The sequence below is a fragment of the Serratia sp. N21D137 genome, assembly GCF_047530005.1.
Classification (GTDB): Bacteria; Pseudomonadota; Gammaproteobacteria; order Enterobacterales; family Enterobacteriaceae; genus Chania; species Chania fonticola_B.
The window spans coordinates 1-56,126 of the sequence record NZ_JBLJAJ010000009.1; the positions used below are offsets into that span (position 1 = coordinate 1).

Consider the following 56,126-nt stretch of genomic DNA (forward strand, 5'->3'; position numbering starts at 1 on the left):
TCATGTGCTGAATGTGATTGCCGACTGGCCGATAAACCGGGTCAGTGAGCTACTGCCGTGGCGTATAACACTGCCAACAGAATAACTTACTCGACCTTAGTCAATACGGCCTTCGTTGGACGCTTACCATGGCAAAGCTGCTTGGGGTTTTCCTCTGCCTTGGCGCGGATAGGGGCATAGCTGGAGGAAGCACCATGGCGCACGCTGATCAGGAAGTTTTTACCAACGAAAAAGTGGGTCTCACCGTATTCGACTTCTTCTTTCATCCACTGTGCGGTTTTCACCACGATGAACAGCGAGTCACCGTAGGTTTCTATTTTCGGCCGTTGATGGGCACATAAGGCGTCTTCGATCGCCAGATCGTGCAGGCCGAATTCCTCCTGGATCTTGCGCATAAACGCGTCTTCCGGTTGCCACAAGCCCAGCCAGATAAAGGTGTCCGGCTCCTTGACCACTTCACTGATATCCTCAATCGTCACGTCGGTCAGCCGTTTTCCGGCCTTGTACGCCACGCAGTTGATTACCATTGCTTGGGTTTCCATCGCGTTACCTGTCAGTCTGTGAGGGTTTTGGTGAAGAAATAGCGTTCATGCTCTACCGGCGCATTGTGCAATGTCATTTGCAATTGGTAACCCTGTTTTTCGTAGAATGGCCGAGCCTGGAAACTGAAAGTATCTACACGCGCAAATTTGCAGCCATCCGCTATTGCCTGCTGTTCTGCTTTCTTGATGAGCTTACTGCCTACACCTTCGCCGCGTAATGTCTCAGAAACCCATAACAGATCGATGCTTAACCAATTGCCTACTGTGCTGCCGGTTAACCCAGCGAGTTTATTACCCTGATCATCCAGGACAAAAACCCCGATGTTTTTGTTCAGGATATCGCCGACAAATTGGCGGTTAAAAGTCTTCAAATGATTGCGAATCTCTTCGGTATCTTCTGGCTGTAGTGCGTCTGTTACGGTGATTTTCATGGTGCCTCCTGGATGGTTCAACTAACTTAAGCACAGTAAAGGAAAAATGCAACATATTGAAATTTAGATTAAAGCATGAACTTTACCATCTGGGCTAAACTCATTGGACTCTACCAATTTAAGGAGAAGACATATTGCGGCCTTTTTTGATTGCGGGTTGGTTGCTGTTCGGCAATGGCCTGCTGCATGCGGCACCGGTAGTGACTGAATTACAGGACAGCCTTGAGCATCCCTGGTCGCTGGCCTTCTTGCCGAACGATAGCGGTATCCTGATAACGGAACGTCCTGGTCGTTTGCGGTTATGGCAGCCGTCTGCCGGACTTTCCTCACCGATTACCGGTGTGCCGGACGTCTACGCGCAGGGGCAAGGAGGATTACTAGACGTGGTGCTGGCTCCGGATTTTGTCACTAGCCGCCGGGTTTACCTTAGCTTTGCAGAGGCGGGGGATGCCGATAAAGCTGGCACCGCTGTCGGCTATGGGCGCCTGAGTGCAGACAATAAACAGCTGGAAGATTTTCGCGTGATTTTCCGCCAACAGCCCAAGTTGTCTACCGGCAACCATTTTGGCTCTAAACTTGCATTTGATCGTCAGGGCTATCTGTTTATTACCTTGGGTGAAAACAACCAACGGACGACGGCACAGGAAACAGACAAGCTGCAAGGCAAGATTGTGCGGCTAACGGCAGAGGGTAAGGTACCTGCCAATAACCCGTTTGTTGGTCAACAAGGCAAGCGACCGGAGATTTGGTCTTATGGCCATCGCAATCCGCAAGGATTGGCGCTGAACCCGTGGAGTGGGGTGATTTGGGAGCATGAGCATGGCCCACGCGGGGGGGATGAAATCAATATTCCTCTGCGGGGCAAGAACTATGGCTGGCCAATAGCGACCTATGGGGTTAATTATTCAGGGCTAGCCATCCCTGAGGCTAAGGGCCAGGTTGTACCAGGGACCGAACAGCCGCTGCATTATTGGAAAGTTTCGCCGGGGGTCAGCGGAATGGCCTTTTACGACAGCCAGCGATTCCCCGAATGGCGGCACTCTCTGTTTATTGGCGCGTTGGCACAACGGGAGCTGATCCGTTTGACACTGGACGGTGACCAAATAGTGGCAGAGGAGCGGCTATTGGGCGATCGCAATGAGCGTATTCGCGACGTTCGCGTTGGGCCAGATGGTTACCTTTATCTGCTGACTGATGACAGTAATGGGAAACTGCTGCGGGTTGGGCGCGATTAGCGCCCAGTCAGATGAGTTTGAGATCGGCGGCGGTGATGACCTCTCTGGAGTTCATTCGGATAATCCGCTGCACGATTTCGTCGTTTAGCCCTGCGTTTTACGAAGAGCCTCTTAGGGACACCTTGGTAATCAAGTGAGTGGTATCATCACCGCGTGCTGGTAAGCAGGGCGTGCGCACAGCCGTTGATACCAGCGTTCCATATGCGGGCTAGGTTGGCGTTCGATCGGCATGGAAAACCAGGCGTAAACAAAGCTGCCGAGCGGAATATCGCCGATGCCGAACTCTTGGCCTGAGAGGAAAGGCTGCTCCGCCAACGTACGTTCGATGATCGCAAAGTGTTGCTCCAGTTCAGCAATGCCAGCCTCAATCAGCGCCATATCACGCTTTTCGGGCGGAGTGCGAACCATGCCCCAGAACACGTTGCGGAAGGGGGCGGCGATGGTTGAGGTATTCCAGTCCATCCATTTTTCAGCCGCAGCGCGATCCTGGAGGTCCTGTGGGTAAAATGGCGTCTGGCCGAACTTGGCCGCCAGATAACGCACAATGGTATTGGATTCCCACAACACGAAATCCCCATCTTGCAACAGCGGCACCAGGCCGTTGGGATTAAGCGAACGATAGGGCTCTTCGTTAACCTTACCGTAGGCACCTCCGGCGTTGATATGGGTGTAATTTAGCCCTAACTCTGCGGCACACCAGCGCACCTTTTTGACGTTTGTAGAATTTTCACGGCCCCAAATGGTCAGCACAAAGCACCTCCTCATCGACGGATAAAAGTAACCCTCATACCTACGCTACAAAGCCGTTTTTGTCACCTTGAAATCAGCGTTCCCAGTGGCAGACTTCCCAACCGTGCTTTTCTGCCAGCGCGCCAAGATCGCTATTCGGGTTGATAACGGTGGCGCTGTCGACGTATTCCAGCATGGCTTTATCGTTAATGGAGTCGCTATAGCCGTGACTATGGGCAAATTGCAGTTCAGGGTGTTGCTGTAACCACTGTTGCAGGCGGATGACCTTACCCTGCTGATAGGTCATGGTGCCGTAGGTATTGCCGGTAAAACGGCCTTCTGCCACTTCGACACCTATAGCCAGCGCGCCATCGGCCCCCAGTTGCTCGGCGATGGGGGCAACCAGATGTTCACCGGTTGCTGAAATCACCAGAATGCAGTCGCCGCGTTCGCGATGCCATTGCATGCGTTCGCGTGCCGCGGGGTAGACGCGAGGCAGGATATCTCGACGAATATAGCGCTGCACCCAACCGTCGACGGTCTGGGTACTCAGGCCCGCCAGCGGAACCAACGTTGCCTGCATATAATCTTCCATCGACAGTTGTCCCTGATAATAGGATTGCATCAACAACTGTTCTTGGCGTTCCAATTCTGCCGGAGCGAACCCTTCGGCCACCAGCCAGCGAACCCACAGGCTGGCGCTGTCATCATCAATCAGGGTTTCATCCAGGTCGAACAGGGCTAAATCCATCAATATTTCTCCGGCAAGGAATGCTGCGGCTACAGGATAACGGATACTCGCGGCGTCGAGCCAGTTGCCACGGTGAAATGCGCAGAGCATAAGTAACTTTGATGACAGTGCGGCGACGGTTTGTTGAAAGTTTGCATAACCTGGCACATAGCCTGATTTCCAACCAATTTCTCTGCGGTAACGTACAGTTATGTAAAAATGCAGAAAAATCAGCCTAAACCCTGCAAAAATAAGAGCAATCTAATAAACTCACAACGAGGGCACTTTCGGTGCCGCGTTGGCCCAAATGGGAGCCGCTGGGTATTTCGCGGTTGGCAGCGCGGCCTGGTGCCACTCTCGCTGGTTGGCTGAAAACGTGAACATGTTTGAAAGTTAACGCTATTTCAATGGTTTGAATGGACACTCTGGCGACGTCATGATGAAAAATAACCGTTCTACTCCTCTTGGTAAATTGGCCCTCAGTGTAGGTGTCATGTTGTTGGTTGTGCCTACCGTACAGGCAGCAGAGGCTCCGGCCGCACCGCAGGTCGATGCGAAAGCCTATGTATTGATGGATTACAACAGCGGCAAGATCCTGGCAGAAGGCAATGCGGATACACGCCTGGATCCCGCGAGCCTGACTAAAATCATGTCCAGCTATGTGATTGGCCAGGCGATGAAGGCCGGTAAAATCAAACCGGACGATCTGGTCACCGTGGGCAAAGATGCCTGGGCAACCGGCAACCCGGTGCTGCGGGGTTCTTCTTTGATGTTTATCAAACCCGGCGATCAGGTGCCGGTATCGGAACTCAATAAAGGCATCGTCATCCAGTCAGGTAACGACGCCAGCATCGCCTTGGCGGATTTCGTAGCGGGTAGCCAGGATTCGTTCGTTGGCTTGATGAACAATTACGGCAAGTCCCTCGGCTTGCAAAATACTCACTTCCTGACCGTGCATGGTCTGGATGCCGAAGGGCAGTACAGCACCGCACGCGATATGGCGTTGCTGAGCCAGGCGCTGATCCGTGACGTGCCGGATGAGTACGCGTTGCATAAAGAAAAAGAGTTCACCTTCAACAAGATCCGCCAGATAAACCGTAACCGCCTGCTGTGGAGTACCAACCTGAACGTGGATGGTATCAAAACCGGTTACACCGGCGGGGCCGGGCATAACCTGGTCGCCTCGGCCACCGATGGCCCAATGCGCCTGATTTCAGTGGTGCTAGGGGCTCCGAGTGACCGTGTGCGCTTTAGCGAAAGCGAGAAGTTGCTGACCTGGGGCTTCCGCTTCTATGAAACCGCAACGCCGATCAAGGCCGATAAAGCCTTTGTGACGCAGAAAGTGTGGTTTGGCGACGTGGGCGAGGTGCCGCTGGGCGTGGCGAAGGATGCCGCCGTGACTATTCCTAAGGGGCAGATGAAAAACCTGAAGGCCAGCTACAAGCTTAACCAACCGACGCTGGAAGCACCGCTGGCGAAAAATCAGGTGGTGGGCACCATCGATTTCCAACTGGATGGCAAAACTATCGATCAGCACCCGCTGGTGGTGATGCAGGAAGTGAAGGAAGGGAACTTCTTTAGCCGCATGTGGGACTTTGTGATGATGAAGCTGACCCAGTGGTTTGGCGGTATTTTCGGCTAATCTTTGTTTGATAAGGGGCCAACAGTGGCCCCTTCTGCCAGATCAATTACACGCTACAACCTTGATGGCCAACCCGCCCTGAGATGTCTCGCGGTATTTGGAGTTCATGTCCTTGCCGGTTTCGTACATGGTCTCGATCACCTTATCCAGGCAAACACGCGGCTCGCTGGTGCGACGCAGTGCCATACGTGCGGCATTGACTGCCTTTACGGCAGAAATCGCGTTACGTTCGATACAAGGCACCTGAACCTGTCCTGCCAGTGGATCACAGGTCAGCCCCAGATGGTGCTCCATGGCAATCTCTGCGGCGATACAAACCTGCGCCGGGCTGCCGCCCATCAGCTCCGCCAGACCCGCTGCCGCCATGGAGCAGGCCACGCCGACTTCCCCTTGGCAGCCCACTTCGGCACCGGAGATTGAAGCATTCATCTTGTACAACGTGCCGATCACACCGGCAGTCAGGAAGTAACGGCTGTAGGAGTTGGTGTTCACCGGGCGGATAAACTGGTCGTAATATGCCAGCACCGCTGGAATGATACCGCAGGCACCGTTGGTGGGCGCCGTCACCACCCGGCCACCCGCAGCGTTCTCTTCGTTAACCGCAAACGCGAACATATTGATCCAATCCACTACGTTCATCGGGTCGATATTGTTCTTGTCACCGGTGACCAGAATGCGGCGCAGGGCGGCAGCACGGCGTTGTACCTTCATTGGGCCAGGGAGCAACCCTTCGGTATTCATACCGCGTTCGATACCTGCACGCATCACCTGCCAGACGTCGGCAAAATGCGCTTCGATCTCTTCTTTACTGCGCAATGCCAGTTCGTTCTGCATCACCAACCCGGAAAGCGAAAGCCCGGTATCTTTGCAGTGCTGCTGCAAATCCACTGCGGAGCGATAAGGGTAGGGGACTGCGACGCTATTGTTGGCCGATTGACCGAAGTTTTCTTCATCAACGATAAATCCGCCGCCGATGGAGTAATAGGTTTTGCTGTGCAGTAACCGATCGCCAGCATAGGCGCTGATCGACATGCCGTTTTCGTGCAGCGGCAGGTTAGTGCTATGGAAGTTCATGCCACCAAGCTGTGGAAAATCGACCTCGTGCTCACCCTTTGCCAACAACAGGCGGCCACGCTGTTCTACATCACGAATAAAGCCGGCGATGCTGTCGATGTCCACATCATGGGGCAGATTACCCGCCAGGCCCATAATAATCGCGATGTCGGTATGGTGCCCTTTACCCGTCAGTGACAGTGAGCCGTAGACGTCAACCGCCACCCGCGTTGTATCGTGGAGTTGCCCGGCAGCCTGCAAATCATCAATAAACTGTTTACCGGCTTTCATCGGGCCGACGGTGTGGGAACTGGAAGGGCCGATGCCAATTTTGAAAATATCGAAAACGCTGACCATAGTCTCGCTTCCTTCTTGAAGTTAATTCCCTCAGCCTGCCGTTTAGGGGGCATATGGGTCATGCTTGAGTTCGCGGCGGGGTAGGAGGGGAGATTCGAGATAGCCGGTGCCATAAGGCACCGGCTGAGCGCTATTAACCGAACAGTGTGTACAGGATGGCAGAGATGGCAATCAGGCCCATCACGACCACAAATACGTTGCTGATGTGGCCGCTGTACTTGCGCATGGCAGGCACTTTACGGATCGCATACATCGGCATCAGGAACAGCAGCATCGCGATGATTGGGCCACCCAGGTTCTCGATCATGCCCAGAATGCTTGGGTTCAGCGTGGCAACGATCCAGGTGGTCACCAGCATGAAGATGGCAGTGATGCGGTTCAGCTTGTGGGTGGTGATGGTCTTGCCACGGCTTCTCATCGATTTGGCAATCATGCCGTTAAAGCCTTCACGAGCGCCGAGGTAGTGGCCCAGGAAGGATTTGGTGATGGCGATAAAGGCGATGACTGGTGCGATGTACTCGATAACCGGGTTGTTAAAGTGGTTAGCCAGGTAAGACAGGATGGAGATGTTTTGCGCTTTGGCTTCGGCCAGATCCGCCGGGGACAGGCTCAGCACGCAGCTGAAAACAAAGAACATCACGGTCAGCACCATCATGATGTGTGCGTAGCCCAGGATGCGGGAACATTTCTTCTCAGCGTCCACGCCGTACTCTTCGCGTTTTGCTACAGCAAAGGCGGAGATGATCGGTGAGTGGTTGAACGAGAACACCATAACCGGGATTGCCAGCCACAGGGTGATCACCAGGCCGTGGCCCAGGCTGCCGCCAGAACCGGCCAGTGAGACGTTTTCGAAGATGGCACTGCTCCAGTTAGGGATCAGATAAAGCGCCAGCAGCATCAGCACCCCAACAAACGGGAATACCAGGATACTCATGGTCTTCACGATCGCCTGCTCACCGAAACGCACGATGCCCATCAGGCCAACGATCAGGATCAGCGACAGGATGGCGCGTGGTGGCGAGGCCATACCCAACTGGTGGGTGATGAAGCTGTCCACGGTGTTGGTGATCGCAACGCTATAAACCAGCAGGATTGGGTAAATGGCGAAGAAGTAGAGCAGGGTGATCAGTTTACCTGCGCTGATACCAAAGTGTTCTTCTACCACTTCGGTGATGTCTTCACCTGGGTTTTTGCCGGACAAAACGAAACGGCATAGGCCACGGTGGGCAAAGAAGGTCATCGGGAAGGCGATGATGGCCATGATGATCAGCGGGATCAATCCACCGATACCGGCGTTGATTGGCAAGAACAAGACGCCAGCGCCGATGGCGGTGCCGTAGAGGCCCAACATCCACATGGTGTCTGATTTACGCCAGGCCGTGCTGGAACCTGAGGCTGCAGAGGCGATAGTGCCGGTCTGTGTAGTGTCCATAAATATCTCCGAGGTGAACACGATAATTTAAAATAAAAAGAAAAACTTAAGTTTAAAATCCGCTGGTGAAATAAGTTGCTATCCCGCCAGTGGTAAAATCAGTTGTTACAACTAGAGATTGAATTGCGCCTCTGAATTGTTTATCAGGCTAATGATGTTGCTAACCTGTCCAAATGGTTTCTGCTGTTAACGGGGTCAACGCCGATGTTTCTGTCGGAGGAGCAACTGCCCACCGATTTTGTTGGCGGCAAGATAACGATTTACAGCAGAAACAACCGTGATCTTGCTCCCAAATGCGTGATGTGTGCGGTTAAAGGCTGTTATTGTAAACTTTCATGCAAATGTTACGCGTTTGTGCAAAACATCATGCTGCAACCGCTCTCACTAATCCCACAACCTTTATCCGGTTTGTATGATGTTTAACCGGATAAAAACCTGTCTTGTGTGGCAGGCCGAGCAATATATTTTATGTGCTGGTTTGGATCTAGCGAAAATGCCGGATTAAGCTATTTTAGTGATTTAGATCACGTTTGGTTATTGTGAGGGGAAAACTTATCTTATTGTTTTTAAACTTATTTAATGATTTTTATTGTTTCTGTGGCTAGAAACGGATGACCGTAATAAGACGATTTTAATCATCATATGAATAAGGATAAATTCTGATAATTTGATTAAAAATAGCTGATAATTTTTAAACAAAAGTCAGCATAACGAGGCTGCTGAAGGTAAGGAGCCATTTTATCCGGGGGAGATTTGATGCAAATTACTGCAATAATGTTCTGCGCAGAATAATAACGCGAGCAAGTTGTTGCAATCCATTAACCTGTAATTATCGGCCAATAGGAATATTTTAAGTTTAATTGCTTAAAAAAAAGCCTGAGTTTAACGAAGAATTTGCAACCGCGTCCCTCAAGTAGCACCAAGGGACACGGCATAAAATCGGCAGTGAGGCCAAGATCAGAAACGCAAAGTGACCGCGTGTTGGTCGAAAAACTCGATGAACTCGGGATCAGGCTGGCGATCGGTGATCACCTTATCGAACAATGCCAGCGGCCCGATGCAGGCAGGCTTGGTTTGGGCAAATTTGCTGTGGTCGGCGACCAGGATCTTTTGCTGCGCCTTGTCCAACGCTTTGTGTTTCATCGCCAGTTCATCAAGGTTGAAGCAGGTTGCGCCGTGCTGCAAAGTGATGCCTGCCGCTGAAATAAAGGCCACGTTAGGACAGATGTGGTCCAACTCATTATGTTGGCCAACAGCGGTGAAAATGTAGTTGCTCGGTTTGAATTCACCGCCGCACAGGATCACCTTGCAGTTGGGCTTGTCCTGCAGCGCCAGAAAGGTGTTGAGTGAGTGGCAAATGGCGGTAAAGGGGAGTTCATCGGCAATGGCGTCGATAATGGCCGGGGTGGTGGTGCCACAGTCAAAGAAAACCGTGTCGTTTTCGTTGACCAGCGGTGCCGCCAGCATGCCAATACGGCGCTTTTCCGCCACCTGTTTGGCTTTCTGGTCGGAGACAAAATAATTGGTGACCCCGTTGATACGCGGATCGGCTACGACATAACCCCCAAGCAAGACCACTGCAGCAGGTTCGGCACTGAGATCGCGCCGGATGGTCATTTCCGAGACGCCGAGCAGTGCGGCTGCTTCTTTTAAGTGGATCTTGTCAGAACGCTTTAGAGCCTGAACTAGCCGGTTGATACGTTCGTCGCGCCGGGTTTCCATCAGTTTTTCCTACAGGTTTATACCCCAAGTTTCTCAAGTGTGGCCGAAAGGGATAAAGGAGCCAAAAGTTTCTTTCGTTCGCTCCAACACAATAATGCGGAGTCGTGCAGACCCAGTTCGCACTGAGGGCACAACCCCGCATTAGATGTCGCTATACCTAGATAGAGCTAGCGAAAATCAGTAGCTACCGGTGTCAGCCGCATCGCCAGAAACGATCGCAACGCCCGAGCTGGTGCCGATACGTGTTGCACCGGCGGCAATCATTTTCCCTGCGGTAGCGCGATCGCGCACTGCGCCAGAGGCTTTGACGCCCATCTCGCTGCCTACAGTAGCACGCATCAGTTTGACGTGGTCTTCACGAGCGCCGCCTGTGCTGAAACCGGTAGAGGTTTTAACGAAAGCGACATCCAGTTCACGACACATTTCACAAACTACAACGATTTGTTCATCGCTGAGCAGACAGGTTCCCAATATTACCTTCAACGGGATAGCCGCGCAAACTTCACGCACCGCGGCGATATCGGCCTTCACTTCGTCATTCAGGCCGCTTTTCAGCCAACCGACGTTGATCACCATGTCGATTTCCTGGGCGCCAGCGGCAATGGCAGCTTTGGCTTCGAAAGCCTTGGAGACGGTCAAACCAGCCCCCAGAGGGAAGCCGATAACCGAGCATACTTTAACGTTGCTATCCTGCAACAGGTGAGCGGCCAACGGGACATAACCCGAGTTAACGCAAACGGCATAGAAATTATGCTGACGCGCTTCTTCGCACAGTTGGTTGATCTGGCTGTCCGTGGTGTCCATAGCCAGCAGGGTATGGTCGATATAGCGAGCGTAATCAATCTGTTCAGTAGTCATGGTCATTTCCTCTATGGGGGTAAAAACGTTCTGTGGTGTCAGTGATGTTATAATCCTAACATTCCTAACATTGATGTTTCAAGCTGTATTAAAAGTAATTTTTAGGGAGAGCTGGAGTTTTACAGCAACGTCTAACACAGTGTTTGCTAGAAAATGTTATTTAAATAACATAGACTGTATATTGACAAATCCGTTCACTGTGCAACGGCTGCCCCCTGAGGAAAGAAGATGAAGACGATCATTAATCTGAGCCCTGGATTGTTCGGCATAGAGCCGAATGAAGTGTATCGCGGCGCTGGTTTTACGGTGACCGCGTTTATGTTTCCTGGTGATATCGCCGCGTTGGTGCTGCAAAATCAGCGGGGTACCTTAACGTTGTTGCCCTACCAGGATTTGATGATTTGGGATGCGGTGTTTGATGGCCAGTCTCTCAAAGCAAAAGCCAGCCAGCTGCAGCCTCGACGTAATGATGCCCGTGGCTGTTTTGCCTCTCACCAAGGATTGCCTGCTAATCATGGTCCGGTGATTGATGTCTGGCTGGAAGTCGAAGAGGAAGCGATCGCTGTACGAGCCCGCACTGCCGATGGCCCTTGCCGCATCCAACCGGCCGTTCAGTTAGCCGCCAACAGCACACAGTTCAGTATTGAAATGGTGATCGACAACCTGGCTGAGCAGGCTCAGCCATTAAGTTATATGTGCCATATGAACTATGCCTGTGAAGAGGGGGCCGTTTTCCGCCAAAATCTGCCGGGCTGTGCGCTCAATATCCGTGATAATCCGCAGCAGGTCATTTGTTCTGACGATCTCTCGTTATATGTTGATCAGGCCGAGTTCTTTATGCTGGCACCGTGCGGCAGAAGGTATGTAACCCGTTTTGCCACCGGCCAATTCAGCTATGCCGTCTTACGGCGGCCACGAGCCAACTCACGGGCGACGGCGTTCGTCCAGCCGGCCAGTTGCAGCCCAGAGAGTACAGCAACACCGATGGCGGTGATGTTAAAAGCAGGGGAGATGCGGGAGTTCCGCGTGATGACAGGCATACTCTAGCTGGCAGGGGGCTTGCCCCCTGCGGGCAGGTATTACTCCTTGACCCATCCTTTACGGATCGGGAAGGCAAACAGGAAATGGTATAGGCGCGTTAGACGTTGGGCGATGGCATCACCAAACAGATTCCACACCAATTGGGCAAACAGACAACCCACACAGCCCAGCAGGAAACCGCCCACCATATCCAGTGGCCAGTGCACACCAAGGAATACGCGGGACCAGGCAATGGCGACGGCCGCGACCATCAGCAAAATACCTGACCAGACACGATGCCAGCACAGGAAGGCCAGGGCAAAGGTGAAGATGGCAGTGCCATGATTGCTAGGGAAAGAACTGTCTGGCGCATGCGCCAGGAAGGTATAGCCGATACCGGTGACAAACGGGCGCTCATGAGGTAACAGTGCTCCGATAGCGGCCGAAGCGCTCATGGCAAATAACAGGGCAATGGTCGTTTTGGCTACCACTTCTCGCTGTGCTGCCAGTTGGCTATGTGCCCCCCAGAACCACAGGCCGACAATCAGCAGGGGGATAATGGCGATCAGATCCCGTGCGATGAAGGTGGCAAGATCGATTAACCATTCCGGGCTGGCCGGGGTGGCATCGATCCAGGCGAAAAGAAGATAGTTCAACTGCTCCATTAAGTATTACCTCGTCTTACGGCGAAAATAGCCGCTGATACACCAATAAACAGCCAACTGGCTGAACCAAACCCACCACCCGGCCCACAGGTTATGGGAAAGAAAATGTGCGCCCCGCATGATCTGGCCAAAGCCCATCAGCATGCCAAGCGTGATGCCGGCCAGCCAGCACCAGTAAGCCAGGCGCGGGCGTTGCGGATAAAACAGAAAGAACAGTGCCATCACGGCGAAGCCGCTGGAAGCGTGGCCACCGGGGAAGCAACGGCCAGGCCCCGGAAACGCTGGCGTGGTGCCAAACAGTGGAAATGACATTGCTTTGCCACCGTACTCCAGCAGATCCCAGGGGCATGAGTGTGCGCTGGTGACCTTCAGGATCCCCACCACTAACGGCCCAATGCCGATCAACAGCATGGCGACGATCAGCCGCGCGTTACGGCGATAAATTCCCCAAAGCAGCGCCAGTACCGCTCCGGCGATCACCGAAATCTTTAACAACCGATGGTTGATCAGATCCAGCCAGTAGTTGTTCTGCCACGGAAAACGCTGGCTGGCGGCGTCATACCAATAATTACTGACTACCCAATCCAGCTGTTCATTGCGTGACAACCAGATAAACAACAGCGCAGCCACCACCAGCCCAAAGGCTTGCCAACGGTAAAAGGATGCGGGCAAGGAGTAAAGGGCGTCAGTCTGAATTTGGCTAGCCGTTGAGAATTGATTTAATGACGATTGTTTGGCGTTTGATGGGTTCACACGAAGGCTCATAGGCGGTAATGGATCAGGCTACTGTAATCCTCCCGTCTTAAGAAAACCTTAATGGATGGCGAGCGGCTTGGGGACGATATCCAGAATTGACCTATAATTTAACGGCGTAAAGTATGCTAGCGTAATTAGGTATTTAGGTTATGAATTGTAAGGATAAAAAATGAACAAGCTTTCTATGGTAGTGACCAGCCTGCTGATGGCCGCGTCTGTCAACGCCGTTGCTGCAACCACCGCAAGTACTGACGATCTCAATATGCAGCCGTTGGAAAAAGTAGCACCGTTCCCGAAAGCGGAGCCGGGCATGAGCCGGCAGGTCATTTATTTACCCAAGCAGGAGAATGAAGAAAACTTTAAGGTTGAGCTGCTGATTGGCCAAACGCTGGAAGTGGATTGCAACCGCCACATGATGGGCGGCAATCTGGAGAGTAAAACGCTGGCCGGTTGGGGTTACGACTATTTTGTACTGCCGAAGCTCTCGGCTCCGGCCTCTACCATGATGGCTTGCCCGGATAATACCAAGCGTCAGGAGTTCGTTGCCGCTCATCTGGGGGATGCCGCGATGCAGCGCTATAACAGCCGCTTGCCTATCGTGGTTTACGTGCCGAAGGACGTCGAGGTGCGCTATCGCATCTGGTCTGCCAGCGAAAATACTGGCCGTGCGGTAACGAAATAAACGACTGTAGACTACGCCATGAAGGGGCGCCGCATGCGGCGCTCATCTGAATATTCAATGGCAGCGCCTAGCGGATAATACCGCGCGCCGAGCGTGAGAAGAAAGAAGTAAACCATTGCAATAGCGGATAGGTTTCGCTCAAGCGCTGCACTTCCTGTTTCACCTCACTGATCGCCAACGCATTGTGATAAAGCATGTTATACAGGGTTTGGATCACCTGCTGTTGCTGCTCGCTCAGTGATTGGAAAGCTGCCGCTGAATCGTTTACCCCGATGGGGGCCGCGTGGTTGCCACTGGCACTGACAAAAGGTGGAACATCCTGCACCACGCCGGACTGATGGGCGATATGCGCATGGGCACCCAGCAGACAAAACTGATGTATCGCGCACATATTGCCGATCTGCACAAAATCATCCAGCTCAACATGCCCGGCCAGCCCCGAGTTATCACCGATAACCGTAGTATTGCCGACAATACAATCATGGCCAATATGGACGTTGTTTAAGAACAGGTTGTCATTACCGATGGTTGTCCGCCGATAGCCTTGAGTGGTGCCGCGATGAATGGTCGCATTCTTGCCGATCCTGTTTCTGTCGCCGATCACTACGTCCGTAGCTTCACCAGCATATTTCAAATCCTGATTCACTTCGCCGATGATGGAAAACTGCCCGATAACGTTATTGCAGCCAATCCGGGTGAGGCCGTTAATGCTTACATGGGAGGCTATTACCGTGTCATCACCAATCTCGACGCCGGCTGCGATGACGCAGAAAGGGCCAATGCTGACGCGCGCACCGATAATCGCCTCCGGTTCAACCAAGCTATTGCTTGCGACCCGGGCAGAGGGAGAAATTGACATTGCGTTATCCTGATGATGGTGCGTGGCGTTTCCGGCACTCAGGGCCAATCATGGGTAAATGATTAAGCCTTAATTTGGATTAATCTGAGAGTAAGCGTCGAATGTGAGGGGAAAGGGGTGGTCGTTGGTGGTCAGGTGATTTTTCTTATCGACAGGGCCGAGTATAAGGAGTTCCCGGGTATATCACACCATCTTATATTTTCTTTATTTTCTGAACTTTTTTGTAATGGAAGATGGGGCAGAGGAGATAGAGGTGAATCGGTTAAACGAGACCGCAGTGGGCTCACAACGTTGGGGCGCTGCCTACAGATTTTGCAGTAGTGCCTGGTGCCGAGATGGATTGTTCCAGCAGTAAAATGACAAGAGTATAAGCAACCACTCTCAGGCTAGACTAGAATTAATAGGTAGGTTATCAGGCTGGGTATTAGGTAATACGGAGGGCCGACAATATGACTTATCAACATATCGTTATTGCAACCGATCTGAGTGACGATGCCGAGCTGTTAGTGCGAAAGGGGTCTGAATTGGCTGACACACTGCAGGCCAAGCTGTCGTTGATTTATATCGATGAGCAAGCTAACCACTACAGCGAGTTTGGTAGTGGCGAATTCAACTATGCCGATAAGACCTTCTCCGAACGAGTTAAGAATATGCTTAACGCTATCCAGCAGCAGGCGGAGTATCCCATCAGTGAAGTGATCATTGGCCGTGGTGAACTCAGTGAAGCGCTGAACAGTGCCATCCGTGAGAAGGGGATTGATTTGGTGATTTTTGGTCACCACCACGATATGTGGAGCCGTTTGGTATCCAGTACGCGCCGCACGATCAACCATATTGCGGTTGATATGCTCGTAGTACCGCTCGAAAAACATTGATGGGGAAACGTTGGATCTGAATGGCGTTGAGAGTGAAAGGCATCACAATAATTAGGTCAGAGCAGTGATTCGCCCATGGATATAGAGGCCGAATCATTGCTTCTCGCCAGCACGCTATTGCCACACCCAAGTTCAAGCATATCTTATTGTGTTTTTTAGCTTTTCTGGTGATTGGATGCTGATTTTAACTCCGCCCGCTATTCTGTTATGGTAGTGTTCAGCATTATAGCAGGGGCACTTATCTGATTACTTTGTTGATTGAAAGCTTTTCTCCACAAGGTAGTTCAGTACCTTGAGCTCATCATCAAGCAGGTTAGTGGGGATGTTTTTTAGGATTTTATTTCTCACATCGGTTCTTATAAAGAAGAGTGAGGTATTGGAAAAGAAGAAAGGATCCATCAAATAAATCAAAACACCGGCGTTGTAGAGTTCCATATAGTCACTGCCGATAAACGAGGTTTTCTTTACGGCGGTGGTGTATTTTTTAGCTAGAATTGCACTGATAACGCTAAACTGATCGGTTTTCAGCTGTAAGTGTAATGCGGCTAAATTTTTATTCTCATCAAACAAGACAAAAACATCTTTAGTACTTTCAAAAACGATATCGCTTCGTTTGTCCTTATTGTTATCGGGTGTTTCTTTGTAGATATTCCCTTTCAGTTCGCTGTTAAACCCCACATTTACCGCTTCAGGGTGAGTTATCTTGAACGTATCCTCCGTTGTCTGACCAAACTTCACCGTAAGCGTGCCTGTGCTAGCTGCACTTAAGTGCTCACAAAAAAAGAAGCTGGTTAAAACTAGAAAAAGGTAAGCTAAGAAACTCATTTTCATGATGCAATCCTATAAATCCTTTTGGGATTGTGAAATGACACATAAATAATCATTAAACTGCCAAAATTCGGTGTTTTATTTCTGGTGCTGTTATTGTGTTGGTTTTACATGCTCACCTCCATGGTGTAAATGATATTTATAACCGATGTCAGACGCCCTTTATGGAGCGACAATGCCTCGGTGCTTCACTACGTTGTCATTAAAAGAATAGTGTTGTCAATAACCTCGATAGGTTAAATTTTGTTAGTGTAAAATATGATGTTACGGATAACGTTATTTGTAACAGAAGTCTCCTCCAGCTTTCACGCACTCCTGCATTCGGTATTTTATATTGCATTAATATAGAAATGCGTTAATTTCTTTTTGGATACTTTGCTCAATGAGTAATATGCTGCTGGTGTAAACGTGCTGATCGGCATTTATGTGTCGTACCGACAGGGTTGAGTATAAGGCGTACCTGAGCGTATCACATCATCTATGTCATCTGCCCAACCAGCATCAATATAAGCTGGGTTAAATGTTGATGCTTGCTGATGCATGAATGGAAAGATTTACAGGCCGGTGTAGTGGAGGTTGTCGGCCTGGGAAAGAATATAACCTAATAGTCCGCGATTGCCTTACCCTAACGTTCGGTGTTGGAAGTGTCAGTGCGTCGAATGAATTAAATTTATATATATCAATCAGTTGATTTATTTAAGGTTTAAGCAAGCTTCGCGTGATCAGCTTGCAATGAAATTAATAGTTGCAAACTGTATATGCATACAGATAATTGAAAACATCGGAAGAAGGTAGGTGATGTTTTATGAGGAACAACATGAAATTTATCGCAACTGGGCGACATCGAAGTGAGTATCCAGATCCTATAACGTTCACAACTGGAACTCCGCTTACGATAGGGGACATATATGAGGGCGATGAAGGTTGGGATGATTGGTATTTCTGTACCATAGCTAATCATTCCGGTGGATGGGTGCCAGATCAGCTGATAGAACGAAGCGACAAACCTGGCCATGGTATAGCGAAAGATGACTATACGGCCAAAGAACTTGATGTTAATGAAGGAGATGAGTTGCTGGCGATAAAATTCTTAAATGGCTGGGTATGGTGCCAGCGACTCTCGGATCAAGATATTGGTTGGGTACCGAAAAGCATTCTTCAGAACATCAAATAAGGCCGTTATTTTACATCAGAGTCTGAGTGGCGACGGATTTTAGGCTGTGCCCCTCAGTTGATTGTGGCACCGTCGCAGTCCCGAAAGCCCGTGATCAAGGCGGATAGCTCTACGTTCAAGCCCGATAACGCGTAGCACCGGCTTGGGCGCATGCTCTCTTCGGGCTGGAGCCATTTGAACTTTCTCCCCGCTTATTTGGGTCACCAAATCTCATGGATCGTGCTAGCTAGCGTCCAAATGGCCTTCAGCGTCTCATTACTAACATCCCGATGTGTAAATCAATGGGGGAAGGTCAGGCGTAAATTTCAGGCAACAAAAAACCCGCTAATCTTGAACCTAAAAAGGCGGGACTAACGGGCTCCACAAAATGGGGACATCAAAGAAAAGCAGTGGCACTAATTCAGACTATGTCCCGATCGAAAAGTTCTACCCGTTGCTAGAAAAATAAAAAAATATTTCGCCGTAGCGGCACTTCTCAGATCGCCTTGCTACCCCATTAGTCCTGGCCAGATCACCACGATGAGCGAGCCTGCCAAGGTTAACAACACGTTAGCGATGGCGTAGGTGCCTGCATAGCCCAACGCAGGAATATTACTACGTGCAGTGTCACTAATGATTTCCATCGCCGGGGCGCAGGTACGTGCCCCCATAATGGCACCAAACAGCAGGGCACGGTTCATGCGCAGAATGTAGGCTCCGAACAGGAAGCAGATCACCACCGGTACCAGGCTGACAATCAGGCCTGCGATCAGCATCTGGCCACCTACTGCGCCAAGGGTATTGCCGATACCTGCCCCTGCGCTCAGGCCCACACCAGCCATAAACACCATCAGGCCGAACTCTTTCACCATATTCAACGCGCCCTGAGGGATATAACCAAAGGTAGGGTGGTTGGCACGCAGGAAGCCCAGCATGATGCCGGACATCAATAGCCCTGCGGCGTTGCCGATACCAAAGGAGAAGCTGCTGGTGAACTGAATGGTGATCTGGCCGATTAGCAGGCCAATGATAAAGAAGGCGCAGAAGGCCAGCAGATCGGTAACCTGGCTATGAATGGAGATAAAGCCGATCTTCTCTGCCACGCTTTTTACCCGACGGGCATCGCCGCTAACCTGCAGCACATCGCCTTTGTTCAACACGATGCTGTCATCGATAGGCATTTCAATCTGGCTACGGATGACGCGGTTGAGGAAGCAGCCATGATCGGTCAGCTTCAACTGGCTCAGGCGCTTGCCTACCGCATTGCTGTTTTTGACCACGATCTCTTCGGTTACGATGCGCATATCCAGCAGATCCCGGTCGAACACTTCCTTACCGTTACGGAAGCTTGGGTCCAGGCGTGCGTGAGCATCAGGGTAGCCGACCAGTGAGATTTCATCCCCGACCTGTAACACCGCATCTCCATCCGGGTTGGCCAGAATGCCGTTGCGGCGAATTCGTTCGATGTAGCAACCGGTTTGGCGGTAAATACCGAGCTCGCGCAGGTTCTTGCCGTCTGCCCAGGCGACCAGTTCCTGACCAACGCGATAGGCGCGGATCACCGGCAAATAAACCTTGCGCTGGCTATCGGTATCCAGGCCGCGCTCACGGGCAATTTGTTGGGCAGAGGTAGAGAGGTCCTGATGCTGCAGTTTTGGCAGATAACGAGCGCCGAAAATCAGGCTGACCAGGCCAATCAGGTAGGTCAGGGCGTAGCCCAGGCTCAGATGGTCTTGGGCTGCAAGCAGTGCCGGGCCGCTGGTGATGGTATTACGTAGCGTATCGCCTGCACCCACCAACACCGGTGTGGAGGTCATCGAACCGGCGAGCATACCGGCGGTAAGGCCGATATCCCAGTGGAACAGCTTACCTAGTCCGATGGCGATCACCATCGCTGAACCGACCATCACCAGCGCCAGCATGAAGTAGTTTTTGCCGTCGCGGAAAAAAATTGAGAAGAAATTGGGACCCGCTTCAACGCCGACGCAAAAAATAAACAGCATGAAACCGAGGCTTAACGCTTCGGTGTTAATGGCAAAGTGCTGCTGGCCAAGCAACAGCGAGACCACTAAAACGCCAATGGAATTACCGAGTTGAACGGAGCCAAGACGAACCTTTCCGAGGCAGAGCCCCAGGGCGAGTACCACAAACAGTAACAGGATGTAGTTACCGTTTAACAAACTTGCGACGTTTATGTTCACGGGGGATAACTTATTGTTTACCAGTAAGTTCTTGATAAAGAACACTATAAGAGTTAGATTCAGCCATAGAGTATATGGATAAAGCTTAGATAACAACCAACCATCGGAAGGCGATCCGAACCATCGAATGGCGGCGCTTATTCTAGTCGCTATCACGTATGACAGCCAGCATAAAGCTGTGTCGGCATACGTATTTAACCCTTTTTGACCAAGGAAAAAGTTCAGCCAGCGCTGTCGATTTCGGCTGTGTGTCGCAGGGTCTGTGCGATAGGCTGTGTTTTACGATGTAGTCAGCGGTCACATCGCGATATCCGTCATTTTCGGGTATGGAGGGGAGAGGTGGATGGTAAGTTATCGATACTGGGTGGGCATTTTTAGCTGTTTTCTACTGTTTAGTCTGGTTTTTCTGGGCCTGAAGAGCGGTGCCGTCGGCGTGACAGAATCCGAGCATCATGGTGAAACCGGCCTGCTGTTGTTTATTATTCCCGGTTTTATCGCCAGCTATTTGTCGAGCAAGCAGCGTATTCTGTGTCCCTTGCTTGGCGCACTGTGTGCGGTACCGCTGTGTTTACTCATTCGCCACTTTTGGTTGACCCCCGGCCATTCGTTTTGGCAGGAGTTAGCTTATGCGGTCAGCGCTGTATTCTGGTGTGTGTTGGGTGGGATGTTGTATTTATTAATGCGCATGGTGTTCCATGCGTGGCAACAGTTCTATCGGCAGCAAAAACCCTAATCGTAAAAAAGGCCACCTGAGTTCGGTGGCCTTTTTTGTTCGAGCCTGAAGCTTACTGGAACAGGTTCAGGTTTTCTTTGGCGTAGGCTTCAAAATCGGTGCAGCCGCCAATGTGGGTCTGATCGATAAAGATTTGCGGCACGGTTTCTACCGGTTTGCCCACGGTTTTTTCCAAATCGGCCTTGGTGATGCCTTCGGCGTGGATATCAACATAACGGAAGTTGAAATCGTCACGCTCTTCAGTCAATTTCTCTGCCAGCTCTTTAGCACGGACACAGTAAGGACAGCCCGGACGCCCGAAGATTACAGCAAACATGTAACACTCCTAGTCTGTTATTAATCATTAACCGTTATTGTAACGACATTCCTTCCGTCATAAAAAGACTTCAGTTGCGCAATCACTCACGTCATGGCGCTTACTATGCCCGTTGGCTGAGCTAAAAAAAAGCAGGATCTGCCTCTTGGTCTGATTTATAGAACCGATTAATCAACTAGAGCTGTTGCAGCGATGGCGAATTTACTACACTGGACACAGTGAGTCTGGAGAAAAAAATATGCGTTCATTCGGTGACTTACCGCGTTCTGTGCTGGTGCTTGAAGGATTGGGCATGGTGCTGTTGATACTCTCTTATCTGAGTATTCATGACTACGTCCGCTTACCGGGTATGCTGGCTTCGCAGCAGGCGGCGGTTGGCATGATCTTTCTAGGCGTCTTCATGATGGTTCCTGCAGCCGCGTTTTTGGTCTGGCGTGTGGTTCAAGGGTTCGGCCCGCTACTGCGCGGTGGCCAGCCGCCGCAGAACGATCGGCGTACCCCGCCAAAAGATAAACAAGACCAGGGACCGCAAGACTAAACGCGGCTATGGGGAATGCCTGCCAATGCAGGTGATAACGCCTTTAGGGGTGACGAGTGAAAATTGCCATTCTTTCGCGCGATGGTTCGCTGTACTCATGTAAAAGACTGCGTGAGGCTGCAGAGCAGCGTGGGCACCGTATCGATGTTATCGATCCGCAGTCTTGTTATATGAATATCAACCCGGCGGCACCGAGCATTCATTATCGTGGCCGCCGGTTGGAACATTACGATGCGGTGATCCCGCGTATTGGTTCCGCTATTACCTTTTATGGCACTGCCGTGCTGCGCCAGTTTGAACTGCTCGGCAGCTATCCACTCAATGAGTCAGTGGCCATTACCCGCGCGCGTGACAAACTGCGTTCGCTGCAACTGCTGGCGCGCCAGGGGATTGATCTGCCCATTACCGGCTTTGCGCATTCACCGGATGACACCGGTGATTTGATCGAACTGGTGGGCGGCGCACCGCTGGTGGTGAAGCTGGTTGAAGGGACGCAGGGGATCGGCGTGGTATTGGCCGAAACTCGCCAGGCGGCGGAGAGCGTGATCGACGCCTTTCGTGGCCTGAACGCCCATATCCTGGTGCAGGAGTATATCCGTGAAGCCAATGGCTGTGATATTCGCTGCCTGGTCGTCGGCGGCAGGGTCGTTGCCGCGATTGAACGTCAGGCAAAGCCTGGGGAGTTTCGCTCGAACCTGCACCGTGGTGGCACGGCTCGTAAAGTGCATATTACCGGCAAGGAACGCGCTACGGCGATCAAGGCCGTAGAGACGCTGGGGCTGGATGTTGCCGGGGTTGATATCCTCCGTGCCGATCGTGGCCCGCTGGTGATGGAAGTGAATGCGTCACCGGGGTTGGAAGGCGTTGAAACCACCACCGGGTTGGATATTGCCGGCATGATGATTGAGTACATTGAACAACGAGCCCGACCTGGCTTTCGTCTGAAATCTGGCGGATGAGAAATGGCGCTTTCCTCTGTTGCGCCAAGCGTATACGGGGGATCGCGGGTGCGGATATGCCGTGCAATGTTGCCGCATTAGTGAATTAAGCGGCTTTGATCGTGGCATCTCGATTGAATATTCCGTAAGCTATGCGCCTTTTCATGTCTTTGAACCCTGTGAGGCTGGTAATTTATGGATTCACTCATCGTCCCCGATTTAGCGTTATTACGACGTTGGTTGGATCAGTTGGGGATCTCGTTTTTTGAATGTGACTCTTGCCAGGCGTTACACCTGCCGCACATGCAAAACTTTGACGGCGTATTCGATGCCAAGCTCGATCTGGTGGATAATGTGATCCTGTTTTCAGCGTTGGCCGAAGTCAAGCCAACCGCACTGATCCCGCTGGTGGCCGATCTCAGTCAAATCAATGCCAGCTCGCTGACCATCAAGGCCTTTGTTGATATACAAGACGATAACTTGCCAAAGCTGATCGTTTGCCAGTCTTTGAGCATTGCCGTGGGCGTGGCCCATGAGCAGTTTGCCCACTTTATGCAACAGGGCGAAGAACAGATCTCGATGGTGATCCTGGAAGCCAGGGCGAACGATCTGCTGTTTATGGGTGATGAAGAAGAGAACCCGGCTACCGTAGCCAGCCAACCGATGCTGCATTAATCTTCGCTGTACATTATGTGTGCCGCAGATCTGGCGGCACGCAGCCCGAACTTTTCCCCACAAACAGATATCCTGCGTATCTCCCCTGATTGCCAGATATTTATCGTCTTTTAGGCCGTTATTACCGCATCACATACAGCACCCGTGCATAATTAATCGATAAACGGCGTTTTTTACCCTGGAGGCTGGCACCGTCTGGCAACTCCGGTTATGCTGCTGATCTTGCTAAAGGCTCACGCTCCTGTTTGTGACCTCGTGGGCTGGCAGGTGAGAAAATCGCATGCAATCAACTGCATAGCTATTCACTCGCGATCGCAACGATTGCGCTCGGCTAATCAAAGGCGTTGTATCCTTTCAGGATACAAATTTACCCCTTGTTTTGGAGGAAGTTACGGATGGTCACCCAACGTAAAAAGTGGTTATCGGGTGTGGTTGGCGGCTTGCTGATGACGGCTTGCCTCACCGCGTCGGCCGCAGACAATACGCTGCACATCTACAATTGGTCCGACTACATTGCGCCGGATACCCTGGCCAAATTCCAGAAAGAAACCGGCATCAAAGTGGTGTATGACGTCTTTGATTCCAACGAGGTTCTGGAAGGCAAACTGATGGCGGGCAGCACCGGTTATGACTTGGTGGTTCCTTCCTCCAACTTCCTTGAGCGCCAGTCCAAAGCCGGTATTTTTGAAGCGCTGGACAAGAGCAAGATACCTAATTACAAAAACCTTGATCCCGAGATGCTGCAACTGGTTGCACATAACGACAAGGAGAATAAGTACGGTATCCCTTACATGATGGTGACCACCGGCATTGGCTATAACGTCGATAAGGTCAAAGCGGTGCTGGGTAAAGATGCCCCGGTCGATAGCTGGGATCTGATCCTCAAGCCAGAAAACCTGGAGAAGCTCAAAAGCTGTGGTGTCTCCTTCCTGGATGCGCCAAGCGAAGTCTATGCCACCGTTTTGCACTATCTGGGCAAAGATCCTAACAGCACCAGTGCGGAAGATTACACCGGTGCGGCCAACGATTTATTGATGAAGCTGCGCCCGAATATCCGCTATTTCCACTCGTCCCAGTACATCAACGATCTGGCTAACGGGGATATTTGCGTGGCCATTGGCTGGTCTGGCGATATCATGCAGGCTGCCAACCGTGCCAAGGAAGCCAAAAACGGCGTCAATGTGGCCTACTCCATTCCAAAAGAAGGGGCGCTGACCTACTTTGACATGTTTGCGATGCCAGCCGATGCCAAAAACAAAGATGCGGCCTACCAATTCCTGAACTTCCTGCTCAAGCCAGAAGTGATCGCGGATATCAGCAACCACGTGTTTTATGCCAACGCGGTAAAAGACGCCACGCCGCTGGTGAATGCCGAGGTGCGTGATAACCCGAACGTTTACCCACCGGCAGATATTCGTGCCAAACTGTATACGCTGAACGTACAGTCGCCAAAACTTGACCGTGTAGTTACGCGGGCATGGACTAAAGTTAAAAGCGGGAAGTAAATACCCGTAGTCTTTCAAGCTGCAGCGTTGTTAACTGCACTTACTCACCCCAGTCACTTACCCAAAAGTAAGCTCCGGGGGATGAGTAAGCTTGTTGCCTAGCTGCAGCTCGAAATCCATAGGGTATTGACAAGCTGGCGGGATTAACCCGCCTGCATTGCCATTTTGGGCCATGGCAATTGCTGTGGTTGTTCGTACTGCTTTAGCCGGAGAGCACCCCGATTGAACGACGTTATCCCTCGTCCGCTAGCCAAATCGCAGAAGGTGTTCACCCCTCTGCTGGAAATCCGTAACCTCACCAAAACCTTTGACGGCCAGAATGCGGTAGAAGACGTCAGCCTGACGATCTACAAGGGCGAAATCTTTGCGCTGTTGGGGCCTTCTGGCTGTGGAAAATCGACGTTGCTGCGCATGTTGGCCGGTTTTGAACAGCCGACGGAAGGGCAAATTGTCCTCGACGGTCAGGACATGTCCCACGTGCCGCCATACCAACGCCCGGTCAATATGATGTTCCAGTCCTATGCGCTGTTCCCCCATATGACGGTGGAGCAGAACATCGCGTTTGGCCTCAAGCAGGACAAAATGCCGCGCGCGGAAATCAACGAGCGTGTCACCGAAATGCTTACCTTGGTGCATATGCAGGAATACGCCAAGCGTAAGCCGCACCAGCTCTCCGGTGGGCAACGCCAGCGTGTGGCACTGGCACGTAGCCTGGCAAAACGACCAAAGCTGTTGCTGCTGGACGAACCGATGGGCGCGCTGGATAAAAAACTGCGCGATCGCATGCAGCTGGAAGTGGTCGATATCCTGGAGCGCGTGGGCGCGACCTGCGTCATGGTCACCCACGATCAGGAAGAAGCGATGACCATGGCTGGCCGTATCGCCATCATGAACCGCGGCAAGTTTGTGCAAATCGGTGAGCCGGAAGAGATCTATGAGCACCCGAACAGCCGTTTCAGCGCCGAGTTTATCGGTTCGGTCAACGTGTTCGATTGCGTGTTGCAGGAGCGGCGGGACGATGCATTGATCCTGCAAAGTCCGGGTTTACGGCATGCGCTTAAGGTCGATCCTGATTCATCGGTGGTAGACGGTGTACCTATTCAGGTCGCTCTGCGCCCGGAAAAGATCATGTTGTGTGAGGACGTGCCGGAAGACGGCTGCAACTTTGCGGTGGGTGAGGTAGTGAACATCGCCTATCTAGGCGATCTGTCGATCTACCACGTGAAGTTGCTTAGCGGGCAGATGATCAGTGCGCAGTTGCAGAACGGCCATCGCTTCCGCAAAGGCATGCCGACCTGGGGTGATGAAGTGCGCCTGTGTTGGGATACCGACAGCTGTGTGGTTCTGACGGTGTAGTTGAGAAAGTGAGGAGTAACTGTCATGACATTGCTTTCTGAACGTTCGCCGGAGCCTCCGGCAAGAGTACCCGGCCCGATTAAGGCGTTTATCCAACGTTTGCAGATGGCCCATGGCCGCAAACTGGTGATCGCGCTGCCGCTGCTGTGGTTGCTGCTACTGTTTATGCTGCCGTTCCTGATCGTGTTCAAGATCAGTCTGTCTGAGCTGGCTTTGGCGGTACCGCCTTATACCGATCTGATGAGTTGGGCAGACGGCAAACTCGATATTGCGCTGAACTTTGCCAACTACCTGCAACTGACCGATGACCCGTTATACATCGATGCCTATCTGCAATCCTTGCAGATCGCGGCGGTTTCAACGCTGTGCTGCCTGCTGATCGGCTATCCGCTGGCGTGGGCGGTGGCGCACAGTAAACCGTCGACCCGCAACATCCTGCTGCTGTTGGTGATCCTGCCTTCCTGGACGTCATTCCTGATCCGCGTGTATGCCTGGATGGGGATACTGAAGAACAACGGGGTGTTGAACAACTTCCTGATGTGGCTGGGGGTAATCGATCAGCCATTGGTGATCCTGCATACCAATCTGGCGGTGTATATCGGCATCGTTTATTCCTATCTGCCGTTTATGGTGTTGCCAATTTATACCGCGCTGACGCGCCTTGATTACTCGCTGGTTGAAGCCTCTCTGGATCTGGGGGCCAAGCCGTTGAAAACCTTCTTCAGCGTGATCATGCCGTTAACCCGTGGCGGTATTATTGCCGGCTCGATGCTGGTGTTTATCCCGGCGGTGGGGGAGTTTGTGATCCCGGAACTGCTCGGCGGGCCAGACAGCATCATGATTGGCCGCGTGCTCTGGCAGGAGTTCTTCAATAACCGTGACTGGCCGGTTGCCTCGGCGGTTGCTACCGTGATGCTGCTGTTGCTGATTGTACCTATTCTCTGGTTCCACAAGCACCAGAACAAGGAAATGGGAGGGCAGGGATGAATAACTTGCCGGTAGTGCGCTCACCGTGGCGCATAGCGATTCTGGTGGTTGGTTTCACCTTCCTGTACGCACCGATGCTGATGCTGGTGATCTACTCGTTCAACAGCTCCAAGCTGGTTACCGTATGGGCGGGTTGGTCGTTCCGTTGGTATATCGAACTGTTCCATGATTCGGCGATGATCAGCGCGGTTGGCCTGAGCTTGACCATTGCGGCAGCTTCCGCCACGGCGGCAGTGATCCTCGGCACCATTGCCGCGATGGTGATGGTGCGCTTTGGGCGTTTCCGGGGGTCGACCGGGTTTGCCTTTATGCTCACCGCTCCGTTGGTTATGCCAGACGTGATCACCGGTTTGTCGCTGTTGCTGCTGTTTGTGGCGATGGGGCATACCTTTGGTTGGCCTTCTGAGCGCGGGATGTTCACCATCTGGCTGGCGCACGTCACCTTCTGTACTGCCTATGTGTCGGTCGTTATCAGTTCGCGCTTGCGTGAGCTGGATCGTTCGATCGAAGAGGCAGCGATGGATCTGGGGGCGACGCCGCTGAAAGTGTTTTCCGTGATCACCTTGCCGATGATTGCCCCGGCGCTGATCTCGGGCTGGATGCTGGCGTTTACTCTCTCGTTGGACGATCTGGTGATTGCCAGCTTCGTGGCCGGGCCTGGGGCTACCACCTTGCCAATGCTGGTATTCTCCAGCGTGCGGATGGGGGTTAACCCGGAGATTAACGCCTTGGCAACGCTGATCCTGCTGGTGGTGGGGATCATCGGGTTTATTGCCTGGTGGTTTATGGCGCGGGCGGAAAAACAGCGTGCGCGTGAGCTGCAAAGGGCCGCTCGTGGCTGATGCTGCTGACGATTAATCGAGCTTTAAGCGCCGCCTGACCAGGCGGCGTTTTATCTTCTACTGCCTGGTAAGTAAGTTTTTATCCGCGTTGGGTGGTACAATCTGCGCCCTCATTGGTCATCCTGATTTAACGGTTACTATTCATGCATTGCGCTTTGTACTCGGCGGGCACCTGCCGTTCCTGTCAGTGGCTGGAAAAACCTTATCCCCAGCAACTGGAAGAAAAACAACATCATCTGCAATCCTTGCTGGCGGATCGCGATGTCGCGCAGTGGTTGCAACCGGTGACGGGTGAACAGAGTGCATTTCGTAACAAGGCGAAAATGGTGGTCAGCGGTAGCGTTGAGCGGCCTTTGCTTGGCATGTTGCACCGTGATGGCACGCCGGTAGACCTGTGTGATTGCCCGTTGTATCCGGTCAGCTTTGCTCCAATTTTCGCGGTATTAAAAGACTTTATCCCTCGCGCCGGGTTAACGCCTTATAACGTGGCGCGCAAACGTGGCGAACTGAAATATTTACTACTGACGGAAAGTACCTTCAGCGGCGGCCTGATGCTGCGCTTTGTACTGCGTTCCGAAAGCAAGCTGGCGCAACTGCGTGCGGCCTTGCCTTGGTTACAAGAACAGTTGCCGCAGTTGAAGGTGATCGCCGCCAATATTCAGCCAGTACACATGGCGATCATGGAAGGTGAGCATGAAATCCCGCTGACCGAACAGCAGGCGCTGGAAGAGCGATTCAACCAGGTGCCGTTATACATTCGCCCGCAGAGCTTTTTTCAAACCAATCCGCAGGTGGCCAGCCAGCTGTATGCCACCGCACGGGATTGGGTACGGGCGCTAGGTATCGCCAGCATGTGGGATCTGTTCTGTGGCGTTGGCGGCTTCGGGTTGCATTGCGCACAGCCGCAAACCAGGCTGACCGGCATTGAAATCAGCGCCGAGGCGATAGCCTGTGCCAAACAGTCCGCGCAAACCCTCGGCTTGCAGCAGGTGGATTTCCAGGCGCTGGATTCGACCCGATTTGCTACCGCTGAGGGGGAAGTTCCGGAGTTGGTCTTGGTGAACCCGCCGCGCCGGGGGATTGGCAACGAGCTGTGTGATTATCTCAACCGCATGGCGCCGGGTTATATTCTTTATTCCAGCTGTAATGCGTTAAGTATGGCGAAGGATTTGGCGATGCTGCCGGATTACCGAGTTGAGCGCGTGCAGCTATTTGATATGTTCCCGCATACTGCCCATTACGAAGTGTTGACGCTACTGGTGCGGAAATAATGGCCCTCCAGTGAGGGCCAGTAGTCTAGCGGAGGGTATTACTGTGGGAACCACTTATCGTTGATTGCCTTGTAGGTCCCATCCGCCTTGATCGCATCCAGCGCAGCATTCAGCTTGGCCAGTAGTGCCTGATTGTCCGGGCGTACGGCAATGCCCAGGCCGGTGCCAAAGTACTGCGCATCGGTTACGTGCTCGCCTACGGCAGCCAGTTCGGGGTTATTCTTCAGCCACTCATTAACCACCGCAGTGTCACCGAACACGCCATCGATACGGCCATTCTTCAACTCCAGCACGGCGTTTTGGTAGCTGTCATAAGACACGGTATTGATTTCCGGGTGCTTGTCCTGCATGTATTTTTGATGCGTGGTGCCGTTTTCCATCCCCAGCTTTTTGCCTTTCAAATCCGCCAGCGTAGTGAACTTGCCTTTCTGAGCAATGACGATAGCCGAGTTGGCATAATAGGGCTGGGTAAAGGTTACCTGCTTGCTACGCTCTGGTGTGATGTCCATACCGGAAATCACCGCGTCATATTTTTTAAATTTCAGCGCGGCGATCAGGCTGTCAAAGGCCTGGTTGGTAAAGGTGCAGTCGGCCTGCATCTGCTTGCACAAGGCCTTGGCCAAATCGATATCAAAACCGACGATCTGGTTATTGGCATCCAGAGATTCAAACGGCGGGTAGGTCGCTGAAGAGGCGAAACGGATGGTGTCTGCGGCGGCAGCGTTAAAGGTGATCCCGGCGAGAAGGGTGGCGGCAAGTAACAGCTTTTTCATCGGTACGGCTCCTGTCGTAAATTTGATTGTTGTCTCGCCACCTTTTTTTCTGACAACGCCCCAAGGGCATTGTGAGTGGCTATGCCGATAACAATGCCATTTAGTGAATGACTATGCAATATAAATGACTAGAAAATTATTTCCGGTCATAAAAAAGCCCCGCACAAGGCAGGGCTAGTTCAGCGAGGCTTGTTTCAATTACGACGTTCAAAAGCCAATGCGCGGCGTTCAACCAAACGCATCAATAACGTCAGCAGGCCATTCACGCACAGGTACACAATGCCGGCGGCACCGAACACCATCACGTCATAAGTCCGGCCGTACATCAGTTGGCTATAGCCCATCACTTCCATCAGCGTAATGGTATAGGCAAGCGAAGTACTCTTGAACACCAGAACCACTTCGTTGGAGTAGGATGACAAGGCACGTTTGAAGGCATACGGCAGCAGAATACGCAGCGTTTGCTTACGTGACATGCCCAGCGCTTCACAGGATTGCCACTGGCCCGCCGGGATAGCGCGTACCGCCCCATGGAACAGCAGGGTGGTGTAGGCCGCACTGTTCAGCGCCAAGGCAATCATCGCGCAGAGCCAGGGTTGCGACAGCAGGTTCCACAACCAGGGATATTCACGGATCGCCGGGAACTGGCCAGGGCCGTAGTAAATCAGGAAGATCTGCACCAGCAACGGCGTACCGGTGAACAACGTAATGTAGACCTTCACCAACTGCGTCAGCACCGGGGTTTTTAACGTCAGGATCACCGTCAGCACCAGCGACATCAGCAAGGCAACAATCAGTGCGACGATCGTCAGCGACAGGCTGGTATGCAAGCCTTTGAGGATTTCGGGGATGAATTCAAGCATCAGGCAGGCCCCCGCTCAAAACGCGTGGTGCGCAGCTCGATCCGCTTAAGGATGTACTGGCTTAGCAGGGTGATAACCAAATAGATTGCTGCCGCAATCACATACCAGGTAAACGGCTCCTGAGTGCGGGTGGCAATGCTTTTGGTCTGCAACATCAAATCGTTAACGCTAATCAACGACACCAGCGCGGTATCTTTCAGCAGCACAAGCCACTGGTTGCCCAGCCCCGGCAGCGCGTGACGCCACATTTGCGGCATGATCAAGCGGAAGAAGATAGCCGTCTTGCTTAGCCCGAGAGCCTGGCCGGATTCCCACTGACCCAGTGGCACCGCTTTCAGTGCCCCACGCAGCGTTTGCGACGCGTAGGCAGAATAGAGCAGGGCCAGGGCGATAACGCCGCACAGGAACGGGCTGACTTCGAAATTGTCGATGGACAGTTGCACCGGTAACTGGAACAGGCCGAAGTTCAGGACGAAGCCGTCGGACAGCATCATCAGCAGTTGTGAAGAGCCGAAGTAGATAAACAGCACCACCAGAATTTCTGGCAAGCCGCGCAGCAGGGTCACCCAGGCGGTGCCGAGCCAACTGACCGCTTTCCAGCGGGATGACTCCCAGACGGCAAACAGCATCGCCAGGATCAGGCCGAGGACCAGGGCACAAACGGCAAGGCCGACGGTCATCCCGGCGGCGCTAGCTAAAGGTTGGATTTCATTCATGGATGATGATTACTGCTGGAACCATTTTTTGTAGATGGTTTCGTAAGTCCCATCCTGCTTGATTTTATCCAGGGCGGCGTTGAATTTGCCCTGCAGTTCGGTATTTTGCAGGCGCATGGCAATGCCCAGACCGCTACCGAAGTAGTCTTTATCGGTCACTTTATCGCCCACGGCGGTCAGCGCAGCGTTTTCTTTCAGCCACTCGTTAACCACGGCGGTATCGCCGAACACCGCATCAACACGGCCATTTTTCAGATCCAGAATGGCATTCTGGTAGCTGTCGTAGCCCACGGTGGTGATTTCCGGGTGTTTATCGGTCAGGAATTTCTGGTGCGTGGTGCCGTTTTGCACGCCAACGCGTTTGCCTTTCAGCGCGGCCACGTCGGCCACTTTGCCTTTCTCGGCAATAAACAGGGCCGAATTGTCGTAGTAAGGCTTGCTGAACAGCACCTGCTTTTCGCGCTCAGGGGTGATATCCATACCGGCCATCACGGCATCGAAACGCTTGAACTTCAGGCTTGGGATCAGGCTGTCGAAGCCCTGGTTGGTAAAGGTACACTCAGCCTGCATCTCTTTACACAGCGCGTTGGCCAGATCGACGTCGAAGCCCTGGATCTTGTTATCCGCCGCGACGAATTCGAACGGAGGGTAGGAAGCTTCGGTAGCGAAACGAATAGTTTCGGCTGCTGAGGCAGAAACGCTGATGCCAGCCAGAACGGCGGCGATTAGTAGTTTTTTCATCGCAAACTCCCTGAGAACAGCAAATATCGCTATTAGTGTGATAAGTAATTGGCAAACTCTACGGTTTGCGGTTGTGCAAAGTGGCTGGCATCGCCCTGTTCGACGATATGGCCATTTTCCATATACACCACGCGGCTGGCGGTTTTACGCGCGACTTCAACCTCATGGGTGACGATCACCTGAGTAATACCGGTGCCCGCCAACTCGCGAATGATGCTGACGATCTGCGCGGTAATTTCCGGATCCAGTGCGGCCGTAGGTTCATCGAACAGCAGCACCTGAGGTTCCATCATCAGCGCACGGGCAATAGCTACGCGCTGTTGTTGGCCACCGGAGAGATGCAGTGGGAAACGGTCGGCAAAATCGGTCAGGCGTAACCGGGTCAGCAACTTGTCGGCACGCGCCATCGCTTGTGCCTTGGTCAGGCCAAGTACGCGGCAGGGCGCTTCGATCAGGTTTTGCACCACGGTCAAATGCGGCCAGAGATTGTACTGCTGGAACACCATGCCCACGTTTTGGCGCAGTTCGCGGATGGATTTCTCCCCCGGTGACTGTTTAAAGTCGAACTGATTGCCCGCGATTTGCAGGTGGCCAGAGCGTGGCATTTCCAGCAGGTTAAGCACCCGCAGCAGTGAACTCTTACCCGCGCCGCTTGGACCAAGCAGCACCAGAGTCTCGCCGGCAGGGCAATCCAGTGTAATGTTAAACAGCGCCTGATGTGCGCCATAAAAGCAGTTGATATCTTTTAGTTGAATACTCATGCGCTGAAATTGAATAGACATTGATGCCGGGAATGGTAACTTCCACAGAATACTTATGCAATCTTTGTGAGTTAAAATTTATTAGTACGTCGCAGAATGACTAAATAATAGCAGAAGATACCGTGAGCGCTGGCTGAATGGCGGATTTGTCGCGCACTCTGTGAGATAGTTAGCTATTTTTCTCAATGTGATGGAATTTTGAGCATTTCTGAGGGGGTAATTGGCAACCGGGAAGGTGATACACCCGGCTGCCATCTTGGTGTTACTGGTTCTCAAGAACCTGACGCAGCGTACCGCTGGCGGCATGCGGCGGGATGTTGAGGAAGCGGATGTCGTCAACTACCCAGCAGGTGCCTTCACGGACCATCAGCACTTCGTCCTGCCAGTTGATTGTGTTGGCACCTTCTTTCTGGTGGGTCAGCTGTACACGCAGCGGGATGTTTTTGGCATCGGTGTTAGGAATGGTGGAGGCGCTGGCAACCGATGCGCTGGTTGGCCCCTGGGCATTGCCAGAGAACAGATCGCCGGTGATGGTGTGTTTGCCAGGGTGCTGAGCGGCACTGACCAGATCCTGATACAGCACCTGGCTCAGGTAAGGCTGCAACTGTGCCAGACGGCTGCTGTCCGGCAGAGCGGTGCTTGGGCCTTGCTGAATGCGCAGGTCATAGAATTTCTGGGCTACCGTATCCGGGCCACCGTCCACGCAGGCGCCAGTGCGGACGCCAACATCCTTAAAGGCCGGTTCGACGGTGGTACAGGCGCTTAAGAACAGGGCCAAGGGTAAAACAACAGCAAGCGTTTTTGTTTTCATCTCATAACCTTATGTAAAAGTCTCTCAACCATGAAGACCGAAAACCACGGGACTAGCCTACAGTATAAAGGCGTTTTTGGTCCTTGCATTGGTGCTGTGTGCCATTGTGCCACAGAACATCCGCTTAAATTAGCTGTCCTACCACAGCAATGATTTGATTTTATAAGGAGTTCTTGATGCAATTGTCCACTACCCACACCCTGGAAGGGTTTACCATCACCGAATATTGCGGCGTAGTTACCGGCGAGGCGATTCTGGGTGCCAATATTTTCCGCGATTTTTTTGCTGGTGTGCGTGATATCGTTGGTGGCCGTTCCGGTGCCTACGAGAAAGAGCTGCGCAAGGCACGTCAGCTGGCCTTTCAGGAGATGCAGGAGCAGGCCAAAGAACTGGGGGCTAACGCGGTAGTCGGCATCGATATCGATTATCAAACCGTGGGTAAAGATAGCACCATGCTGATGGTCAGCGTCAGTGGCACCGCGGTAAAAGTCAGCCGCTAAACGGGGATAACGTGAGATAACCAGGAAGTGAAATGAAAAATACCGAGCAGGGAAGCAGTGAACTGCAACTGAAAATCAGCCAACTAACCCAGGTGATGACCTGGTTGCTGATTGGTGGAGCCGCCACGCTAGGAAGGGTGTTGTTTAGTTTCTTTAGTGGCGAGTTCGATCCCATTTATGATTCGATTGAAGGCGCGCTAGGGGCGTCCTGCCTGGCGTCGTGGGGCAAGTGTTATTACGATAGACGCAAGCTGATGCAAACCTTGCAAGCGGCTGAGACTGTACCAGACTCGGTCATCCCCTGATGGCGGCGCATCACTGCGGAAAGGAGCATACTGTGGTCAAGTGGTTGTGGATCGCCGCCATTGGCGTTTTGACGGGTTGCCAACAGCAATCCACCAGCACGCTGGTGGATCACGGCAGCTATCAGTTGGAAACCCTGCATCAGGCACCGGGGGCCGATCAGCGTATTCGTTTCCTGGTGATGCATTACACCGCAGAAGACTTTCACTCATCGCTGAAAACGCTGACGGACGAACACGTCAGCGCCCATTATTTACTCCCTGCCCACCCGCCATTGCAAGACGGGAAACCGCTGGCCTATCAACTGGTGCCAGAAGAGATGCGTGCCTGGCATGCCGGAGCCAGCAACTGGCGTGGGCGAACCAATTTGAATGATACCTCGATCGGTATTGAAATCGTCAATCAGGGCTTTACGCGTAACTTGCTGGAGACGGACTGGCAGCCCTATACGCCGGAGCAAATTGCGTTACTGATCCAACTTAGCCGCGATATTGTACAGCGTTACGCGCTGCAACCGACGGACGTGGTAGGGCATAGCGATATCGCCCCGCAGCGCAAACAGGATCCTGGCCCTCTCTTCCCATGGCAACAGCTGGCGCAGGCAGGTATTGGTGCCTGGCCGGATGAGCGGGAGGTGGAACGTTACCTGGCAGGCCGTGATAAGCATGAGCCGGTGGCGATGGCATCACTGTTGGAAAAGCTGGCGCGCTACGGCTATGGCGTTGATCCTACATGGGATGCCAAGCAGCAGCGGAATCTGGTAGCGGCGTTTCAGATGCATTTCCGGCCCAGCGATTATCGCGGTGAGCCAGATGCAGAAAGCGAGGCGATTATAGAGGCGTTGCTAAGCAAATACGGAGCTATGCGCTAACGCCAAAAGAAATGCCCTCACGCTCTCCCATAGTGGACCGTTCGAGTTTGCTGAGATTATCTTTTTACTGCCAAATGTGCAGGGGCTAACAGCTCCCTCTCCGTATGGAAGGGGACCGTTCGAGTTTGCTGAGATTATCTTTTTACTACCAAATGTGCAGGGACTAACAGCTCCCTCTCCCTGTGGGAGAGGGTTGGGGTGAGGGGTTAGTTATAGCCCGTGCAGATTACCGTGCTCTTTCAACCAGCGAGCAGTACGGCTAATGCCTTCTTCAAGCGAAACCACGGGTTGATAACCCAGTTCCTGCTGTGCGCGAGTGGTGTTCAGCGTCAGATCGAAATTGAGCTTGGCGACGCTGTAATGGGTCAACACGGGTTCTTTATCGCTTTTACTGCCCAGCTTTTCCATGCCACGAGCCATCATATCGAGCATCGGGTAGGGCACCGAGCGGATGCGGCACTTCATGCCCAACTCATCGATCAGCTGTTGCAGCACGGTGCGTAGCGTGCAGGCTTGCTGGTTGGAGATGTTGTAGGCCCGGCCAGAAGGAGTCTCTTCCTTCACGGTGGCCAGCCACATGGCGTGTACCGCATTATCCAGATAGGTCATATCGACCAGTGCATCCCCGCCACGCGGTAGCAGCAGGCTGCCGTAATGTTTGATCATATGCAGCAGGCGCGGCAGCATGATTTTGTCGTGTGGGCCAAATAGCCCCTGTGGGCGCAGGATGGTGAAATGGGTTTGCGGGTTGGACAGCGCCAACTGTTGCACCACCTGTTCTCCGGCGGCCTTGCTGCGGGCAAACTCGTTGGCATAACGAATCGGGCGGAAGTCTTCATCCACATTGCGGTGATGGTGATAATCAAAGTAAATCGCCGGCGACGAAATATGAATGAACCGTTCTACACCGTAGGCCGCAGCCCATTCCCCCAAACGGCGGGTAGCGCGGACGTTGGCCAGTTCGAAGGCTTCTTCCGTGCCCCATGGGGAAGTGAAACCGGAGCAGTGCCACAGCACGTCGACATCCGCCAGCATGGCTTTGGCCTGTGAAGAGATCAGGTTGGTGAGATCGGCATGGATGAACTCGGCACCCATTTTTTCCAGCAGGCAACCCATGGCCTGATTGCGCCCGGTGGCACGTACTTTTATGCCTTGGCGGCGGAGATATTCAACGGCGTTACGGCCTAACCCACTGGTTGCACCGGTGACCAATACCTTCATAACTCACTCTGTTCTCACCAAAAATCAGGATGCTGAGGGCGTTTTAGCGCGCCCCAGCAAATAAGGTGCCATTCTTTCGTGATTTTGTGCGCTATGCAATGAGAAAGGACCTAACCGCAGCAGCAAACTGTGCGGTTGATCGAGAATTCGACTAATGAGGACGCTGGGTATCGTACTCTTCGGCCAATTGGGCGATCCGTTTGGCCATGCCACGGAAAATAAACAGGTGGGCGGGCATCATGACAAACCAGTATAACAGCCCGCTGAAACCGGCAGGATGCCACCAGGCGCGGACATCGAGTTGGCGGCGATCGCCCAGGTCTTTGATGCTGAAGGTCAGGCGACCAAGCCCCGGAGCTTTCATCCCGAACATCAATGCCAGCTGCCGTAATGGCTTCTTGGTGATCACCTTCCAGCCATCGACCAGATCGCCGATTTCCAGGGTGTCACGCTCCGGTCGGCCATAAACGACGCCGTTGCCGATCATATCGTCCATGCGGGCGCGGATTTGCCACAGAATGTTGGCGTAGAAGTATCCCTCTTTACCACCCAACTGCTGCACGACGTGCCATAGCGCTTCGCTGGAAGCCTGGGTATCCACCTCACAGCCTGCATGTTTGGGGTAGAAGCCATAACCGGGGCGCCAGCGGGCTCGGGCTTCAGGATCGTAACCCCAGTCGGCAGAGTCGACCACCTCGTCTTCGCGGCGTAGCGTCTCCTTCACGGCCTCATCAAAGGTTTGTAGTGGCTGTGGGATCAAGGCTTGCAGCGGTTTGCCATCGGCAGGTAAGTCATGGTTCAGCCCCTGAATGAGCGCGCTGGCAATCGAGGTTGGCACAGACGTGATCATGCTGATAAACCATACCGAGATAAAGCGTGTCGGCAGCGGCACCGGGATCAGCCAGCGCTTTTTGCCGCTGATCTTGATAAAGCGCTCGAACAGGGTTTGGTAACTGATGTACTCCGGCCCGGCCACGTCAAAAATCCGGTTTTCCTGCGCCGGATGTTGCAGTAGCTCGGTCAGGTAAGTGAGCAGGTTATCCAGTGCGACCGGGGACGATTTTGACCGCACCCAACGCGGTGGCGTCAGGATCGGCAGGTTATAGACCATATCGCGCATAATCTCGAACGCGGCTGAACCAGGGCCAACCACGATACTGGCGCGCAATTCGGTGACGGGAATGCCGCTTTGACGCAGGATTTCGCCGGTCAGTTTACGGGCGATGAGGTGGGGGGAGCTATTGCCCTCTGGTTGCAGTGCGCCAAGGAAAATAACCTGTTTAACGTTGGATCCTCGCAAGGCATCGCGCAGGTTCTCCGCCGCCTGGCGTTCCTTTTCGATAAAATCATCGCCATCGCCCATGCCGTGGATCAGGTAGTAAACGGCATCGATATGCCATAGCGCCGCCGTTAGCGTTTCTGGGCGATAGACATCCACGTAGCGGCAGCTTACGTGCGGCCAGTTTTGCTCTTCCAACCATTCTATACGGCGTGCTGCGGCGGTGATTTCGTGGCCCTGCTCGGTCAAACGGGGGATCAGGTGTTGGCCAATATAACCGCTGGCTCCAAGAACCAGAATACGTTGGGAGGTCATTGCGCTGCCTTAGTTTATTGATGTTAATGTGAGCATGAACGACAGGATGCCAAATTAGCGGGATAAATGCACTTTATGTATGGGTATCAATGGTTGCATCTGCACGGAGGGCGGTTCACACTACGCGGCGATCAAGCAACGAGCCCATGCCCGATGAAAATCAATTCCCTGTGTTATTTGCTGCTGCTAATTGCTCTGGCTGGCAGCCTGTGTTTTCCCGCTCCGCTGTGGACGTGGTTGCTGCTGGTAAACTTGCTGACCCTGCTGATCTACGGAGCTGATAAGCTGGCCGCCTGCAAAAGTTGGCAACGGGTGCCGGAAATCACCCTGCTGCTGTTCGGCGTGCTGGGCGGTTGGATAGGGGCCATTATCGGGCAACGGATGTTCCGTCATAAAACGCAGAAACAGCCGTTCAAAACCTATTTTATTCTCAGCGTAGTGCTGAACCTGCTGCTGATACTGGTTGTGGGTTACTGGCTCTATGGCCGGATGGTGGTTTGAGTTACCGCACTATGCGTCATTAAACGGGCGCCGCATGCGCCGCCCGTTGTCAACAATCTACGTTAAGGTTTCTTCTCGCCAACGACCACCGGTGCATATTCAACCGGCACCCACGCATAACCTTTGCCTTCGACGCGTACGTGGCCCAGGCCAGGGAACGGTAAGTGCGCTCCGCCAACCCACAGCTTGTTTTCAGCCGCATCGGCAAACACCTTCTGCCGGGTAGCGATCGCCTGTTTGGAGTCCGTGTCAAAGTCCACCGCGACTTCAGGTTTGGCAAACTGCAAAGAGTGGCTGTGGACGATATCCCCCCACAACAGCAGTTTCTGGCCGCCGGAGCTGAACAGGTAAGAGGTATGCCCAGGCGTATGGCCCGGTGTCGCTATCACTTCCAACCCAGGAAGTAACTGCTCCCCAGGGCTGTACAATTTCAGCTTGCCCTGTTCGACATAAGGGGCCACTGCGTCCTGGGCCATTTTGAACATCGGCTGCGCGTCTTTCGGGGCTTTGGACGCTATCTTTTTACTCAGCCAATAATCGCCATCGGCCTTGGAGGCATAGACAGTAGCGTTAGGGAAGGCGGCTTTGCCCTGATCGGTGATGCCGCAGGCGTGATCGGGGTGCAGATGCGTCAGCAATATCATATCAACCTGCTCTGGCTGATAACCTGCCGCGCGCAGGTTGTTTTTGATAGCCCCCAAGGTTGGTCCAAAACACTGCGAGGTACCGGCATCGACCAAAACCAGATGCGTACCAGTATTCACCAGAAAAGCGTTAACCGCAGTCTGTATGCCTGACTTACTGTCGGTAAACATGCGGGCGAACAGCTTTTGCATATCCGGCTCGCTGACGCCGTGGAACAGCTTGGTCGCAAGGTGGGTATAACCGTCATACAGCGCTGTCACCTCCAGGTTACCCAACATCATGCGGTAATAGCCGGGAGCCTGTGTCTGCTGTTGGGCCGGCGCTGAGGCGGCGCTGGCTGGCAAGGTAAACATCATTCCACTGCTAGCGAGGGTGAGAGCTAATAACGTCTGGCGCAATTTATGACTCATAGATGATATCCCTTCAGGTTTTGAAACTAGGCTGAGATAACGGGTTTGGCGAGAACCGGGAAGCGGGGCCTCCCGGTGTTACTGCAAAAAAATCAAGCGTGCTGCTGCAATAACTCCTGCCATAGGTCGACGACTTTTTGCAGATCCTGGCGGCTAACGTTCAGATGCGTCAGGATACGGGTTAACGGCCCGGCGCTGATCAACACACCACGTTCGCGCATCCAGGGGCCGAGCTTGGCCGCCAGCTCCGGGGATTGGCGCAGGTACAGCACGTTGGTTTGTGCGCCCGGTTCGGCAATATCTACGCCAATGTCACGTAGCTGTTGTTCGAGCCATTTGGCGTTGTCATGATCTTCTTTCAGCCGCTCGACGTTGTGCTCCAGCGCATAGAGCCCGGCCGCCGCCAGAATACCGGCCTGGCGCATTCCGCCACCGGTCATCTTGCGCCAGCGGTTGGCACGTTGAATAAACTCTTTGCTACCGCATAGCAGGGAGCCAACCGGTGCACCCAGGCCTTTTGACAGACAAATGGTGAAGGTGTCGCAATACTGGGCGAGGGTTTTCAGCGGTACGTTAAGTGCCACCGCCGCGTTGAAAATGCGCGCGCCGTCAATGTGCAGAGCCAGTTTGTGCTCACGAGTGAACTGCCAGGCCTGTTGCAGATATTCCAGCGGCAGCACGCGGCCGCTGATGGTGTTTTCCAGGCTTAGCAGACGAGTCTTGGCGAAGTGAATATCATCAGGCTTGATGGCGGCGGCGACTTTATCTAACGGCAGCGTGCCATCGGGATTGGCTTCGATTGGTTGTGGCTGAATGCTGCCCAGTACGGCGGCACCACCGGCTTCATATTTGTAGTTATGCGCCTGCTGGCCAACGATATATTCCTCACCACGCTGGCAATGGCTCAGCAGGGCTACCAGGTTGGCCTGGGTGCCGGTAGGCAGGAATAATGCCGCCTCTTTACCAGAGAGTCTGACCGCTTCAGCCTGGAGGGCGTTGACGGTGGGATCGTCGCCATACACGTCGTCGCCGACGTCAGCCTGCGCCATGGCGGTGCGCATCTCTGCGCTAGGTTGGGTAACGGTGTCACTGCGTAAATCGATAAGCATACGGGTCCTTGGTAGCTGATGAGGAAGTGGCTTTCATCATAACCGGATTAGCGCGGGGCAAAAGCGGAAAATGCAGGGGACAACCAACTTCATTGCCCCCAGAAGCGATTAACGCAGCCAGTTGGTTTTAGCCAGTTCGACAACTTCATCACCCCGGCCATTGATGATGGCGCGCAGCATATACAGGCTGAACCCTTTAGCCTGTTCGAATTTAATCTGCGGCGGCATCGCCAGCTCTTGTTTGGCCGTGACCACGTCGAGCAAGGCCGGGCCAGGATGGGCCAGCATTTCCTGCAATGCCGCGTCCAGCTCGGAGGCCTTTTCTACCCGAATGCCTTTGATGCCTGCCGCATTGGCGATAGCGGCAAAATCCGGGTTGTGCAGATCGGTGCCGTCGGTAAGGTAGCCACCGGCCTTCATCTCCATTGCCACAAAGCCCAGCACGCTGTTATTGAATACCACCACCTTGACCGGCAGCTGCAACTGCGCCAGCGACAGAAAATCCCCCATCAGCATGGTGAAGCCACCGTCACCGCACATGGCGATCACTTGCTTATCCGGTTCGGTGGCCTGGGCACCAATCGCCTGCGGCATGGCGTTGGCCATTGAGCCATGGTTGAACGAACCGAGCAGGCGGCGTTTGCCGTTCATTTTCAAATACCGAGCTGCCCACACCGTCGGCGTGCCGACATCGCAGGTGAAGATGGCGTCATCCGTGGCTGAGTTGCTGATTTGCTGTGCCAGATATTGTGGGTGGATCGGCTGGTCATCGTTAGCTGTAGCCAATCCGTCGAGATCTTTACGCGCTTCCCGGTAATGTTCCAGCGCCTTATCCAGGAATTTGCGGTCGCTCTTGGCTTGCAATTGCGGCAGCAAGGCGCTGAGCGTCGTTTTGATATCGCCCATCAGAGCCATATTGACCGGGCAATGGGCGCCGATGCTGCCGGGGTTGATATCAATCTGAATGATATTGGCATTGCCAGGATAAAACGCCCGATAAGGGAACTGAGTGCCTAGCAGCACCAAGGTATCCGCGTTCATCATGGCGTGGTAGCCGGAGGAAAAACCGATCAGCCCGGTCATGCCGACGCTGTAAGGGTTATCCCATTCGATGTGCTCTTTACCGCGTAGGGCGTGCACAATCGGGGCCTGCAGCAGTTCGGCCAGTTTGACGACTTCGTCATGCGATCCGGCGCAACCGCTGCCGCACATCAGGGTGATATTTTTGGCGCTGTTCAGCGTTTCTGCCAGCTTTTGTAGTTCGCTCATCGGTGGCTGCATCAGTGGGTGCGCAGGCGTATGCCACACCAGGCTGGCATCTTCTGGGGCCATTTGCAGAGCGACATCCCCCGGCAGCACGATCACTGAGACACCCCGGTTGAGGATCGCTTTGCGCATGGCGATCTCAAGCACTCGCGGCAGTTGCTCTGGATTGGACACCAGCTCGCAGTAGTGGCTGCATTCGCGGAACAGCTCTTGCGGGTGAGTCTCCTGGAAGTAGCCGCTGCCGATCTCGCTGGAAGGAATATGGGCGGCGATAGCCAGCACCGGGACGTGATTGCGGTGGCAATCGAACAGGCCGTTGATCAGGTGCAGGTTGCCCGGGCCGCAGGAGCCTGCGCAGACCGCCAGTTGGCCGGTGAGCTGCGCTTCGGCACCGGCGGCAAAGGCGGCGACTTCTTCGTGGCGGGTGCCCATCCAGGCGATGGTTCCCATCCGGTGCAGGCTGTCACTCAGGCCGTTGAGCGAATCGCCGGTGACGCCCCAGATCCGTTTTACCCCGGCCTGTTCCAACGTTTTGGCGATCAGCGTGGCTACTGTTTGCTTCATAGTTCCTCCAGTCATTATCCAAAATGAGGGGTACTCGCCCGATTAAAGGCAAACAGAAAGTGTAGAAGGGCATCAGGGAATACGCTTACCGATATGTGCCCCATCGGGAAGATGGGGCAAAGCTTCAGGCGAGGGTGACGTCACTTTGTAGCTGGCAGCTACAGGCTAGCACGTAACCCTGCTCGATTTCCGCCGGGGTTAACGTCATGGTGCTGGTGGTGGTGTATTGGCCGTCGATAATACGGGTTTTGCACGAGCCGCAAACGCCAGCCCGGCAGGCGGCATTGACCGGTAATTTATGGGCTTCTAAAGCGGCGAGCAAGGTGCTGCCGACCGGTACGCGGAATTCACGCAGCGGCTGACCGATGCGCAATGTTAATTGTTCGTTTTTCCCATCATCCAGCTTTGCCGAGGTGTGGAACTGTTCCTGATGGAAGTTGGCAGCGGGGACACCGAGCGCCAGACAAAGCTGCTCAACCTGTTGCATGTAAGGGGCAGGGCCGCAAGTCATCACGATGCGTGAGCTGATGTCCGGCGCGGCCTGTTGCAGCACCTGTTCATTGATGCGGCCAGACAGGAAGCCGGGCTGCGCATCCTGCTCTGCCATCAATGTCAGTTGCAATTGCGGATGGGCGGCGCATAGCCGTTGCCACTGTGCGGCAAAAATCACATCGGCCGGGGTGCGGACGTTAAAGATCACCCGGATATCGCATTGCGGCTTGTTCACCACCAGCCAGCGGCACATCGACATGATCGGCGTGACGCCACAGCCGGCAGCCAGCATCAGGTAGCGATCGCTGGGGTGTTGCACGCAGCTGAATTCTCCCTGGGCGTCTGATAACCAGAGCGTTTGGCCAGGTTTGACCTCTTTCGTCAGCCAGCGTGAGCCGAGGCCATCCGCCAGACAACGTACGCTGATGCTGATAAAAGGACTCAGGCCGGGCGAAGAGGAGAGGGTATAGGCTCGCAGCGTGTCTGCACTGTCGCGAATGCTGACCAATGCAAACTGACCGGGCTGATAAGGATAAAAGTCGTTATTGATCAGGTTCAGCGTCCAGACGTCGGCGGTTTCCTGTTGCAGCGAGTGCACCTGCATCGGGTTGGGGCAAAGTGGGCTGGGTTGGCTCATGGGGCACCTCAAAACAAACGGGGCCGCCGCGATGGGCAGCCCCGGAACAACGGCCTTAGCCGAGAAGGGTTTGCATATCCTGCTCTACGGTGGTGACCGAACGCAGGCCGAATTTTTCATTCAGCACCGCCAACAGATTGTCGGTCAGGAAGGCCGGGGCGCTTGGGCCGGTGACGATATTTTTCACCCCTAGCGACAGCAGCGTCAGCAGAATGACGATCGCTTTCTGCTCGAACCACGACAGCACCAGGCTGAGCGGCAGATCGTTGACCGTGCCACCGACTTTCTCGGCGAGTTTGACCGCCAGCATCACGGCGGAGTAGGCATCGTTACATTGGCCAACGTCCAGCAGGCGCGGTAGCCCTTCCAGCGTGCCGAAGTCCAGCTTGTTGAAGCGGTATTTACCGCACCCCAGCGTCATGATCAGGCAATCTTGCGGCACGCTGCGGGCAAAATCGGTGAAATAGCTGCGTTCGTCACGGCTGCCGTCACAGCCACCCACCAGAAATACGTGGCGCAGTTTTTTCTGTACTACCAGATCAACCACGGTATCGGCGGCGCCGAGCAGTACCTGGCGGCCAAAACCGACGGTGATCAGTTGTTCGATTTCGCTGTAAGGGAAGCCAGCCAACTGCTGAGCTTGAGCGATCACGGTGCTGAAATCATCCCCTTCCAGATGGTTGACACCAGGCCAGCCAACGATGCTGCGCGTCCAGATGCGATCGCCATAGTTGCCGACGTTCGGATCGATAATGCAGTTGGAGGTCATGACGATCGAACCCGGGAATTTGGCAAATTCGGTCTGCTGATTTTGCCAGCCACTGCCGTAGTTACCCACCAGGTGCGGGAATTTTTTCAGCTCTGGATAGCCATGGGCCGGTAACATTTCGCCGTGGGTATACACGTTGACGCCGGTGCCTGCGGTCTGTTCCAGCAGCAAGCGCAGATCTTTCAGGTCGTGTCCGGAGATCAGGATCGCCTTGCCCGCCACCGGGCGCACGTTGACCGTGGTCGGCTGTGGGTCGCCAAAGGCACCGGTTTCGCCGCGATCCAGAATAGCCATCACGCTGAAGTTCATTTTGCCGATGGCCATCGAGTTGTTCAGCAGGGTGTCCAGATCGCTCGGTTGGGTACCCAGCCAGGCCATGAAGGCGTGGTAATCGGCATAGATCTGGTTGTCGAACTGGCCCAGCACATGGGCATGTTCCATATAGGCGGCGGCCCCTTTCAGGCCGTACAGGCACAGCATCCGCAGGCCGTGGATATCGTCGCCTACCTCGGCTTTATCTTTATTGAGGGCAAACTGCGCAGCCTGTTGCAACAGCGCAGGCATATCGTTGCCGGCCAGTTGCAACTGGGCCAGTGGGTGATCGACCTGCACACTGGCATCGAGCAGGCGGCAGCGAACCGCCAGCGAGTCACGCAGGGCAATGGTGTCACGTGCATAGCCGATAATGCGTTCGGAATCGAAGTTAACGTTGGTCAGCGTAGAGAAGAAGGCGCGTGGGGAGAAACTGTCGACATCATGATCGATAATACCCAATGCACGCGCCTGCAAGGCCCAGGCAGAGAGCCCTTGCAGCGCCGCTATCAACAGATCCTGCAGGTCGGAGGTTTCTGCCGTTTTGCCGCACATCCCTTGAGCGTAGGAGCAGCCGTTACCTGCCGGTGTCCGGATGGTTTGTTCACATTGCACACAGAACATAATCGCTTCCTTTTTTAAAGTTGCATTTATAATGCTTGTTTTGAAGCATAGATCGATGACGCAACCTTAAAAAGGCTTTTGTGATACAACTTTAACAAAGTTTGATTTAGAACAAGTTGGCGTGCGGATGGGAATTATTACGCTTTGACAGCAGGCGCGGCGAGCCGCGCCCGTGGGCGTCAGGAGAACAGGGCGATTAACACCGGAGCCAACAGGCTCAGCAAGAATCCGTGCACGATGGCGGGAGGCACCATTTCTATCCCGCCGCTGCGTTGCAGAACCGGCAGGGTGAAATCCATCGAAGTGGCACCACATAAACCTAACGCAGAGGAGCGACTACGGCGCACCAGCGTAGGGAGCAGCATTATTGCCACCAGCTCACGAGCCAGATCGTTGAAGAAGGCGGCGCTGCCCATCACTGGGCCATAGGCGTCGGTGATCAGGATGCCGGAAAGGGAGTACCAGCCAAAACCCGAAGCCATCGCCAAACCGGCTTTCAGCGGCAACCCCAGCAGCAGTGCGGCCACTGCACCACCCGCCAGCGAACTGAGCGCCACCACCACGGCGACCATCATGCCACGGCGATTGAGGGCAATCTGGCGTAGCGTCATCCCACTGTTGCGTAACTGTGCGCCCACCAGAAGCAACAGAAACAGCAGGGCATATTCACTGCCTTGGCCAGCAAATTGCAGCCAGTGCCACTGGGTGAGTCCCAAGGCAAAGCCACCCACCACCACTCCACAGAGCTTCAGGGATTCCAACGCCATATGCAGGCGTGAAGGCAATGTTTCTTGCTTGTGAGTACTGTGCCAGGGGCGGCGGCGTTCAAACAGCGATAACCACAGAAGATTGGCGCAGAAAATGCACAGAAAAAACACCAGGGTGTACTGAAAGATCAGCATCAGGTTGCTGCTGAGGTTTTCCAGGAATGCCAGGCTGATCCCCATAATGAACAGGATCACATACACCATCCAGCTCAGCAGCCGGTTAATGGCCCGGATCAGGGTGACGCTACGCAAGGGGACAAGATAACCGACAATCAGCGGTATCAGTATAATCAGCAGTCCTGAATACATGTGAAACTAGCGTCCTTTAAGTTGGGATAATACGGCAAACCCCACACGCTAACCAAAATGGGCGGCGGAGTAAAGTGGCGGATTTACGCGGTTTGCAGCACGCGGTGGTAATGTCTGCTTGACCTGTAATGGCTTTATTGCTCATCCTCAAGGTATCAGGCGAATAAAGGAGTCAGCAGATGTACCTGGAGCGTATTGAGATTGTAGGATTCCGCGGTATCAACCGGCTTTCACTGACGCTGGATGATAATACCGTGCTACTTGGGGAAAATGCCTGGGGCAAGTCCAGCCTGCTGGACGCCATGACCTTTTTGCTGGCCCCCGAACAGACGCTGTATCGCTTTGAAGCCAAAGATTTTTACTTCCCGCCTGGCGACGAAGCGGCCAAAGATCGTCATTTGCAGATTATCTTCACTTTTTGTGAAAAGGATACCGGCCATGCGCATCTGCCGCGCTATCGCCATCTTTCGCCGCTTTGGTCGAAGGGGGAAGATAACCTGAGCCGCATTCACTACTGCTGTGTGGGAGAATTAGACGATGATGGCACGGTATGCACCTGGCGGCGTTTTCTTGATGCCGAGGGCAACGCTTTGCACCTGCACCATATCGATCAACTGGTGCACGCCCTGATCCGTATTCATCCGGTGCTGCGGCTGCGTGATGCGCGCTTTATTCGCCGCCTGCGGCCCAGCTCACTCAGCGATCGTCTCCCTGCCGATAACGAAGCCTTGGCACAGCAGTTGGATCAACTGACGCGCGAACTGGTGCGCAATCCGCAAAAGTTGACTAATGCCGAACTACGGCAGGGCCTGGCGGCGATGCAGCAACTGCTTGAACACTATTTTGCCGAGCAAGGTTCGCAGATTGCCGGGCCTCGCCATCGTCGCCAACCGGAACAACAGGCGTGGCGATCGCTAGACAGCATCAACCGCATGATTGCCGAACCTAACAGCCGCAGCATGCGACTGATCCTGCTGGGGATGTTCTCTACGTTACTGCAGGCCAAGGGAAACGTAAAACTCGATCCCCATGCACGGCCATTATTGCTGGTAGAAGACCCGGAAACGCGCTTGCATCCCATCATGCTGTCGGTAGCCTGGGGGTTGCTCAACCAGATGCCGTTGCAACGTATTACCACCACCAACTCCAGCGAGCTGGTGTCGCTGGTGCCGGTGGAGCATATTTGCCGCCTGGTGCGCGAATCGGCCCGGGTTGCCACCTATCGCCTCGGGCCAAAGGGGCTAAGTGCGGAGGATGGGCGGCGCATAGCGTTCCATATCCGCTTTAACCGGCCCGCCTCGCTGTTTGCCCGCTGCTGGCTGCTGGTGGAAGGGGAAACCGAGGTCTGGCTGCTTAACGAACTGGCGCGCCAGTGTGGCTATCGTTTCGAGTCCGAAGGTGTGCGGGTCATTGAGTTTGCCCAATGCGGGCTGAAACCCTTGCTGAAGTTTGCCCGGCGCATGGGCATTGAATGGCACGCCCTGGTGGATGGCGACGAAGCCGGGAAGAAATATGCCAATGCCGTGCGCAGCATGCTGGATAACCACGAGGATAACGAGCGCGATCGTTTGACCGCACTGCCTGCGCCGGATATGGAACATTTCATGTATCGGGAGGGATTCAGCTCGGTTTATCACCGGGTGGCTTCGGTACCGCTAAAGGTACAGATGCCGGTGCGTAAGGTGATCATCAAAGCGGTACATCACACTTCAAAACCCGATCTGGCGATTGAGGTGGCCATGCAGGCCGGGGCGTGGGGCACCGACTCGGTGCCACCGTTGTTGAAGAAAATGTTCTCCCGCGTGATGTGGCTGGCGCGGGGCCGGGCGGATTAAGAAAAGTGTTTGCTAATCCCCTGTTGAAGCTCATCCAGTAACTGGTAACGGCGGCGATATTCCGCGCGTTTTTTGCTGGCGATGGTTTCCATCGGCTTGCGGCCAATGCGCTCGGGTAACAGGAAATAGCCGTTATCGAGTTGCTTGCCGCCCATGGAAAGCCAGAACTGATCGTAATCGGCATGCAGCTGGCTTTTCTTTTTGTGGTGGTAGCGCCAGTTCTGGTAAATATGGGTGGTGTTGCCTACCGCGATCAACTGCCGGATCCCCAGCTGTTGGGCCAGGTGGCAAATGCCTTCCAACACCAGGCGTTTTGGAAACAGGCCGTGGCAGGCTTTGGTCGTATTCTGGATCTCAGCGTGCGGCACCGTGGAGTTGGCGCCTTGCATACCGCCGATAAATAACGTGGGTTGTTGCTGGTAATTCATCAAGGTGAAGGTCATTTCAGCCAGCATGATCCCTTGGCTATTGCGCAACAGCAGGGTCGTTTCACCCTCTTTATTCAAGTGGTCCAGAGAGGCCAGTTGCAGGCAGATCTGCTCGCCATTTTTGTCCTGTGCACGGCTTAAGGTAAAGGGATGGCTACCCAGTTGGCCGAGGTGCACCTTCAGCGGCATGCGTTGAGAGAGCAGATCGTAGTGATCGCGCAGGGCAAAAAGACGGTCGATGCGGCTCATGTTGTTCGCCAGATAGGGGCGATGCAGTTTGCAGGGTAGATTGGGTTGTGCGCTTAAAATCTCATCCAGCAGCGGGTTGGCGGCCAGCGTATTGAGCAGGCTGCGAGTCGTGGGCCAGCAGAGTAGCGAACGGCCAAGAAACTTAAGGCGGAATGACGTTTTTTTCCAGGCATTGCTGGGCACTTTCTCGCCGTTGATCAGTGCCGTCATCAGTTGGCTGGCCGGTTTGGCCGATATGAGTGGATAGCTGAGCTGAGACATGATGAAATCCTGGTCTGTGTCTAAATGACTATTTCATCAAGGCTTCACTAAACAGAAGTTCAATACGGTACGGCAAAATTGCCTTGCTCGAAATACGTTGAGCCTTGGTTTAGTTATCAGAAACGCAACATGCTAATTTACTTGGGTTGCCATGGTTGGCAGCCTGAGAATGACAGGAAATAGGTAGGAACAAACATTGACGTGGTTATTCAAAAGTAAGAAACGTGGGTTGCTGGTGTGCACCGTTCTGGTGGTGCTTGCCGTTGTGGCTTATTGGCACTTTAGCCATCCGGCTCCGGTGGAGTTTAAAACCGTCAAGGTCGCTAAACGCGATCTGGAGCAAAGCGTATTGGCAACCGGCCAACTGGACGCGGTGCGTAAGGTTGATGTGGGGGCTCAGGTCAGCGGACAGTTGGAGAGCCTGAAGGTCGAGATTGGCGATAAGGTGCAAAAAGGCCAACTGCTCGGCATTATCGATCCCGAACAGGCACAAAACAGCATTCGCGAAGGCGAAGCCACGCTGCAGCAACTGCAAGCCCAGCTGCAACAGGCTTTGGCAGAGCAACAACTTGCGGCGGTGACCTTGCAGCGTAACCGCGAACTGGCCAAGGTGCAGGCGGTGTCGCGCCAGGATTTGGATAAATTCACCACTGAGCTGGCGGTAAAAAAAGCGCAGGTTGAAACCACCAGAGCACAGATCGCCAAAAATCAGGCCAGCCTGGATACCGCCAAGATCAATCTCGCTTATACCCGTATCGAAGCGCCGATGGACGGTGATGTGGTGCAGATCACCACCTTGCAGGGCCAGACGGTGATCGCCGCGCAGCAAGCGCCCAACATTCTGACGTTGGCAGACATGAGTAGCATGATGGTGAAGGCCCAGGTTTCCGAGGCGGACGTGATCCACCTCAAGCCGGGGTTGAAAGCCTGGTTTACCGTGCTGGGCGATCCGAGCAAACGCTTTGACGGCGAGCTGAAAGACATTCAGCCCACGCCAGAGAAGGTCAACAATGCCATTTTCTATTATGCGCGTTTCGAAGTGCCAAACCCACAGGGCTTGCTGCGTCTGCAAATGACCGCGCAGGTGCATATTCAACTGGCTGGCGTCAGCGATGCGCTGGTGATCCCGCTGGCGGCATTGGGGGATCAGATCGCCGATAACCGTTACCACATTTCGGTACTGAAACAGGGCAAGGAAGAGAAGCGCGAAGTTACGATCGGCATTCGCAACAATGTGGATGTGCAGATTGTCAGTGGGTTGCAGGCCGGTGAAGAAGTGATTGTCAGCCGCGGCGGCGCGGAGGCCAGCTGATGACGGCACTGTTAGAACTGAGTGATATCCGGCGTAGCTACCTCTCCGGCGACCAGACCATAGACGTGCTGAAAAACGTCAGTCTGCGCATCAACGCTGGTGAGATGGTGGCGATTATGGGGGCTTCTGGCTCCGGTAAATCGACGCTGATGAACATTCTCGGCTGCCTGGACAAGCCCAGCGCCGGGACTTACCGTGTGGCCGGGCAGGATGTGGCAACGCTTGATGGCGATGCGCTGGCCCAGCTGCGGCGCGAGCACTTTGGCTTTATCTTCCAACGCTATCATCTGCTACCCCATCTGAGTGCGGCGCATAACGTGGAGGTGCCTGCGGTTTATGCCGGGCTGGGCAAGGCAGCACGGCGCGAAAGGGCGGCGGCCTTGTTGCAACGTCTGGGGCTGGGGGAACGTATCACCTACCGGCCAAGCCAGCTTTCGGGGGGGCAGCAGCAGCGTGTCAGTATTGCGCGGGCTTTGATGAACGGTGGTCAGGTGATCCTGGCGGATGAACCGACCGGTGCGCTCGACAGTCATTCCGGTGAAGAGGTGATGACGATCCTCAAGCAACTGCGTGAGCAGGGGCACACGGTGATTATCGTCACGCACGATCCGGCGGTAGCACAGCAGGCAGAGCGGATTATCGAAATCCGCGACGGCGAAATCATCGCCGACTCTCGGCCACAGGCGCAGGGTAACCCGCAGGCCAAAATGCTGGATATGGCTGCGCCAGCGCCTTCCTGGCAGCAGGTAGCTGGCCGTTTCCGTGAGGCGTTGGTGATGGCTTGGCGTGCTATGGCAGCCAACAAGATGCGCACGGCGTTAACCATGTTGGGGATCATCATCGGCATTGCCTCGGTGGTCTCGATCCTGGTGATCGGCGACGCGGCCAAGCAGATGATCCTGGCAGACATCAAATCCATTGGCACCAACACCGTGGACATCTATCCCGGCAAAGACTTTGGTGATGACGATCCCAGCTTCCGCCAGGCGTTGAAGTATGGCGATCTAAGCGCGTTGCGTGAACAACCCTATGTCAGTGCGCTTTCGCCGAATATCAGCAGCAGCATGCGGCTACGGTTTGGCAATATTGATGTGGCCGCCAACGTCGCGGGCGTCGGTGAACAATTTTTCCGAGTTTACGGCATGACGCTTTCCCAGGGGGTAGGCATCGATGCCCTACAGGTGCAATCCCAGGCGCAGGTGGTGGTGATCGATGCCAATACCCAGCGGCGGCTGTTCCCGCATAAAAAAAACGTGGTGGGTGAGGTGATCCTGATCGGCAATATGCCAGCCACGGTGGTTGGTGTGGCTAAGGAAAAGCAGTCGATGTTCGGCAGCAGCAAGGCGCTGAGCGTATGGGTGCCCTATAGCACGATGGCCAATCGCCTGATGGGCAATGACTATTTTGACTCGATCACCGTGCGTATCCGTGAGGGCTATAACAGCCAGGAAGCGGAACAGCAGTTGACGCGGTTGCTGACGCTGCGCCACGGCAAGAAAGACTTCTTCACCTACAACATGGACAGCCTGGTGCAAACCGCGGAGAAAACCACCCGCACGCTGCAACTGTTCCTGACCCTGGTGGCGGTGATTTCGCTGGTGGTTGGCGGGATTGGGGTGATGAATATCATGCTGGTCTCGGTAACGGAAAGGACGCGTGAAATCGGCATTCGCATGGCGGTGGGGGCGCGCTCTGGCGATGTCCTGCAACAGTTCCTGATCGAGGCGGTGCTGGTCTGCCTGGTAGGGGGCGCGCTGGGGATCGCGCTGTCGTTCGCGATTGGCCTGCTGGTGCAATTGGTGATGCCGGGCTGGCAGATCAGCTTCCCGCCGGTCGCCTTGCTAAGTGCGTTCTTGTGTTCCACCGGTATTGGCGTGGTGTTCGGCTATCTGCCGGCACGCAGTGCTGCTCGCTTGAATCCGATTGACGCCTTGGCGCGCGAGTAACGGCAAAAATAAAATGCCAGCCGTATGGCGGCTGGCATTTTGAGTTGACAGTGCAGAAGTGGCTGAAGGGGAGCGTTTAGGCCATTGCCTCGCTTTCCAGCGGCATAATCAGGCTCGCGTGGTTCCCTTTCGGCCCTTGATGTACGTCGAACCTGACCTGTTGGCCCGCTTTCAACGTTCGGTAGCCATCCATTTTAATTGTTGAATAATGCGCGAAGATATCTTCACCGCCGCCTTCCGGGCAGATAAAGCCGAACCCTTTGGCGTTATTGAACCATTTAACAGTACCCGTCTCCATGTTGCTACATCCCTCGCAATGCTATTTTTAAAATGAGATGAATAACTGATCCAGGTGAGTACCAACTGGTCAAAAGACCAACAACTCACAAAATTACACTCTAGAGCAAATGATCAACACGTCAAGGGATCGGCCAATGACCGCGTCGGGCAGTTCACCAAAGTTTGAAGTAGTTAACGCTATTGACATGGTTTGGTAACAAATTGTGGCCGCGATAAGGGTGATTAATCGCGTTGTGCTGCGGCACGTTAACCGCGAAGATGGTAAAATAGTCTTGATACTCCCGTTTGAATAACCCGAACATGGCCCCATATACTGAGGCATGGCAGAGAAGATGAGCAGCAATGGGCAATAGCAACGATTGGCTAAATATTGAACACTTGGCCGAAGAAAAACAAATCGATGCGGTAAAACCGCCGTCAATGTATAAAGTTATACTTAACAACGACGATTACACACCGATGGAATTTGTGATTGACGTTCTGCAAAAGTTCTTTTCTTATGATATTGAACGTGCAACGCAACTGATGCTCACGGTCCACTATCAAGGCAAGGCGATCTGCGGTGTTTTCACCGCTGAGGTCGCGGAAACCAAGGTGGTCCATGTGAACCGTTACGCAAGGGAGAATGAGCATCCGTTGCTCTGTACGCTGGAAAAAGCCTGAAAAGGCAATCTATTGGGGAGGTGCCTATGCTCAATCAAGAATTGGAACTCAGTCTCAACATGGCTTTCGCCAGAGCGCGCGAGCACAGACATGAGTTTATGACCGTGGAGCACCTGTTGCTGGCGTTACTCAGCAACCCTGCCGCGCGCGAAGCGCTCGAGGCTTGTACGGTGGATCTGGCCGCGTTACGCCAGGAGCTGGAAGCCTTTATCGAACAAACCACACCAACGCTGCCCACCAGCGAAGAGGAGCGCGATACTCAGCCGACGCTCAGCTTCCAGCGTGTACTGCAGCGTGCGGTATTCCACGTGCAGTCCTCCGGCCGGAGCGAAGTGAGCGGTGCCAACGTGTTGGTGGCGATCTTCAGCGAACAGGAGTCCCAGGCGGCATACCTGCTGCGTAAACACGACGTCAGCCGTCTGGACGTGGTGAACTTCATTTCACATGGTACACGTAAAGATGAGCCGGGCCAGGCACCTAATGCGGAAAACCCGGTAAACGAAGAGCAGCCTGGAGGGGAAGACCGTATGGAAAACTTCACCACCAACCTCAACCAACTGGCCCGCGTCGGCGGTATCGATCCGCTGATTGGCCGTGACCGTGAACTGGAGCGCGCCATTCAGGTGCTGTGCCGCCGCCGTAAAAACAACCCGCTGCTGGTGGGGGAATCCGGCGTAGGTAAAACCGCCATTGCCGAAGGGCTGGCCTGGCGGATCGTGCAGGGCGACGTGCCAGAGGTGATGGCAGACTGCACCCTCTATTCGCTGGATATTGGCTCATTGCTGGCGGGCACCAAATACCGTGGCGATTTCGAGAAGCGCTTCAAGGCGCTGCTCAAACAGCTGGAGCAGGATAAGAACAGCATCCTGTTTATCGACGAAATTCACACCATCATCGGTGCCGGTGCGGCTTCCGGTGGGCAAGTGGATGCCGCCAACCTGATCAAACCGCTGCTGTCGAGCGGCAAGATCCGGGTGATTGGTTCCACCACCTATCAGGAGTTCAGCAATATTTTCGAAAAAGACCGTGCGCTGGCGCGTCGCTTCCAGAAAATAGACATTACCGAGCCGACGCCGGAAGAGACCATTCAGATCATCAATGGTCTGAAAACCAAGTATGAAGCGCACCATGATGTGCGTTACACCGCTAAAGCGGTTCGTGCTGCGGTAGAGCTGTCGGTGAAATACATCAACGACCGTCATCTGCCGGACAAGGCAATCGACGTGATCGATGAGGCTGGTGCGCGTAGCCGGTTGCTGCCGGTGAACAAGCGTAAGAAAACGGTCAACGTGGCGGATATTGAATCCGTGGTCGCACGTATTGCGCGTATCCCGGAAAAGACCGTCTCTGCCAGCGATCGCGACGTGCTGAGAAGCCTGAGCGACCGCCTGAAAATGCTGGTGTTTGGCCAGGATCCGGCCATCGAGGCGCTGACCGAAGCGATCAAGATGAGCCGTGCCGGTCTGGGCCAGGATCGCAAGCCGGTGGGGTCCTTCCTGTTCGCCGGGCCGACCGGGGTAGGGAAAACCGAGGTTACCGTGCAGCTGGCGAAGGCGCTGGATATCGAATTGTTGCGGTTTGATATGTCCGAATATATGGAACGTCATACCGTCAGCCGTCTGATTGGCGCACCTCCGGGCTACGTCGGTTACGACCAGGGCGGCCTGCTGACCGATGCGGTGATCAAACATCCGCACGCGGTGGTCCTGCTGGATGAAATCGAGAAAGCGCACCCGGACGTGTTCAACCTGCTGTTGCAGGTGATGGACAACGGGACGCTGACCGATAACAACGGCCGTAAAGCAGACTTCCGTAACGTGATCCTGGTGATGACCACCAACGCCGGGGTACGTGAAACCGAACGCAAATCGATTGGCCTGATCGAACAGGACAACAGCATCGACGCGATGGACGAGATCAAGAAGGTGTTTACGCCAGAATTCCGTAACCGTCTGGACAACGTCATCTGGTTCAACCATCTGTCTCCTGCGGTGATCCAGCAGGTGGTCGACAAGTTTATCGTCGAACTGCAGGCGCAGCTGGATGCGAAGGGCGTGTCGATGGAAGTGAGCGACGAAGCGCGTGACTGGCTGTCGGTGAAAGGCTATGACCGTGCGATGGGCGCTCGTCCAATGGCGCGTGTGATGCAGGAAAGCCTGAAAAAACCGCTGGCCAACGAACTGCTGTTTGGCTCACTGGTGGACGGCGGCTCGGTGAAAGTCGAGCTGGACGCAGACAAGAAACAGCTGACTTACCACTTCCTCAGCGCGCAGAAGCGTAAAGCGGATGAAGGTGCGGTGCACTAAGCGGTAGGCTGGTAACGAAAAAGCGATGCCTTGGCATCGCTTTTTTTATACGTGAATTTCACGGCCTACGAAATTGAACCAGGTCGGGGCGAACAGATTCGCCTCAACAAAATGAGTGAGCCCTCTCAGTTTACCTGCGCCAACACAACTCGGTGGAGAACGTTGCTGCGGGGGTAAACGGAAAGGGCTCTTTTGAGGGATCACATCCTCGGTGTCGCCAGTGGCTGGCGACGGGTGAGCCGATTAACGGCTACGGAAGACAATGCGGCCTTTGCTCAGGTCGTACGGGGTCAGCTCTACAGTGACTTTGTCACCCGTCAGGATGCGGATATAGTT

At 53.9% G+C, this 56,126-nt stretch carries 55 protein-coding genes and 1 pseudogene (1 of these 56 running past the window's edge); 25 read left to right on the plus strand and 31 right to left on the minus strand.

What is annotated here, in order from left to right; all coding sequences use genetic code 11:
- A partial coding sequence (locus ACMV5H_RS09410) for a hypothetical protein (protein WP_414821777.1) occupies positions 1-85 on the plus strand: 85 nt, incomplete at its 5' end.
- A gap of 40 nt (positions 86-125) precedes the next feature.
- Here ACMV5H_RS09410 and ACMV5H_RS09415 read toward each other — a convergent pair.
- Both ACMV5H_RS09415 and ACMV5H_RS09420 read right to left on the minus strand, forming a co-directional pair.
- A pseudogene (locus ACMV5H_RS09415) lies at positions 126-542 on the minus strand (CorA family divalent cation transporter); the annotation flags it as partial.
- 11 nt (positions 543-553) lie between these two features.
- Positions 554-973, minus strand: a complete 420-nt coding sequence (locus ACMV5H_RS09420) for a GNAT family N-acetyltransferase (RefSeq protein ID WP_261455073.1) — start codon at positions 971-973, stop codon at positions 554-556.
- A gap of 134 nt (positions 974-1,107) precedes the next feature.
- Between ACMV5H_RS09420 and ACMV5H_RS09425 the strand changes: the two genes are divergently transcribed.
- Positions 1,108-2,208 (plus strand): PQQ-dependent sugar dehydrogenase, encoded by a 1,101-nt coding sequence (locus ACMV5H_RS09425; RefSeq protein ID WP_414821739.1) that lies wholly within the window; start codon positions 1,108-1,110, stop codon positions 2,206-2,208.
- A 129-nt stretch (positions 2,209-2,337) separates the two neighbouring features.
- Here the strand turns inward: ACMV5H_RS09425 and ACMV5H_RS09430 are convergent, their stop codons facing one another.
- Entirely contained in the window at positions 2,338-2,958 is a 621-nt protein-coding gene (locus ACMV5H_RS09430; protein WP_115159841.1) for a glutathione S-transferase family protein, read from the minus strand.
- A 73-nt stretch (positions 2,959-3,031) separates the two neighbouring features.
- A complete protein-coding gene (locus ACMV5H_RS09435) occupies positions 3,032-3,688 on the minus strand; it encodes an HAD family hydrolase (protein ID WP_223501238.1) in 657 nt (218 codons plus the stop codon).
- Between the two features lie 415 nt (positions 3,689-4,103).
- On the opposite strand from ACMV5H_RS09435, the gene ACMV5H_RS09440 reads away from it, so the two are divergent.
- Positions 4,104-5,309, plus strand: coding sequence for a serine hydrolase (locus tag ACMV5H_RS09440; protein WP_037375034.1), 1,206 nt, complete (start codon positions 4,104-4,106; stop codon positions 5,307-5,309).
- Positions 5,310-5,351: 42 nt separating this feature from the next.
- Here the strand turns inward: ACMV5H_RS09440 and ACMV5H_RS09445 are convergent, their stop codons facing one another.
- From ACMV5H_RS09445 to deoC, 4 genes are all read right to left on the minus strand, one after another.
- A complete protein-coding gene (locus ACMV5H_RS09445) occupies positions 5,352-6,719 on the minus strand; it encodes an L-serine ammonia-lyase (protein WP_094982883.1) in 1,368 nt (455 codons plus the stop codon).
- Between the two features lie 133 nt (positions 6,720-6,852).
- Positions 6,853-8,151 carry an HAAAP family serine/threonine permease gene (locus tag ACMV5H_RS09450; protein WP_021179954.1) on the minus strand — a complete coding sequence of 433 codons (1,299 nt, stop codon included), beginning with the start codon at positions 8,149-8,151 and terminating at the stop codon, positions 6,853-6,855.
- A gap of 957 nt (positions 8,152-9,108) precedes the next feature.
- Complete coding sequence (deoR, locus tag ACMV5H_RS09455) at positions 9,109-9,873, minus strand: DNA-binding transcriptional repressor DeoR (protein WP_021179953.1); 765 nt, start codon at positions 9,871-9,873, stop codon at positions 9,109-9,111.
- Positions 9,874-10,050: 177 nt separating this feature from the next.
- On the minus strand, positions 10,051-10,731 hold the full coding sequence (gene deoC / locus ACMV5H_RS09460; protein ID WP_414821740.1) for a deoxyribose-phosphate aldolase: 681 nt from the start codon (positions 10,729-10,731) through the stop codon (positions 10,051-10,053).
- A 228-nt stretch (positions 10,732-10,959) separates the two neighbouring features.
- Here deoC and ACMV5H_RS09465 point away from each other — a divergent pair, with 228 nt between their 5' ends.
- Positions 10,960-11,778, plus strand: coding sequence for a hypothetical protein (locus ACMV5H_RS09465; RefSeq protein WP_223538102.1), 819 nt, complete (start codon positions 10,960-10,962; stop codon positions 11,776-11,778).
- A 32-nt stretch (positions 11,779-11,810) separates the two neighbouring features.
- Here the strand turns inward: ACMV5H_RS09465 and ybjG are convergent, their stop codons facing one another.
- The gene (gene ybjG / locus ACMV5H_RS09470) at positions 11,811-12,416 is read right to left on the minus strand and encodes an undecaprenyl-diphosphate phosphatase (protein ID WP_021804990.1); all 606 of its coding nucleotides are present in this window, start codon (positions 12,414-12,416) and stop codon (positions 11,811-11,813) included.
- Between the two features lie 6 nt (positions 12,417-12,422).
- The gene (locus tag ACMV5H_RS09475; RefSeq protein WP_414821741.1) at positions 12,423-13,181 is read right to left on the minus strand and encodes a phosphatase PAP2 family protein; all 759 of its coding nucleotides are present in this window, start codon (positions 13,179-13,181) and stop codon (positions 12,423-12,425) included.
- A gap of 160 nt (positions 13,182-13,341) precedes the next feature.
- Between ACMV5H_RS09475 and eco the strand changes: the two genes are divergently transcribed.
- Entirely contained in the window at positions 13,342-13,854 is a 513-nt protein-coding gene (eco, locus tag ACMV5H_RS09480) for a serine protease inhibitor ecotin (protein WP_094982881.1), read from the plus strand.
- A gap of 67 nt (positions 13,855-13,921) precedes the next feature.
- On the opposite strand, the gene lpxA is transcribed toward eco, so the two are convergent.
- The gene (gene lpxA, locus ACMV5H_RS09485) at positions 13,922-14,713 is read right to left on the minus strand and encodes an acyl-ACP--UDP-N-acetylglucosamine O-acyltransferase (protein WP_414821742.1); all 792 of its coding nucleotides are present in this window, start codon (positions 14,711-14,713) and stop codon (positions 13,922-13,924) included.
- A gap of 449 nt (positions 14,714-15,162) precedes the next feature.
- Here lpxA and ACMV5H_RS09490 point away from each other — a divergent pair, with 449 nt between their 5' ends.
- Positions 15,163-15,588, plus strand: coding sequence for a universal stress protein (locus ACMV5H_RS09490; protein ID WP_021804986.1), 426 nt, complete (start codon positions 15,163-15,165; stop codon positions 15,586-15,588).
- Between the two features lie 246 nt (positions 15,589-15,834).
- Here ACMV5H_RS09490 and ACMV5H_RS09495 read toward each other — a convergent pair whose 3' ends face one another.
- Positions 15,835-16,419 carry a hypothetical protein gene (locus ACMV5H_RS09495; RefSeq protein WP_037375030.1) on the minus strand — a complete coding sequence of 195 codons (585 nt, stop codon included), beginning with the start codon at positions 16,417-16,419 and terminating at the stop codon, positions 15,835-15,837.
- Positions 16,420-17,233: 814 nt separating this feature from the next.
- On the opposite strand from ACMV5H_RS09495, the gene ACMV5H_RS09500 reads away from it, so the two are divergent.
- A complete protein-coding gene (locus ACMV5H_RS09500) occupies positions 17,234-17,590 on the plus strand; it encodes an SH3 domain-containing protein (protein ID WP_414821743.1) in 357 nt (118 codons plus the stop codon).
- A gap of 488 nt (positions 17,591-18,078) precedes the next feature.
- Here ACMV5H_RS09500 and ACMV5H_RS09505 read toward each other — a convergent pair whose 3' ends face one another.
- Entirely contained in the window at positions 18,079-19,770 is a 1,692-nt protein-coding gene (locus ACMV5H_RS09505; protein WP_037375189.1) for an aspartate:alanine antiporter, read from the minus strand.
- A gap of 343 nt (positions 19,771-20,113) precedes the next feature.
- On the opposite strand from ACMV5H_RS09505, the gene ACMV5H_RS09510 reads away from it, so the two are divergent.
- Positions 20,114-20,503: an inner membrane protein YbjM gene (locus ACMV5H_RS09510; protein WP_021804982.1), complete on the plus strand. Its 390-nt coding sequence runs from the start codon at positions 20,114-20,116 to the stop codon at positions 20,501-20,503.
- Between the two features lie 52 nt (positions 20,504-20,555).
- On the opposite strand, the gene ACMV5H_RS09515 is transcribed toward ACMV5H_RS09510, so the two are convergent.
- Entirely contained in the window at positions 20,556-20,819 is a 264-nt protein-coding gene (locus ACMV5H_RS09515; protein ID WP_021804981.1) for a GrxA family glutaredoxin, read from the minus strand.
- A 238-nt stretch (positions 20,820-21,057) separates the two neighbouring features.
- Here ACMV5H_RS09515 and ACMV5H_RS09520 point away from each other — a divergent pair, with 238 nt between their 5' ends.
- The 8 genes from ACMV5H_RS09520 to rlmC all read left to right on the plus strand — a co-directional run bounded on the left by ACMV5H_RS09520 (position 21,058) and on the right by rlmC (position 28,931).
- Entirely contained in the window at positions 21,058-21,357 is a 300-nt protein-coding gene (locus ACMV5H_RS09520; protein WP_021804980.1) for a YbjC family protein, read from the plus strand.
- 56 nt (positions 21,358-21,413) lie between these two features.
- On the plus strand, positions 21,414-22,316 hold the full coding sequence (gene rimK, locus ACMV5H_RS09525) for a 30S ribosomal protein S6--L-glutamate ligase (RefSeq protein WP_021804979.1): 903 nt from the start codon (positions 21,414-21,416) through the stop codon (positions 22,314-22,316).
- Between the two features lie 174 nt (positions 22,317-22,490).
- Complete coding sequence (locus ACMV5H_RS09530) at positions 22,491-22,970, plus strand: YbjN domain-containing protein (RefSeq protein ID WP_223538117.1); 480 nt, start codon at positions 22,491-22,493, stop codon at positions 22,968-22,970.
- 395 nt (positions 22,971-23,365) lie between these two features.
- On the plus strand, positions 23,366-24,475 hold the full coding sequence (potF, locus tag ACMV5H_RS09535; RefSeq protein WP_021804977.1) for a spermidine/putrescine ABC transporter substrate-binding protein PotF: 1,110 nt from the start codon (positions 23,366-23,368) through the stop codon (positions 24,473-24,475).
- A gap of 222 nt (positions 24,476-24,697) precedes the next feature.
- On the plus strand, positions 24,698-25,831 hold the full coding sequence (gene potG / locus ACMV5H_RS09540) for a putrescine ABC transporter ATP-binding subunit PotG (protein WP_179253099.1): 1,134 nt from the start codon (positions 24,698-24,700) through the stop codon (positions 25,829-25,831).
- Between the two features lie 24 nt (positions 25,832-25,855).
- Complete coding sequence (gene potH / locus ACMV5H_RS09545) at positions 25,856-26,818, plus strand: putrescine ABC transporter permease PotH (protein WP_115159624.1); 963 nt, start codon at positions 25,856-25,858, stop codon at positions 26,816-26,818.
- On the plus strand, positions 26,815-27,660 hold the full coding sequence (gene potI / locus ACMV5H_RS09550) for a putrescine ABC transporter permease PotI (protein WP_021804974.1): 846 nt from the start codon (positions 26,815-26,817) through the stop codon (positions 27,658-27,660). The genes potH and potI overlap by 4 nt, the downstream gene beginning before the upstream one ends.
- Before the next feature lie 143 nt (positions 27,661-27,803).
- Positions 27,804-28,931 carry a 23S rRNA (uracil(747)-C(5))-methyltransferase RlmC gene (gene rlmC / locus ACMV5H_RS09555; protein WP_115159625.1) on the plus strand — a complete coding sequence of 376 codons (1,128 nt, stop codon included), beginning with the start codon at positions 27,804-27,806 and terminating at the stop codon, positions 28,929-28,931.
- Positions 28,932-28,969: 38 nt separating this feature from the next.
- Here rlmC and ACMV5H_RS09560 read toward each other — a convergent pair whose 3' ends face one another.
- The 6 genes from ACMV5H_RS09560 to ACMV5H_RS09585 all read right to left on the minus strand — a co-directional run bounded on the left by ACMV5H_RS09560 (position 28,970) and on the right by ACMV5H_RS09585 (position 33,596).
- Complete coding sequence (locus ACMV5H_RS09560; RefSeq protein ID WP_021804972.1) at positions 28,970-29,704, minus strand: arginine ABC transporter substrate-binding protein; 735 nt, start codon at positions 29,702-29,704, stop codon at positions 28,970-28,972.
- A gap of 194 nt (positions 29,705-29,898) precedes the next feature.
- Positions 29,899-30,567 (minus strand): arginine ABC transporter permease ArtM, encoded by a 669-nt coding sequence (gene artM, locus ACMV5H_RS09565; RefSeq protein WP_179246422.1) that lies wholly within the window; start codon positions 30,565-30,567, stop codon positions 29,899-29,901.
- Positions 30,567-31,283, minus strand: coding sequence for an arginine ABC transporter permease ArtQ (artQ, locus tag ACMV5H_RS09570; RefSeq protein WP_021804970.1), 717 nt, complete (start codon positions 31,281-31,283; stop codon positions 30,567-30,569). Before artQ ends, artM begins: the two co-directional genes overlap by 1 nt.
- Positions 31,284-31,292: 9 nt before the next feature.
- On the minus strand, positions 31,293-32,024 hold the full coding sequence (gene artJ / locus ACMV5H_RS09575) for an arginine ABC transporter substrate-binding protein (protein WP_021804969.1): 732 nt from the start codon (positions 32,022-32,024) through the stop codon (positions 31,293-31,295).
- Between the two features lie 32 nt (positions 32,025-32,056).
- Positions 32,057-32,785, minus strand: coding sequence for an arginine ABC transporter ATP-binding protein ArtP (artP, locus tag ACMV5H_RS09580; protein WP_094982923.1), 729 nt, complete (start codon positions 32,783-32,785; stop codon positions 32,057-32,059).
- Positions 32,786-33,047: 262 nt separating this feature from the next.
- Positions 33,048-33,596, minus strand: a complete 549-nt coding sequence (locus tag ACMV5H_RS09585; RefSeq protein WP_021804967.1) for a lipoprotein — start codon at positions 33,594-33,596, stop codon at positions 33,048-33,050.
- A 176-nt stretch (positions 33,597-33,772) separates the two neighbouring features.
- On the opposite strand from ACMV5H_RS09585, the gene ACMV5H_RS09590 reads away from it, so the two are divergent.
- The 3 genes from ACMV5H_RS09590 to ACMV5H_RS09600 are packed head-to-tail and all read left to right on the plus strand — an operon-like array spanning position 33,773 to position 35,270.
- Positions 33,773-34,096 carry a heavy metal-binding domain-containing protein gene (locus tag ACMV5H_RS09590; RefSeq protein ID WP_021804966.1) on the plus strand — a complete coding sequence of 108 codons (324 nt, stop codon included), beginning with the start codon at positions 33,773-33,775 and terminating at the stop codon, positions 34,094-34,096.
- A gap of 32 nt (positions 34,097-34,128) precedes the next feature.
- Positions 34,129-34,401 carry a hypothetical protein gene (locus tag ACMV5H_RS09595; protein WP_021804965.1) on the plus strand — a complete coding sequence of 91 codons (273 nt, stop codon included), beginning with the start codon at positions 34,129-34,131 and terminating at the stop codon, positions 34,399-34,401.
- Positions 34,402-34,433: 32 nt separating this feature from the next.
- Positions 34,434-35,270 carry an N-acetylmuramoyl-L-alanine amidase gene (locus ACMV5H_RS09600; protein WP_414821744.1) on the plus strand — a complete coding sequence of 279 codons (837 nt, stop codon included), beginning with the start codon at positions 34,434-34,436 and terminating at the stop codon, positions 35,268-35,270.
- Between the two features lie 210 nt (positions 35,271-35,480).
- Here the strand turns inward: ACMV5H_RS09600 and ACMV5H_RS09605 are convergent, their stop codons facing one another.
- Both ACMV5H_RS09605 and ACMV5H_RS09610 read right to left on the minus strand, forming a co-directional pair.
- A complete protein-coding gene (locus ACMV5H_RS09605) occupies positions 35,481-36,491 on the minus strand; it encodes an NAD-dependent epimerase/dehydratase family protein (protein WP_037375026.1) in 1,011 nt (336 codons plus the stop codon).
- A gap of 151 nt (positions 36,492-36,642) precedes the next feature.
- Complete coding sequence (locus ACMV5H_RS09610; RefSeq protein WP_414821745.1) at positions 36,643-38,085, minus strand: DUF2867 domain-containing protein; 1,443 nt, start codon at positions 38,083-38,085, stop codon at positions 36,643-36,645.
- Between the two features lie 153 nt (positions 38,086-38,238).
- Between ACMV5H_RS09610 and ACMV5H_RS09615 the strand changes: the two genes are divergently transcribed.
- Positions 38,239-38,586 (plus strand): DUF1294 domain-containing protein, encoded by a 348-nt coding sequence (locus ACMV5H_RS09615; protein ID WP_021804963.1) that lies wholly within the window; start codon positions 38,239-38,241, stop codon positions 38,584-38,586.
- A gap of 62 nt (positions 38,587-38,648) precedes the next feature.
- Here the strand turns inward: ACMV5H_RS09615 and ACMV5H_RS09620 are convergent, their stop codons facing one another.
- The 6 genes from ACMV5H_RS09620 to ACMV5H_RS09645 form a co-directional block, all read right to left on the minus strand.
- A complete protein-coding gene (locus ACMV5H_RS09620; protein WP_414821746.1) occupies positions 38,649-39,641 on the minus strand; it encodes an MBL fold metallo-hydrolase in 993 nt (330 codons plus the stop codon).
- Positions 39,642-39,733: 92 nt separating this feature from the next.
- Positions 39,734-40,750, minus strand: coding sequence for a low-specificity L-threonine aldolase (gene ltaE / locus ACMV5H_RS09625; protein WP_414821747.1), 1,017 nt, complete (start codon positions 40,748-40,750; stop codon positions 39,734-39,736).
- Between the two features lie 108 nt (positions 40,751-40,858).
- Positions 40,859-42,580 carry a ubiquinone-dependent pyruvate dehydrogenase gene (poxB, locus tag ACMV5H_RS09630; RefSeq protein WP_021804960.1) on the minus strand — a complete coding sequence of 574 codons (1,722 nt, stop codon included), beginning with the start codon at positions 42,578-42,580 and terminating at the stop codon, positions 40,859-40,861.
- A 124-nt stretch (positions 42,581-42,704) separates the two neighbouring features.
- The gene (gene hcr / locus ACMV5H_RS09635; RefSeq protein WP_414821748.1) at positions 42,705-43,709 is read right to left on the minus strand and encodes an NADH oxidoreductase; all 1,005 of its coding nucleotides are present in this window, start codon (positions 43,707-43,709) and stop codon (positions 42,705-42,707) included.
- A gap of 55 nt (positions 43,710-43,764) precedes the next feature.
- Positions 43,765-45,414: a hydroxylamine reductase gene (gene hcp / locus ACMV5H_RS09640; protein ID WP_414821749.1), complete on the minus strand. Its 1,650-nt coding sequence runs from the start codon at positions 45,412-45,414 to the stop codon at positions 43,765-43,767.
- Positions 45,415-45,593: 179 nt separating this feature from the next.
- The gene (locus ACMV5H_RS09645) at positions 45,594-46,490 is read right to left on the minus strand and encodes a lysine exporter LysO family protein (protein ID WP_059200376.1); all 897 of its coding nucleotides are present in this window, start codon (positions 46,488-46,490) and stop codon (positions 45,594-45,596) included.
- A 179-nt stretch (positions 46,491-46,669) separates the two neighbouring features.
- Between ACMV5H_RS09645 and ACMV5H_RS09650 the strand changes: the two genes are divergently transcribed.
- Entirely contained in the window at positions 46,670-48,325 is a 1,656-nt protein-coding gene (locus ACMV5H_RS09650) for an ATP-dependent endonuclease (protein ID WP_179249730.1), read from the plus strand.
- Here ACMV5H_RS09650 and ACMV5H_RS09655 read toward each other — a convergent pair.
- Entirely contained in the window at positions 48,322-49,263 is a 942-nt protein-coding gene (locus tag ACMV5H_RS09655) for a VirK/YbjX family protein (protein ID WP_179249731.1), read from the minus strand. The two genes, ACMV5H_RS09650 and ACMV5H_RS09655, sit on opposite strands and share 4 nt — an antisense overlap.
- 196 nt (positions 49,264-49,459) lie before the next feature.
- On the opposite strand from ACMV5H_RS09655, the gene macA reads away from it, so the two are divergent.
- Both macA and macB read left to right on the plus strand, forming a co-directional pair.
- A complete protein-coding gene (gene macA / locus ACMV5H_RS09660; RefSeq protein ID WP_115159634.1) occupies positions 49,460-50,575 on the plus strand; it encodes a macrolide transporter subunit MacA in 1,116 nt (371 codons plus the stop codon).
- Positions 50,575-52,521, plus strand: a complete 1,947-nt coding sequence (gene macB, locus ACMV5H_RS09665) for a macrolide ABC transporter ATP-binding protein/permease MacB (protein WP_059200378.1) — start codon at positions 50,575-50,577, stop codon at positions 52,519-52,521. Before macA ends, macB begins: the two co-directional genes overlap by 1 nt.
- 76 nt (positions 52,522-52,597) lie before the next feature.
- Here the strand turns inward: macB and cspD are convergent, their stop codons facing one another.
- Positions 52,598-52,819, minus strand: coding sequence for a cold shock-like protein CspD (cspD, locus tag ACMV5H_RS09670; protein ID WP_021804952.1), 222 nt, complete (start codon positions 52,817-52,819; stop codon positions 52,598-52,600).
- Between the two features lie 344 nt (positions 52,820-53,163).
- On the opposite strand from cspD, the gene clpS reads away from it, so the two are divergent.
- Together clpS and clpA are read left to right on the plus strand one after the other, a co-directional pair.
- Positions 53,164-53,484: an ATP-dependent Clp protease adapter ClpS gene (gene clpS / locus ACMV5H_RS09675; RefSeq protein ID WP_021804950.1), complete on the plus strand. Its 321-nt coding sequence runs from the start codon at positions 53,164-53,166 to the stop codon at positions 53,482-53,484.
- Between the two features lie 26 nt (positions 53,485-53,510).
- Positions 53,511-55,790: an ATP-dependent Clp protease ATP-binding subunit ClpA gene (clpA, locus tag ACMV5H_RS09680; protein ID WP_024529873.1), complete on the plus strand. Its 2,280-nt coding sequence runs from the start codon at positions 53,511-53,513 to the stop codon at positions 55,788-55,790.
- 243 nt (positions 55,791-56,033) lie between these two features.
- On the opposite strand, the gene infA is transcribed toward clpA, so the two are convergent.
- Positions 56,034-56,126 carry the final stretch of a translation initiation factor IF-1 gene (gene infA / locus ACMV5H_RS09685; protein WP_002211347.1) on the minus strand. 126 nt of this gene lie beyond the right edge of the window, so the window shows 93 of its 219 coding nt (coding positions 127-219); its start codon lies beyond the right edge, outside the window; its stop codon occupies positions 56,034-56,036.

Excerpts from the sequence above, each read along its gene's own strand:
- ACMV5H_RS09530 (WP_223538117.1), top strand. The coding sequence starts at position 22,491 with ATGGATTCACTCATCGTCCCCGATTTAGCGTTATTACGACGTTGGTTG.
- clpA (WP_024529873.1), top strand. The coding sequence starts at position 53,511 with ATGCTCAATCAAGAATTGGAACTCAGTCTCAACATGGCTTTCGCCAGA.
- eco (WP_094982881.1), top strand. The coding sequence starts at position 13,342 with ATGAACAAGCTTTCTATGGTAGTGACCAGCCTGCTGATGGCCGCGTCT.
- ACMV5H_RS09445 (WP_094982883.1), bottom strand. The coding sequence starts at position 6,719 with ATGGTCAGCGTTTTCGATATTTTCAAAATTGGCATCGGCCCTTCCAGT.
- ACMV5H_RS09440 (WP_037375034.1), top strand. The coding sequence starts at position 4,104 with ATGATGAAAAATAACCGTTCTACTCCTCTTGGTAAATTGGCCCTCAGT.
- ACMV5H_RS09520 (WP_021804980.1), top strand. The coding sequence starts at position 21,058 with ATGCGTTCATTCGGTGACTTACCGCGTTCTGTGCTGGTGCTTGAAGGA.
- ACMV5H_RS09590 (WP_021804966.1), top strand. The coding sequence starts at position 33,773 with ATGCAATTGTCCACTACCCACACCCTGGAAGGGTTTACCATCACCGAA.
- ACMV5H_RS09610 (WP_414821745.1), bottom strand. The coding sequence starts at position 38,085 with ATGACCTCCCAACGTATTCTGGTTCTTGGAGCCAGCGGTTATATTGGC.
- artQ (WP_021804970.1), bottom strand. The coding sequence starts at position 31,283 with ATGAATGAAATCCAACCTTTAGCTAGCGCCGCCGGGATGACCGTCGGC.
- artJ (WP_021804969.1), bottom strand. The coding sequence starts at position 32,024 with ATGAAAAAACTACTAATCGCCGCCGTTCTGGCTGGCATCAGCGTTTCT.
- artM (WP_179246422.1), bottom strand. The coding sequence starts at position 30,567 with ATGCTTGAATTCATCCCCGAAATCCTCAAAGGCTTGCATACCAGCCTG.
- potH (WP_115159624.1), top strand. The coding sequence starts at position 25,856 with ATGACATTGCTTTCTGAACGTTCGCCGGAGCCTCCGGCAAGAGTACCC.
- macB (WP_059200378.1), top strand. The coding sequence starts at position 50,575 with ATGACGGCACTGTTAGAACTGAGTGATATCCGGCGTAGCTACCTCTCC.
- ACMV5H_RS09515 (WP_021804981.1), bottom strand. The coding sequence starts at position 20,819 with ATGTTTGCTGTAATCTTCGGGCGTCCGGGCTGTCCTTACTGTGTCCGT.
- ACMV5H_RS09500 (WP_414821743.1), top strand. The coding sequence starts at position 17,234 with ATGAAATTTATCGCAACTGGGCGACATCGAAGTGAGTATCCAGATCCT.
- ACMV5H_RS09420 (WP_261455073.1), bottom strand. The coding sequence starts at position 973 with ATGAAAATCACCGTAACAGACGCACTACAGCCAGAAGATACCGAAGAG.
- poxB (WP_021804960.1), bottom strand. The coding sequence starts at position 42,580 with ATGAAGCAAACAGTAGCCACGCTGATCGCCAAAACGTTGGAACAGGCC.
- deoR (WP_021179953.1), bottom strand. The coding sequence starts at position 9,873 with ATGGAAACCCGGCGCGACGAACGTATCAACCGGCTAGTTCAGGCTCTA.
- ACMV5H_RS09475 (WP_414821741.1), bottom strand. The coding sequence starts at position 13,181 with ATGAGCCTTCGTGTGAACCCATCAAACGCCAAACAATCGTCATTAAAT.
- ACMV5H_RS09585 (WP_021804967.1), bottom strand. The coding sequence starts at position 33,596 with ATGAAAACAAAAACGCTTGCTGTTGTTTTACCCTTGGCCCTGTTCTTA.
- ACMV5H_RS09560 (WP_021804972.1), bottom strand. The coding sequence starts at position 29,704 with ATGAAAAAGCTGTTACTTGCCGCCACCCTTCTCGCCGGGATCACCTTT.
- potF (WP_021804977.1), top strand. The coding sequence starts at position 23,366 with ATGGTCACCCAACGTAAAAAGTGGTTATCGGGTGTGGTTGGCGGCTTG.
- ACMV5H_RS09605 (WP_037375026.1), bottom strand. The coding sequence starts at position 36,491 with ATGAAGGTATTGGTCACCGGTGCAACCAGTGGGTTAGGCCGTAACGCC.
- lpxA (WP_414821742.1), bottom strand. The coding sequence starts at position 14,713 with ATGTCAATTTCTCCCTCTGCCCGGGTCGCAAGCAATAGCTTGGTTGAA.
- hcp (WP_414821749.1), bottom strand. The coding sequence starts at position 45,414 with ATGTTCTGTGTGCAATGTGAACAAACCATCCGGACACCGGCAGGTAAC.
- clpS (WP_021804950.1), top strand. The coding sequence starts at position 53,164 with ATGGGCAATAGCAACGATTGGCTAAATATTGAACACTTGGCCGAAGAA.
- ACMV5H_RS09495 (WP_037375030.1), bottom strand. The coding sequence starts at position 16,419 with ATGAAAATGAGTTTCTTAGCTTACCTTTTTCTAGTTTTAACCAGCTTC.
- ltaE (WP_414821747.1), bottom strand. The coding sequence starts at position 40,750 with ATGCTTATCGATTTACGCAGTGACACCGTTACCCAACCTAGCGCAGAG.
- ACMV5H_RS09595 (WP_021804965.1), top strand. The coding sequence starts at position 34,129 with ATGAAAAATACCGAGCAGGGAAGCAGTGAACTGCAACTGAAAATCAGC.
- ACMV5H_RS09615 (WP_021804963.1), top strand. The coding sequence starts at position 38,239 with ATGAAAATCAATTCCCTGTGTTATTTGCTGCTGCTAATTGCTCTGGCT.
- ACMV5H_RS09650 (WP_179249730.1), top strand. The coding sequence starts at position 46,670 with ATGTACCTGGAGCGTATTGAGATTGTAGGATTCCGCGGTATCAACCGG.
- hcr (WP_414821748.1), bottom strand. The coding sequence starts at position 43,709 with ATGAGCCAACCCAGCCCACTTTGCCCCAACCCGATGCAGGTGCACTCG.
- potI (WP_021804974.1), top strand. The coding sequence starts at position 26,815 with ATGAATAACTTGCCGGTAGTGCGCTCACCGTGGCGCATAGCGATTCTG.
- rlmC (WP_115159625.1), top strand. The coding sequence starts at position 27,804 with ATGCATTGCGCTTTGTACTCGGCGGGCACCTGCCGTTCCTGTCAGTGG.
- ACMV5H_RS09450 (WP_021179954.1), bottom strand. The coding sequence starts at position 8,151 with ATGGACACTACACAGACCGGCACTATCGCCTCTGCAGCCTCAGGTTCC.
- ACMV5H_RS09655 (WP_179249731.1), bottom strand. The coding sequence starts at position 49,263 with ATGTCTCAGCTCAGCTATCCACTCATATCGGCCAAACCGGCCAGCCAA.
- deoC (WP_414821740.1), bottom strand. The coding sequence starts at position 10,731 with ATGACTACTGAACAGATTGATTACGCTCGCTATATCGACCATACCCTG.
- ybjG (WP_021804990.1), bottom strand. The coding sequence starts at position 12,416 with ATGGAGCAGTTGAACTATCTTCTTTTCGCCTGGATCGATGCCACCCCG.
- ACMV5H_RS09645 (WP_059200376.1), bottom strand. The coding sequence starts at position 46,490 with ATGTATTCAGGACTGCTGATTATACTGATACCGCTGATTGTCGGTTAT.
- ACMV5H_RS09620 (WP_414821746.1), bottom strand. The coding sequence starts at position 39,641 with ATGAGTCATAAATTGCGCCAGACGTTATTAGCTCTCACCCTCGCTAGC.
- ACMV5H_RS09465 (WP_223538102.1), top strand. The coding sequence starts at position 10,960 with ATGAAGACGATCATTAATCTGAGCCCTGGATTGTTCGGCATAGAGCCG.
- ACMV5H_RS09490 (WP_021804986.1), top strand. The coding sequence starts at position 15,163 with ATGACTTATCAACATATCGTTATTGCAACCGATCTGAGTGACGATGCC.
- artP (WP_094982923.1), bottom strand. The coding sequence starts at position 32,785 with ATGAGTATTCAACTAAAAGATATCAACTGCTTTTATGGCGCACATCAG.
- cspD (WP_021804952.1), bottom strand. The coding sequence starts at position 52,819 with ATGGAGACGGGTACTGTTAAATGGTTCAATAACGCCAAAGGGTTCGGC.
- ACMV5H_RS09435 (WP_223501238.1), bottom strand. The coding sequence starts at position 3,688 with ATGGATTTAGCCCTGTTCGACCTGGATGAAACCCTGATTGATGATGAC.
- ACMV5H_RS09510 (WP_021804982.1), top strand. The coding sequence starts at position 20,114 with ATGGTAAGTTATCGATACTGGGTGGGCATTTTTAGCTGTTTTCTACTG.